The 57,671-nt window shown below is 34.1% G+C and carries 47 protein-coding genes (2 of these 47 only partly in view); 18 read left to right on the top strand and 29 right to left on the bottom strand.

The features are described 5' to 3' along the window. Positions 1 to 596, top strand: partial view of an LA_1326/LA_4305 family lipoprotein gene (locus tag LEP1GSC059_RS07570; protein WP_061231599.1) — the 3' portion only. It extends 211 nt beyond the left edge of the window; 596 of the gene's 807 nt are visible here — the last part of the coding sequence; its start codon lies off the left edge, out of view; the stop codon is at positions 594 to 596. A gap of 235 nt (positions 597 to 831) precedes the next feature. Here the strand turns inward: LEP1GSC059_RS07570 and LEP1GSC059_RS23405 are convergent, their stop codons facing one another. The 3 genes from LEP1GSC059_RS23405 to LEP1GSC059_RS07555 form a co-directional block, all read right to left on the bottom strand. Then, on the bottom strand, positions 832 to 1,206 hold the full coding sequence (locus LEP1GSC059_RS23405) for a hypothetical protein (RefSeq protein WP_020980548.1): 375 nt from the start codon (positions 1,204 to 1,206) through the stop codon (positions 832 to 834). A gap of 990 nt (positions 1,207 to 2,196) precedes the next feature. Further along, on the bottom strand, positions 2,197 to 3,993 hold the full coding sequence (locus tag LEP1GSC059_RS07560; protein WP_017215011.1) for a monovalent cation:proton antiporter-2 (CPA2) family protein: 1,797 nt from the start codon (positions 3,991 to 3,993) through the stop codon (positions 2,197 to 2,199). Between the two features lie 9 nt (positions 3,994 to 4,002). Further along, on the bottom strand, positions 4,003 to 4,767 hold the full coding sequence (locus LEP1GSC059_RS07555) for a type 1 glutamine amidotransferase domain-containing protein (RefSeq protein ID WP_002179130.1): 765 nt from the start codon (positions 4,765 to 4,767) through the stop codon (positions 4,003 to 4,005). 304 nt (positions 4,768 to 5,071) lie between these two features. Here LEP1GSC059_RS07555 and LEP1GSC059_RS07550 point away from each other — a divergent pair, with 304 nt between their 5' ends. Further along, positions 5,072 to 5,557, top strand: coding sequence for a glutathione peroxidase (locus tag LEP1GSC059_RS07550; RefSeq protein WP_002179425.1), 486 nt, complete (start codon positions 5,072 to 5,074; stop codon positions 5,555 to 5,557). A gap of 23 nt (positions 5,558 to 5,580) precedes the next feature. Beyond that, a complete protein-coding gene (locus LEP1GSC059_RS07545; RefSeq protein WP_017215010.1) occupies positions 5,581 to 6,027 on the top strand; it encodes a MarR family winged helix-turn-helix transcriptional regulator in 447 nt (148 codons plus the stop codon). 103 nt (positions 6,028 to 6,130) lie between these two features. On the opposite strand, the gene LEP1GSC059_RS07540 is transcribed toward LEP1GSC059_RS07545, so the two are convergent. From LEP1GSC059_RS07540 to LEP1GSC059_RS07520, 5 genes are all read right to left on the bottom strand, one after another. Continuing rightward, entirely contained in the window at positions 6,131 to 6,940 is an 810-nt protein-coding gene (locus LEP1GSC059_RS07540) for a hypothetical protein (protein ID WP_017215009.1), read from the bottom strand. 171 nt (positions 6,941 to 7,111) lie between these two features. Beyond that, positions 7,112 to 7,297: a DUF1289 domain-containing protein gene (locus LEP1GSC059_RS07535; protein ID WP_002154299.1), complete on the bottom strand. Its 186-nt coding sequence runs from the start codon at positions 7,295 to 7,297 to the stop codon at positions 7,112 to 7,114. Positions 7,298 to 7,302: 5 nt separating this feature from the next. Further along, positions 7,303 to 9,069: a cation:proton antiporter gene (locus LEP1GSC059_RS07530; RefSeq protein ID WP_017215008.1), complete on the bottom strand. Its 1,767-nt coding sequence runs from the start codon at positions 9,067 to 9,069 to the stop codon at positions 7,303 to 7,305. A gap of 390 nt (positions 9,070 to 9,459) precedes the next feature. Further along, positions 9,460 to 10,011 carry a hypoxanthine phosphoribosyltransferase gene (gene hpt / locus LEP1GSC059_RS07525; protein ID WP_004431686.1) on the bottom strand — a complete coding sequence of 184 codons (552 nt, stop codon included), beginning with the start codon at positions 10,009 to 10,011 and terminating at the stop codon, positions 9,460 to 9,462. Then, a complete protein-coding gene (locus LEP1GSC059_RS07520) occupies positions 10,011 to 10,553 on the bottom strand; it encodes a SixA phosphatase family protein (protein WP_017215006.1) in 543 nt (180 codons plus the stop codon). The genes hpt and LEP1GSC059_RS07520 overlap by 1 nt, the downstream gene beginning before the upstream one ends. A 47-nt stretch (positions 10,554 to 10,600) precedes the next feature. Here LEP1GSC059_RS07520 and LEP1GSC059_RS07515 point away from each other — a divergent pair, with 47 nt between their 5' ends. Continuing rightward, positions 10,601 to 11,272, top strand: coding sequence for a hypothetical protein (locus LEP1GSC059_RS07515; protein WP_017215005.1), 672 nt, complete (start codon positions 10,601 to 10,603; stop codon positions 11,270 to 11,272). Between the two features lie 1,018 nt (positions 11,273 to 12,290). On the opposite strand, the gene LEP1GSC059_RS07510 is transcribed toward LEP1GSC059_RS07515, so the two are convergent. From LEP1GSC059_RS07510 to LEP1GSC059_RS07485, 6 genes are all read right to left on the bottom strand, one after another. Next, positions 12,291 to 12,863: a hypothetical protein gene (locus LEP1GSC059_RS07510; RefSeq protein WP_017215003.1), complete on the bottom strand. Its 573-nt coding sequence runs from the start codon at positions 12,861 to 12,863 to the stop codon at positions 12,291 to 12,293. A 22-nt stretch (positions 12,864 to 12,885) separates the two neighbouring features. Further along, positions 12,886 to 14,328: a M43 family metalopeptidase leptolysin gene (locus LEP1GSC059_RS07505; RefSeq protein WP_020980541.1), complete on the bottom strand. Its 1,443-nt coding sequence runs from the start codon at positions 14,326 to 14,328 to the stop codon at positions 12,886 to 12,888. A 109-nt stretch (positions 14,329 to 14,437) separates the two neighbouring features. Next, positions 14,438 to 15,556: a quinone-dependent dihydroorotate dehydrogenase gene (locus LEP1GSC059_RS07500; RefSeq protein WP_002180612.1), complete on the bottom strand. Its 1,119-nt coding sequence runs from the start codon at positions 15,554 to 15,556 to the stop codon at positions 14,438 to 14,440. A 26-nt stretch (positions 15,557 to 15,582) separates the two neighbouring features. Beyond that, positions 15,583 to 16,665, bottom strand: a complete 1,083-nt coding sequence (locus LEP1GSC059_RS07495; RefSeq protein ID WP_017215001.1) for an ABC transporter permease — start codon at positions 16,663 to 16,665, stop codon at positions 15,583 to 15,585. Next, positions 16,662 to 17,609 carry an ABC transporter ATP-binding protein gene (locus tag LEP1GSC059_RS07490; protein ID WP_017215000.1) on the bottom strand — a complete coding sequence of 316 codons (948 nt, stop codon included), beginning with the start codon at positions 17,607 to 17,609 and terminating at the stop codon, positions 16,662 to 16,664. Before LEP1GSC059_RS07490 ends, LEP1GSC059_RS07495 begins: the two co-directional genes overlap by 4 nt. A gap of 332 nt (positions 17,610 to 17,941) precedes the next feature. Continuing rightward, the gene (locus LEP1GSC059_RS07485) at positions 17,942 to 18,832 is read right to left on the bottom strand and encodes a fructosamine kinase family protein (protein WP_002180622.1); all 891 of its coding nucleotides are present in this window, start codon (positions 18,830 to 18,832) and stop codon (positions 17,942 to 17,944) included. 113 nt (positions 18,833 to 18,945) lie between these two features. On the opposite strand from LEP1GSC059_RS07485, the gene LEP1GSC059_RS07480 reads away from it, so the two are divergent. The 3 genes from LEP1GSC059_RS07480 (at position 18,946) to LEP1GSC059_RS07470 (ending at position 22,898) form a co-directional block, all read left to right on the top strand. Further along, on the top strand, positions 18,946 to 19,875 hold the full coding sequence (locus LEP1GSC059_RS07480; protein WP_085976831.1) for a glycosyl hydrolase family 18 protein: 930 nt from the start codon (positions 18,946 to 18,948) through the stop codon (positions 19,873 to 19,875). A 744-nt stretch (positions 19,876 to 20,619) separates the two neighbouring features. Further along, the gene (locus tag LEP1GSC059_RS07475; protein WP_002180607.1) at positions 20,620 to 22,035 is read left to right on the top strand and encodes a hypothetical protein; all 1,416 of its coding nucleotides are present in this window, start codon (positions 20,620 to 20,622) and stop codon (positions 22,033 to 22,035) included. A gap of 455 nt (positions 22,036 to 22,490) precedes the next feature. Next, positions 22,491 to 22,898: a response regulator gene (locus LEP1GSC059_RS07470; RefSeq protein WP_002180616.1), complete on the top strand. Its 408-nt coding sequence runs from the start codon at positions 22,491 to 22,493 to the stop codon at positions 22,896 to 22,898. Here the strand turns inward: LEP1GSC059_RS07470 and LEP1GSC059_RS07465 are convergent. The 10 genes from LEP1GSC059_RS07465 to LEP1GSC059_RS07420 all read right to left on the bottom strand — a co-directional run bounded on the left by LEP1GSC059_RS07465 (position 22,863) and on the right by LEP1GSC059_RS07420 (position 34,306). Then, positions 22,863 to 23,408, bottom strand: a complete 546-nt coding sequence (locus tag LEP1GSC059_RS07465; RefSeq protein ID WP_017214999.1) for a hypothetical protein — start codon at positions 23,406 to 23,408, stop codon at positions 22,863 to 22,865. The two genes, LEP1GSC059_RS07470 and LEP1GSC059_RS07465, sit on opposite strands and share 36 nt — an antisense overlap. Then, the gene (locus LEP1GSC059_RS07460; RefSeq protein WP_002180615.1) at positions 23,405 to 24,181 is read right to left on the bottom strand and encodes a hypothetical protein; all 777 of its coding nucleotides are present in this window, start codon (positions 24,179 to 24,181) and stop codon (positions 23,405 to 23,407) included. The genes LEP1GSC059_RS07465 and LEP1GSC059_RS07460 overlap by 4 nt, the downstream gene beginning before the upstream one ends. A gap of 175 nt (positions 24,182 to 24,356) precedes the next feature. Continuing rightward, on the bottom strand, positions 24,357 to 25,178 hold the full coding sequence (locus tag LEP1GSC059_RS07455) for an NADH-quinone oxidoreductase subunit B family protein (protein ID WP_002180627.1): 822 nt from the start codon (positions 25,176 to 25,178) through the stop codon (positions 24,357 to 24,359). Next, a complete protein-coding gene (locus LEP1GSC059_RS07450; protein WP_002180608.1) occupies positions 25,175 to 26,575 on the bottom strand; it encodes a hydrogenase large subunit in 1,401 nt (466 codons plus the stop codon). Before LEP1GSC059_RS07450 ends, LEP1GSC059_RS07455 begins: the two co-directional genes overlap by 4 nt. Continuing rightward, positions 26,576 to 27,784, bottom strand: coding sequence for a proton-conducting transporter transmembrane domain-containing protein (locus LEP1GSC059_RS07445; protein ID WP_002180633.1), 1,209 nt, complete (start codon positions 27,782 to 27,784; stop codon positions 26,576 to 26,578). Then, a complete protein-coding gene (locus LEP1GSC059_RS07440; protein ID WP_002180614.1) occupies positions 27,781 to 28,401 on the bottom strand; it encodes a hypothetical protein in 621 nt (206 codons plus the stop codon). The genes LEP1GSC059_RS07445 and LEP1GSC059_RS07440 overlap by 4 nt, the downstream gene beginning before the upstream one ends. A 17-nt stretch (positions 28,402 to 28,418) precedes the next feature. Then, complete coding sequence (locus LEP1GSC059_RS07435; RefSeq protein WP_017214998.1) at positions 28,419 to 29,306, bottom strand: NADH-quinone oxidoreductase subunit H; 888 nt, start codon at positions 29,304 to 29,306, stop codon at positions 28,419 to 28,421. Beyond that, positions 29,273 to 30,994 carry a proton-conducting transporter transmembrane domain-containing protein gene (locus LEP1GSC059_RS07430; protein ID WP_020980542.1) on the bottom strand — a complete coding sequence of 574 codons (1,722 nt, stop codon included), beginning with the start codon at positions 30,992 to 30,994 and terminating at the stop codon, positions 29,273 to 29,275. The genes LEP1GSC059_RS07435 and LEP1GSC059_RS07430 overlap by 34 nt, the downstream gene beginning before the upstream one ends. Positions 30,995 to 31,013: 19 nt before the next feature. Then, the gene (locus LEP1GSC059_RS07425) at positions 31,014 to 32,957 is read right to left on the bottom strand and encodes an alginate export family protein (protein ID WP_020980547.1); all 1,944 of its coding nucleotides are present in this window, start codon (positions 32,955 to 32,957) and stop codon (positions 31,014 to 31,016) included. A gap of 380 nt (positions 32,958 to 33,337) precedes the next feature. Further along, a complete protein-coding gene (locus LEP1GSC059_RS07420) occupies positions 33,338 to 34,306 on the bottom strand; it encodes a sodium-dependent bicarbonate transport family permease (protein ID WP_017214995.1) in 969 nt (322 codons plus the stop codon). A gap of 584 nt (positions 34,307 to 34,890) precedes the next feature. Between LEP1GSC059_RS07420 and LEP1GSC059_RS07415 the strand changes: the two genes are divergently transcribed. The 3 genes from LEP1GSC059_RS07415 to purT all read left to right on the top strand — a co-directional run bounded on the left by LEP1GSC059_RS07415 (position 34,891) and on the right by purT (position 39,222). Beyond that, entirely contained in the window at positions 34,891 to 36,522 is a 1,632-nt protein-coding gene (locus tag LEP1GSC059_RS07415; protein WP_017214994.1) for a helix-turn-helix domain-containing protein, read from the top strand. A 221-nt stretch (positions 36,523 to 36,743) separates the two neighbouring features. Beyond that, on the top strand, positions 36,744 to 37,901 hold the full coding sequence (locus LEP1GSC059_RS07410) for a FecR domain-containing protein (RefSeq protein WP_002180641.1): 1,158 nt from the start codon (positions 36,744 to 36,746) through the stop codon (positions 37,899 to 37,901). Between the two features lie 157 nt (positions 37,902 to 38,058). Further along, entirely contained in the window at positions 38,059 to 39,222 is a 1,164-nt protein-coding gene (purT, locus tag LEP1GSC059_RS07405; RefSeq protein ID WP_017214992.1) for a formate-dependent phosphoribosylglycinamide formyltransferase, read from the top strand. Between the two features lie 747 nt (positions 39,223 to 39,969). Here the strand turns inward: purT and LEP1GSC059_RS07400 are convergent. Continuing rightward, entirely contained in the window at positions 39,970 to 42,399 is a 2,430-nt protein-coding gene (locus tag LEP1GSC059_RS07400) for a 1-acyl-sn-glycerol-3-phosphate acyltransferase (RefSeq protein WP_017214991.1), read from the bottom strand. A 106-nt stretch (positions 42,400 to 42,505) separates the two neighbouring features. On the opposite strand from LEP1GSC059_RS07400, the gene LEP1GSC059_RS07395 reads away from it, so the two are divergent. Then, on the top strand, positions 42,506 to 43,294 hold the full coding sequence (locus LEP1GSC059_RS07395) for an LIC13411 family adhesin (RefSeq protein ID WP_004447307.1): 789 nt from the start codon (positions 42,506 to 42,508) through the stop codon (positions 43,292 to 43,294). Between the two features lie 674 nt (positions 43,295 to 43,968). Here the strand turns inward: LEP1GSC059_RS07395 and LEP1GSC059_RS07390 are convergent. Beyond that, positions 43,969 to 44,373: an LIC13410 family lipoprotein gene (locus LEP1GSC059_RS07390; RefSeq protein WP_081099749.1), complete on the bottom strand. Its 405-nt coding sequence runs from the start codon at positions 44,371 to 44,373 to the stop codon at positions 43,969 to 43,971. Between the two features lie 95 nt (positions 44,374 to 44,468). Here LEP1GSC059_RS07390 and LEP1GSC059_RS07385 point away from each other — a divergent pair, with 95 nt between their 5' ends. Continuing rightward, on the top strand, positions 44,469 to 45,428 hold the full coding sequence (locus tag LEP1GSC059_RS07385) for an NAD-dependent epimerase/dehydratase family protein (protein WP_020980533.1): 960 nt from the start codon (positions 44,469 to 44,471) through the stop codon (positions 45,426 to 45,428). A 173-nt stretch (positions 45,429 to 45,601) separates the two neighbouring features. Here LEP1GSC059_RS07385 and LEP1GSC059_RS07380 read toward each other — a convergent pair whose 3' ends face one another. Further along, the gene (locus tag LEP1GSC059_RS07380) at positions 45,602 to 46,816 is read right to left on the bottom strand and encodes a glycosyltransferase family 4 protein (protein WP_017214989.1); all 1,215 of its coding nucleotides are present in this window, start codon (positions 46,814 to 46,816) and stop codon (positions 45,602 to 45,604) included. Positions 46,817 to 47,218: 402 nt separating this feature from the next. Between LEP1GSC059_RS07380 and folE the strand changes: the two genes are divergently transcribed. The 3 genes from folE to LEP1GSC059_RS07365 all read left to right on the top strand — a co-directional run bounded on the left by folE (position 47,219) and on the right by LEP1GSC059_RS07365 (position 50,945). Then, a complete protein-coding gene (gene folE / locus LEP1GSC059_RS07375; RefSeq protein ID WP_002152174.1) occupies positions 47,219 to 47,770 on the top strand; it encodes a GTP cyclohydrolase I FolE in 552 nt (183 codons plus the stop codon). A 98-nt stretch (positions 47,771 to 47,868) separates the two neighbouring features. Further along, complete coding sequence (gene acs, locus LEP1GSC059_RS07370) at positions 47,869 to 49,833, top strand: acetate--CoA ligase (protein WP_020980539.1); 1,965 nt, start codon at positions 47,869 to 47,871, stop codon at positions 49,831 to 49,833. Between the two features lie 338 nt (positions 49,834 to 50,171). Next, entirely contained in the window at positions 50,172 to 50,945 is a 774-nt protein-coding gene (locus LEP1GSC059_RS07365) for a cobalamin-binding protein (protein ID WP_002176811.1), read from the top strand. A gap of 596 nt (positions 50,946 to 51,541) precedes the next feature. On the opposite strand, the gene LEP1GSC059_RS07360 is transcribed toward LEP1GSC059_RS07365, so the two are convergent. After that, positions 51,542 to 52,252 (bottom strand): hypothetical protein, encoded by a 711-nt coding sequence (locus tag LEP1GSC059_RS07360; protein ID WP_002176809.1) that lies wholly within the window; start codon positions 52,250 to 52,252, stop codon positions 51,542 to 51,544. A gap of 473 nt (positions 52,253 to 52,725) precedes the next feature. Here LEP1GSC059_RS07360 and LEP1GSC059_RS07355 point away from each other — a divergent pair, with 473 nt between their 5' ends. From LEP1GSC059_RS07355 to mtnP, 3 genes are all read left to right on the top strand, one after another. Then, on the top strand, positions 52,726 to 53,571 hold the full coding sequence (locus tag LEP1GSC059_RS07355) for a bifunctional helix-turn-helix domain-containing protein/methylated-DNA--[protein]-cysteine S-methyltransferase (protein ID WP_017214986.1): 846 nt from the start codon (positions 52,726 to 52,728) through the stop codon (positions 53,569 to 53,571). Between the two features lie 306 nt (positions 53,572 to 53,877). Beyond that, a complete protein-coding gene (locus tag LEP1GSC059_RS07350; protein ID WP_002176804.1) occupies positions 53,878 to 55,446 on the top strand; it encodes a methyl-accepting chemotaxis protein in 1,569 nt (522 codons plus the stop codon). A 422-nt stretch (positions 55,447 to 55,868) separates the two neighbouring features. After that, entirely contained in the window at positions 55,869 to 56,732 is an 864-nt protein-coding gene (gene mtnP, locus LEP1GSC059_RS07345) for an S-methyl-5'-thioadenosine phosphorylase (RefSeq protein WP_017214984.1), read from the top strand. A 574-nt stretch (positions 56,733 to 57,306) separates the two neighbouring features. Here mtnP and LEP1GSC059_RS07340 read toward each other — a convergent pair. Beyond that, positions 57,307 to 57,671, bottom strand: partial view of an alpha/beta hydrolase gene (locus tag LEP1GSC059_RS07340; RefSeq protein WP_020980534.1) — the 3' end only. 457 nt of this gene lie beyond the right edge of the window; only the last 365 of its 822 coding nucleotides appear in the window; its start codon lies beyond the right edge, outside the window; it ends in the stop codon at positions 57,307 to 57,309.

The raw sequence follows: 57,671 nt of genomic DNA, 5'->3' as shown, positions 1-57,671 counted from the left end.
ACTCTTTGTATCAAATGGGAAATCGAAACGATTCTCTGATTAATGATTCTGCGTTTAGAATTTTTTCGAAAGAATTGAGTCAAGAAATTGCAGAAAGATCTTTTCAAAATTTCGAACGTTCTCCTTCGCAAGTCTATCAACTTTGGATTTTAAAAAAGGAAGATACTATCAATCCCGGAAGAAGAATCCGAAGAACCGTATTCTTATTGTATCCGACGATGAACTCGATTCATTTTATCTTTTTTGAATTGAATCAGTTCATAGACTTTCAGACGCCTTATGCGTTTCAAGATTGGTCGAATTATTCCTTATCCGAATCCAATCTTAAAACTTCATTGGAAGTTTTTATCCCCGACTCGGCAACCGGGACGTTGTCGTATTATAAAGATGTTCAAGGTGATTCGAAGAAGTTTCACGTAATCGTAAAAACCGATCCGAACGCACCGCCGGAAGCCGAAGTAAAAAATCCGCAAAAGGAAAAGGCGATTCAAGATTCGGAAAAGAGATTGTTGGAATTGAAAAATCTGTTCGATAAGAAATTAATTTCCGAAGAAGAGTATAAAAGAAAACGAGAAGAAATTTTGAGATCGTTATAAGGTTACTTTATAAAATGTATCTAACCTTTTATACCCGTTTGCAAATTGCGATTTCATACATAAACTAATCTTAAACTTGGGATCCTCTGGATTTAGAACCTTTTCAAGTTTTTTTGATTAAAATCGGTTTCAAAGTCTAAGGAAAAATCAGACCGATATAGAATATTTTTTTCTCAATTATTAAAAGTCGATTTCTACTTTTTGAAATTGATTTGGAGTTTCGAATTTTTTTGTTTCATGTTTTGCACCAATTTTCCTTTGGTATCGGATTTTCACCCACTTCAATCAGTTCGAGAGATGTCATGTCCTGTAAAAATTCAGAGAAATGGGTAATTTTATTCTTTTGAATCCTTAACTCTTTAAGCGATTTCATATAAATCATCTCTTCGGGTAATTCTTTGAGAAGGTGATATTCCAATTCGAGTTGGCGAGTTAGGGGATACTCTACGAAATTGAGAGGCATCGTTTCGAATTCACTTTGAATATTCGGTAACGTTAATCTATTTTCCTTTTCGTCGTATCTCCATTCAACGTTTGAATGAGTTCCCGAATTTTTGGGATCGGCATTCGAATTATTTTTTTTCAGTTCGGGATACAACTTGGTTTCCATCTTATTAGAGCTATCGAAGATAACCGAGACGCTATTTCATCGTGATAATAAGCGAACATTAAATAATCGGTTGTTGTTTAGGCAGCGCCATAAAGGATTCATTCTTTAACGAGAGTAAAATTACTTCGATTGAGAATCGACAAGAATATCCTGCATAATGGAGTAGTAGTCCAAATATTTTCGGGGTCTTCTGCAAAATCTTCTTTGATAAAATTTGAGTAATCAATGACTGATTTGTTATTGATACAACCCTTTAACATTGCGCTTTGTGGATTGTTAGTCTCGAGATCATAATCAAATTCTATACAATATTGAGTCGATACCTCATTCCATCTAATGTCAAAAATGCCGATCGATCGTTTTTCAGTTTCAGGTAATTTTCGCCAATTTACTTTTTCAAAAGTTTGAGCGTATTTTCAGAAAGTTGTAGAAATTTTCAGGAATTTGAAATCCTTCCTTTCGCGATTGCTTCATATTTTATGGAGATGTTATTTTAATATTTTTGAGCCGCCTGTCAATTTCTTTTAATGCAGGCTCGGATACAAATTGTTTGATTAGAGGCGAGGCTTAATAAAAAATACAAACTAAGCTTATTAAGTTTCTTTTATGTGTTATTTCGATCCGTAAAACAAAATGTCCAAATTCTTGTGCGAGTAAAATAACGTTATAAGTTGTGTATTATTTTAATCTCAATTTCGTGAAGTTTGGGATATCCTAAAAAATAGGAGCGGCTTTTAGAAAGCCACTCCAAAGAGAATAGTGAAGAGAATTGGATTCTTTTGTTTTAAACTTAGTAAAAAGTTTAAAACAAAAAAGTCTCCAATTGAACATATCTATTAAAACCGATCTAAAAGATAAAGAAAAACAAATTATAAATTTATGTTTTTCGCCAAATCGCTGTTATAAATTTGAAATAATTTATTGAATGGTTTATACAAAAAAATATTATTTTGCCAAACCAAGGAATTACTACGATACAGAAAAAACAAATTATCCAGCGATCTTTCCTTCTTTTTCCTGACGATCTGCTTCAAAAGCGTCTTCTAATTGGCGCATTGAATTTTTTGAAAATTGAATAAATTCTTTTTCGTTTCCTCGAATTTGAAACTGACCTTTTAAAGTCAACTCGTCGTGAGCCCTAAATTTTTTGACTTTCTTTTCCACTTCAGAATCCATAAAACCTAATTGACTTAAGGTTTCTCCGGCTAATTCCAATGCGGAAGCAAAAGTATCCCTTCGAATAATTTGAATTCCCAATTCCATTAGTTTGAAAACGTGTTCCCTGTTTCTTGCTCTTGCTATGATGGTTAAATTTGGGAAATTTTTTTTAATCAATTCGGCAACTTTTAAAGAAACATCAATATCTTGAATAGCTAATATAAATAAATTCGCATGTTCTGCACCAGCAGATCTTAAAAGACTTAATTTGCTTGCGTCTCCGTAATAGATTTTATAGCCGAATTTTCTTGCTAAATTTACTTGGTCTGGGTTATGTTCCAATGCGGTAAAACCGATTTTGTGAACAAAAAGCATTCTCGCGATAATCTGACCGAATCTTCCGAATCCGGCCACAATAACTCGATTTTGCTCCTCTATAGTATCTTCTTTTAAATTTTGATTTTCTTTGAAAATCCATTTTGCTGATTTATCTTTGAGAATTCCAAGGATGGGAGTTAGACCCATAGAAAAAGTTACAACTGCAATTACTAAATCGGCTCTTTCTTTTGGAAGAATGGATAAAGATACTCCAACTCCTAAAATTACAAATGCAAATTCACCTCCTTGTGAGATAATCGTGGAAAGATTAAGAGAAACTTCCTTAGAATGTTTGGTAATTAAACCGATGGAGTAGAGAATAATCGCTTTAATAAATATTAAAATAAATGCAAGTACTATTACAAGAATTGGATCTTTTAAAACTTCTCCTAGATTGATCGACATTCCGACGGCTAAAAAGAACAATCCAAGAAATAATCCTTTAAACGGTTCTAGATTAGATTCTAATTCGTGTCTGTATTCAGAGTCTGCAAGTATAACTCCTCCTAAAAAAGATCCAAGAGCCATAGATAATCCTACTTGCTTCATTAGAATTGAAACTCCGATCACGATCAAAAGAGATAGGGCAGTAAAAATTTCGTAATTTCCACTGGAAGCGACTAATCTAAACAAAGGTCTCGCTAAAAACCTTCCTGCTAAAATGACGGTGATAATAGTTCCGACAGCAAATAAGATTTCCTTTATACTTCCATGAGATCCAGGATCGGAGGTAGACTCTGTTAAAAAAGAAAGTGTAGCCATAATCGGAATTACTGCTAGATCTTGGAATAAGAGAATGGCAAAAGCACTTCTGCCGTGTGTAGTGTTGAGCTCGTTTTTTTCTCCCAAAACTTGAAGGGCAAATGCAGTAGAAGATAATGAAATACTAATGCTAATTACAATCGCTTGGCGTTTTTCCAAACCTAAAAATGAAAGTAATGTAAAAAAAGTAAGAGAAGTTAAAACAACTTGAAGACCTCCTAAACCGAAAACGGGCCTTCTTAAAATCCAAAGTCTTTGAGGTTTTAATTCAAGCCCTATCAAAAATAAAAGTAAAACAACTCCAAATTCGGAAAGATGTAAAATACTATCTACGTTGGTAATTAAACCGATTCCCCAGGGACCGATTATAGTTCCACCAACGAGATAACCTACTACGGAACCTAATCCAATTCTTTTAAAAAGAGGAACTGAAATTACCGCTGCCGAAAGAAATACAATAAGGTTTATCAGTAAATTATGATCTAGCATTATTTCAACTTAACGATCTGATAATAATTTCATAAAAGAAACTGTAAAAGAATGTGCGTCTCCTGGCCAACGAGAAGAAACGTAATTTCCGTCCGTAATTGCGTGACCCCATTTTAATTTTTTATGATTATCTCTAAAAATCGGCTTTGGGCCAAAGTGAAAATCGTTTGGATCTTTTAGAGCCGATCTTACTTCTTCTTCAACCGTTTGAGGATAAGTTCTGTAGTAATTTCCTAACCAAAGTCTAGTAAGATTCCAAGCCGCCATTTCTTGAGATTTTAAAAGAGCCGTAGTTTTTTTTCCGTAAAGAATAGAACGATCGGTTCCAGGCAATTTACTTCGAGCTGCTAAAACGACACCGTGGCAAATAGCTCCGACTGGTTTGCCGGTGGCAAAAAATGAACCTACAAATTTTTGTAATTCTTCTGATTCTAAATATTCTTTCATACCGGGGGCGTGTCCACCTGGAAGAATGAGTCCTGCAAAATTCTCTGCTTTTAAATTTTTATAAGAGATTGGATTTTGAAAATTCGGATCAGAGATCATTTCATTGTAAGCGGTTCTAGCTTTTTTATGAGCGATTAAAATCGGTTTCCAAATTCCAAGACCTTTACCGGTAAGCATTCTAAAATCAGCAGATCCAGGTTTACCGTTTGGAGTTGCAAAAAATACTTCATAACCATTCTCCTTTAATATTTTCCAGGGAATTGAAGTTTCGGAAGGATCAAAATCGACGGAAGGTAAAGGAATTAAAACTTTATAAATAGGAGTCATGGTATCGATTCTAATTTTTGTTTTAAAAAATCAAGATTTTAAAAAAACGAATTTGGGCGCATGGTCGGTTTAAACTTTCTGTCAAAGAAAAATCTTTTTGAAACTACCGACCACCAGGCTCTCCGCTTTGGTCAAGTTATTGTAAAGCGGCTCGATGTGGGATGTAATTCTGAAATCCAATAACTTGACCCCGCATCGATCCTTTGCGCTGTAATTAGGTTTTGCAATAAAAAATTTTGTTGACTAAAGTTTAAAAATTACATTTTATAAAATTAAATTGTGCACAATTTAATAGAGGTTCAATATGAACGAAACATTATATGATTTAACAGCTACTCTGAACAACGGAAAAGAACAAAAATTAGAAGATTATAAAGGAAAAGTACTCTTAATCGTAAATACCGCCAGTGAATGCGCTTTTACACCACAATATGCAGGTTTGCAAAATTTATATAATAAGTATAAAACTGAAGGATTAGAAATTTTAGGTTTTCCATGTGATCAGTTTAAACATCAGGAGCCGGGTTCAGATGAAACAATCAAAAATTTTTGTCAGAGAAATTACGGAGTAGAATTCCCAATATTTAAAAAAATAGAAGTAAACGGAGATAACGCTCATCCTGTATTTCGGTTTTTAAGAAAAAAGGCTTCGGGTTTTTTAGGAAATTCAATCAAATGGAATTTTACTAAGTTTTTAGTGGATAAACAAGGGAATGTAATCAAACGTTATTCTCCTATTACAACTCCAGAAAATATAGAAAAAGAAATTCAAAGTCTTTTAAAACTGTAAAAATAAAACCAACGTCTTTAAAAATGGGAAAAATCGTAAAAGATCTTTTTTTAGAAAATCAGATTTGTTTTCCGCTCTATGCTTGTTCCAGGGCTCTAACAGCGGTTTATCGTCCTATATTAGAAGAATTAGGTATTACTTACCCACAATATTTAGTTTTGCTCATACTCTGGAAAGAGGACGGTTGCAGTATAAAAGAAATCGGAAAAAAATTATATCTAGATTCTGGAACTCTAACACCTCTACTTAAACGTTTAGAAGATTCAGAATTTATAATGCGAAAACGTTCCGAAGAGGATGAACGTTCCGTAAAAATTTATCTTTCTATCAAAGGAAAAAAACTTAGAGATAAGGCAACTTGTGTTCCTTCAAAAATGATTGAAAGTTTGGAAGTAGATAAAAAAAGCCTTATCGATCTTAAAAAAGATCTAGATCGATTGCTTCTAATGCTTTCTGAAAAACTGGAATAAACTTATAAAGACCGACGTATTAAAATAATATTAATGAACCATGATGGGATGTAGAAGTTGCACTTAATTGAATATTCTTAACTTGATAAATTAGTAGTCTCTGTCAATACGGCCCATCATAGTTATACTTTTCGATCGTTTTAATTAGTTTATTCTTATTAAAAAAATCTACTAAATATACAGTGCCCGCATATTCAAATCCTTTTGTTTCGTAGGATGAAAGAATAAAACTAGTATTTGATTTTGAGTCACTTAAACTACAAATATATCTTGCGTTTAAAATTGTTTCGTCTATTTTTTTGAAATCTAAAGTTCTGTCTTTAGTTTCATGATTTTCCTTAAGATCTGAAATTGCTTTAGTATATTCCTCTTTTGAATAAGGCCTTTTCTTTCCGCGATTTGAGCAGTCAAAACGATCAAATTTATATCCGAAAATACCAAAAATTATAGAATTTATCTCAACTTCCTGATTAATTTGGAAATTTAATAAATCGTAAATTGGTTCCGAGAAAGGTTTATTAAAGAAATATGAATTTTTGTATAAATTAGGAATGTATTTTTTTAGATGTTCTTTGTAATTACCAGAGATATTTTGCACTGATGAACTTTGAATTGCAATAGCATTGATTTTTTTTGGAACATTAAGATATTTAAAATTTTCAGACAAGTTGTGATTGTCAAAATCGAAAGGTTCAATAAATATTTTATTTTTTTCTAAAGCTTCACCAATGAAAATATTTTTTATTATTTTTTCATCAATTCTGCTTTCATTCATAATATTTTGATAGAAACAAAAATATTGTGATTCATAATTAAATCCAGGAACACAATCTTCTCTACTTATAATCTCAGAACAGCCAATTTGACTAATAAAAATTTTGACTAAGAGAATTTTAATTATTTTTATATTCATATAATTAGAGTTGTTGAATAATTAATTTTCCACTTAGTTTCTGTTTTATGGAAACGGTCAATTAAAACAATTTTGTTGATCGCCACTATGGATTTTTTCAACAACTTTAATATTCAAATTTTTAGAAAATTAATTTTTCCAATTACTCAAAATTATATAACTGAAGAAACGTTATTTGCAATTGAACTTAGAAATGTTTTCCATTTTACGGATTTTTAATTTTAAAAATAAATTTTCTCTTTCTATTTCAGAATAACTGGACCAGTTACAGATTTCTTCTAATGTTCTAAAACATCCTTTACAAAAGCCAGATTCAAAATCCATAGAACAAATTTTATTACAAGGAGAACGAACCAATTTGTTTATTTAACCTTAGTTTTAGAAGCGATCTTTTTTCTCATCGGCTTTTTTTTCTTAGTATCATAGGTTTGGTTTTCCATTGACTGTTTAGAATGGTCCACAATTGTTTTCATTTCTTTAAAAAGAGACATACCGCTGATTCTGCCTGGAACGATTACGTGTGCGGCTCCGCTTTTTACAAGAATTTCGGCTTCTTGAACGTCGTCTGTGGTAAGAATAATAGAAGGTTGTGTTCGATGACAGATAACTTTAAGAGATTCTAATAATCTACGGCTGGTAGTTCCTTTAAGAATCATATCAGAGATTGTACAGATCACATATTTTGCTTCTTCGATTCCGAGATGATGTAACGTTTCCGGATTCGCCAAATCACCATAAGCCCAACGAATTCCTTTCGCTTCTAAAGATTGGCGAAAAACAGGATTAAAATCCACGATTAAAATTCGATTGAGCCATTCCGGTTTTTCGCGTTCAATTCCTTCTAAAAGACCTTGTGCGATTCTAAAATAACCTAATATTACAATGTCTCTTTTAGATTGGCCAGTGATATGAGACTCGGTTTGGTCTTCTTCATCTTCTTTTTCTTTTAAGCCGATTATATTCAATATTTTTAAAATGAATCTTGAAATAGGATCGTTGAACAAAATGATATAAGTCGAAACTACGGATGCAAGAATCATAGAAGTCAAAACGGTGGATTCTAATTCTTTACTAATATGGCCGTAACCCATTCCTAAAGATAAAATCACGAGAGAAAATTCACTGATCTGAGCTAAGTTCAGACCGGTAACGATTCCGGCTCTTAAACCTTTCCCGGAAAGATAAACCGGTGTTGCAACCGTGATCACTCTGCTAAAGATAACAAACACAACGGCGATCAAAGAAATACTGAGGATTTGAACGGAGGGAATTGGAATTTTCATTCCGAGAGCGACAAAAAAAAGAGTAATAAAAAAATCTCTGATTCCTGAAAGTTTTGCAATTACGTCCGCGCCGTACGGAAAAGCTGCGATGCTCACTCCAGCGATCAAGGCTCCCATTTCTTTAGAAAGTCCTGCTTTTTCTGCAAACCCACAAAGTAAAAAACACCAAGCGATTGAAGTAATTAAAATTAATTCGGGTTTGGAAGCCGCAGCGTGAAACAATTTAGATAAAAAGAATCTACTAATCAAAAAAGAAACACATATTAGAACTAAACCAATTCCTAATGAACCTGCAATTTTTAAAATCTGAGGGTTTTGTAAATTGGGTTGGACTCCCATAAAAATGATCGCCCATATATCTTGAAGAACTAAAACTCCAATTGTAAGACGACCTGCAATTGTACTGACTTCAAATTTATCGTGCAGAAGTTTAACCACGATCATGGTGGAACTGATTGCGAGTGCAATTGCGAAGTATAAAAGATCGAATCTACCTGTTGAGCCCGCAAGAATCCATTTAAAAAATAAAAGTCCGAATAATACACAAAATACGAACTGAACAATTCCTAAAACGAACATGGACTTTCCCATACGCGCCAGTTCTTTTAAATCGATTTCAAGACCGATGATGAATAAAAGAAGAATCAATCCGATTTCAGAAATCAATTCGATACTTTCTTCGTTGATCACAAGACTAAAACCTAAATTTGGTCCGAGTAAAAGTCCACCCGCCACATAACCTAGAATTAATGGTTGTTTTGTAATTCTGGCGATATGCGAAAAGAACGTAGCGAAAATAATACTTAACGCAATATCGTTTAGAAGGGAGAGTGAATGGTGCTCCATTTATGATCGTCCTACGCCGATTACAGCTTTTATTTTTTTACAAGAAAAAACTTGAGTTTGGGCGGACTGTAATCGCTTTGCATGCTAAGGTATGAAAGATTATTAAAGTAAAAAACATTTTTTTTATCGATCCTCTAAAAACTTAGATCATAAAAATTTAGGATTCAGAATTTTGAAGTAGTAATCTAAAAAAAGTAGAAATCAATAGAGTTGTTGAAAAATTCTATAACTCAAATTAACAAAACGCTTCAGTCGATCGTTTCCATGAAATAGATGGAGATTCATTTTTCAACAACTCTATTATTCTCAGATTTCCTTTTAATATAAAGATCAGGAATCTATTTTAGATTGTGACAAATTATAGTCCTTACTGTGCTTTATGATAAAAAGTTAAACTTGTAGTTGAGATTCGCCAGGTTCTAAGATGTGTATGTCTGGTAAATTTCTATACCTTCCATCAAAATCCAAGCCGTAACCCACCACAAATTCGTCTGGAATTCTCCAACCTATATATTTTACGGGAAATTCTAAAATACCTTTTTTTTCTTTTAAAAGAAGAGTTACGATTTCCAGACTTGCGGGATTACGAGTAAAAATATGCCTTACTAAATATTGAAGAGTAAGCCCGGTATCTAAAATGTCTTCTACTATAATTACATGACGATCCGAGAGATCAGTCTCTATGTCTTTTAAGAGTTCGATTTTTCCCGTGGACACAGTTCCAGAATAAGATTTTGCTTGAACGAAATCAATTTCTATCGAAAAAGGAATTTCTCTGGTTAAGTCCGTAAAAAAATAGGCGCCTCCTTTTAATACGCAGATAAAAATAGGCTTTAGTTTTTTATAATCTTCTGATATTTCTAAAGCGAGAGATTTTACTTTTTGAGAAATTTCTTCTCTGCTAAAACGAGGATGTAGAATATCCGAACTGGTTTTGTTCATTATGGTATCCAGAATCTGATTATTTTTCCGGGTAGTTTTCCAACTTCTTTCCAAGACTCTGCTTTAATTTGTATACTAAGGAAACCGGATGTTGGAAATTTAAGGAACATAGATTCTGAAAATGAAGAATCTTCATTTCCTCGAATGAGTTTGTTTGCTATCTCTTCGATACTCGGATTATGGCCCAATAAAGCTATGTTTTCAAATTTCCTATTCAAACTTCTGATAGTTGTAAGAATATCTTCACTGTCCGATTCGTATAGATCTTCTGTAGTTGTTGCCTCAAGGGATAAATTTCGGTTTTTGGTTATGATTTTAAAAGTATCTATGGTCCTTTTGGAATCCGAAATTAAAAATAAGTCTGTTTTAAATTCGATCTTCTCTAAATACTTTCGAAGAAACCGAGCGTTTTTTTTACCTCTTTGGGAAAGAGGTCTTTCATGATCGGATTTAAATTCCGTTTCCCAGTCCGATTTAGAATGTCTGATAAGGTGAATTTGTTTCAATGAATTTTGTCTCTCGTTTTCCGGTTCTCCGGTCAACTTTAAATTCATTGACAAGACGTAAAAGAAGGCGTTAATAATGGGCTATGAAAAATGTTTTTGCGTTAGCAGGAACTGCTTTGCTTTTTTTAATCCCAGGTCTGTTAGTCGGACAACTGGCGGGTCCACCTGACGAGGAAAAGGCGAAAAAAGACATTCAAACCTATTGGCTAAAGAAAAATATCGGAGATAAAATTCAATCGATAGAAAGTAATGGAGAACCCGTTCTAATAGAAAATTCAAAATCTAATTCGGATATTTTATATAAATTCCCTTTTTTAGTCACGGTAAAACGCAAAGATGGTAGTGTAACGCGTACAGAAGTAGGGGTAAACTACGTTTTCATTCGTACAAAAGGTTGGTTGTTTTCAGAATTAGGCTTTGGTAAAAATATAATACTTTCTAATCCTGGAAAGGAATCTCTAGATAAAGAAGTAGTTCTTAAATTGATCGAAGAAAGTTTACTCCAAGATCGGTGGAAAGGAAAAACGATCGAAAATCTAAAAATAAGTGAATCTACTTCAGGAATCGATTTGGAAACACATTGGTATCTTTATTCAGGGGAATACGTAGTAGTAGACTTTAACGCCCGTTATACGTGTTCGAATTTGACAGTAAAGTTGTTTAAAGAAGATTCTTCGACGGATTGGAAATTGGATTGGAAGGAAAAAGGGATCTGTAGACAAATTTATGGAAATTCAACTGAAACCTCGCCTTGAGGGATGAGAATTTCAATTTAAGGTTGAAATATTAAGTTTTTCTAAAATATTTAAAAAATAATTCTTTAAAAATTTCTAAAAAAATCCTTACAGATTACTTCATTTTGAACGTTTGCGCGAACTCTCAAATTTTTCATCAAATCTTACTGATCTCTATAAAATTGAGATCTAAATTAATGCGAGTTTGGCGTAAGGAATTTATTTTTCTGAAAAAAATTGGGATCTGAACTTTATGGATCAATTTCTATATTGTGGGAATTACTACAAAAATTGAACGACATTAGAACTACTCGAAAGTTTGCAAATTACACATGCGACTTAATTTGTGGGAACTACTGCAAATCGCGATTTTACAAACCAATCCTAAATTATTAGAAACTCACATTTTTGGAAAAACGCTTTCTCATTTTCTTACGCCAAATTCACATTAATTTATTATAAAGTGCTGTTTCACGTAAGTTAGATAGAATTTAATACAAAATCGATTGAAGCATAGGGAACCAGCAGAACACTTTCTATCATCACAAACATTTAAATCTCAATATAAATCTGTCGGAACACTTGAAAAATGTGCGTTGATTCTAAAATCCTTTTCAACTTGTGGGGTTGGTTATGGATTTCTACGGAGCGTGTTTTATAATAAATTGTAACTAAAGAAGACTAAATACTATATTATGTTTCTTTCATGCAATTGATTGACTGGAGTTGAAAGTACGATCCACCAGCACCGAATTCGCCCAGATTTTCTTTTGCTGAATTCATAGGATTGAAATATAAACTATTAGTTTGAGTGTTTTATGATGTAGTTATAAGTAGTAATCTTAGAACCAAACAAATTTTTCTACAGTCAGATACAAATTCCATCTTAAATTACGATCGAAAACTCGTTTTCAAGTTATCGATCGTTTAATAGAGTTTTTGAAAAATGAATTCTCCATCTGTTTTTGTTCTATGGAAATAGTAAATTGAAGTAGTTTGGTTAATCGGCACTATGAAATTTTTCAACAACTCTAATTAACTAATTGGATGAATCTGGTTTTTTTAAATTTTTATTTTGAATTCGATTTAAATTTTCCTTTTTCAATCGTTCTGAAAATCGGATTGAATTTATTTTTCCAGCACGTAATCCTTTTAGAGTATTTCGAATAGACATGCCGATTTGATCATTTGCAGAATATCGATTTAAAAAATTCTCAGTGCGAATTTTATCTGAGAAATAAAATGTTTTTCCGTAAGAGAAAGCGGCGGAACTTCTGATTGAAGGATGTGTATTCTCGTTGGCGATGGTCGATTCTAAATAATTCATAGCCGAATTTCCTCCGAAATCGGCAATCAATTCGTTGATCTGGGATAGAGCATATACTCTCAAATCCGGGTCTCTGGCAATCGCGATTAGATATTCCTGAGGATTAGAGTTGATCGTATAAATTTCTCGAATTAAAGTTTCTTTTTCAATGTGACCCGTTTGTGTAACTATCGCTTTAATTTTTTGATATTGGTTCTGATCTAAAGTTTGAGCCTGAATTACGGAAAAAATTCCGAATAAAAATACAACGGCCACTCCGAAAAAATTAGTTTTTAAATTTATCATAAAATTCTTAAATTCCATTTATTTAATATACAAGTGGATGCGAACGAAGCACCCAACCTTGTTCTCCCGTCAATTGAGTTTGATCGATTTTAGGATTTCCCGCCCAAAACATTAGATTCAATCCTCCGCTGTTGTAAAATCCTTCCCCTAAACATTCCGTTAAACCTACTATATTGTTTCCGTTTTGATCTTTACATTCTGGAGTTTCCGGTAGAGGATCCAAGGAATAACGTCCTTTGATAACGTCCTTTTCGACTATATGATAAAGACCTAAATAATGACCGCCTTCATGAGCGATTGTTTTTGCGAGAAAAACTTGATCGGATGTACAGATCAAATCTTGTCCTTGTGCTCCGCATCCGGAAGCAGTTCTATGATTTTCTATGAATACGATCATACCGGATCTAGGTGTACCTGTAACCGGAATTCCAGGTATGCCAGAGGAAATTCCTAAAATTCCAGTGGGTGCGTCGCTCGAAACCGTATAATCCCTTGTAATGTATATATTCAAAGAATTTGAATCTTGTACGTTACTTGGATTTGTTTTATAAAGATTTCCTAATGAATTAGCAACGTCTCCATAATCGTCCGTAATATTTTGAATCGTTAAATAAGGAGCACCTGCCGCCGCAACAGAAGCCGTCACGGTCACGTCGATCTTTACTGTGTTTTGAGCATAAATATCTTTTAATGTTTGGATCATCGTAGCCATACCTGCAACCGTAGGAGTAGCTACTGCGCCTGGAATAAAGATTAAGTTGATATTCAGTTTTTTTCTGGATTGCCAAACTTTGTTTAAACCCGAAGAAGAACTTCCCAATAGACCGTTTTGTTCTGCGCGAAATTTATATTCTTCGCAAGTTTGAGGTGTGTTGTTTGTAACTTTTTTAGTTATAACCGGTGTACTTGAGCCAGCCGGAACAACAAAGGTTGTTCCCAATAAATTGCTGTTAAAGTTATTATAATCGGCGCTAGGTGCGTAGTATCCAGGAGTTGCGCCTATCGGAAAAGCGGTCGTAACAGATCTGTATCCGGGTGACTCGCTCTTTTGATTGTCTTGAATTAAATCTCCGGATTTGTTTGTCCATAAAGGATACATAAAACGATTTGAGTTAGATGCAAATTGATGATTTTGTTCTGCATAAACGATTCCTAGCGGATTGTTTCTGCCAATTCCGGGAAATTCTATTGTTCCTACTAGATATGCCGTTCCACCATCCGGATATGCTCCACTTTCTGTCAAAAGAACTTGATTAAGACTAGAAGTAGATATGCTAAAATTCGGTGCGCTTCCGCTTGTTCGAACGTTTTCTTCTGGGGCACAGTAATAATTTGCTTCGTTGAGCAAATACAATCCTAAAAGAAGTTCTAAGTTTTTAGAATTGTCGTCTTTTCCTCGATTGAAAGGACAACCCCATGCAAAAAAACAAAAAATTAAAATCAAAGCCGAAGATTTTTTTAACATAACCTTGAATTCCTAACCCATATTTAATAAAATTTTAATATTCTAAAGTGTTTTATTTCGCTTATTATTTATCCATAAAATCAGATTATTTTCAAAATATGATCTTAAACTATTTTGAATCTAATCGAATTTCCTTTTCTTTTCCCACTAGATCCGATATGGTTTTTAAATCTTGTTTTTCTAAGAATCGATCCAAAAACTCTAAAATCCTCATAGGTAAAAAAGGACCCTGATAGATATAACCGGTATAAATTTGGATTAAATCAGCTCCTGCAAGAATTTTTTCCAAAGCGGTTTTTTCTGAATCGATTCCACCAACTCCTATGATTGGAATTCTTCGTTTTAAAACTCGATAGGCAATTCGAACGAATTCTGTGGAACGGTTTTTTAAAGGAGTTCCAGAAAGTCCTCCTTCCTTTTCCACGTTAGGATATTCTTTCAGATAAGATTTGTCGATAGTTGTATTGGTTAAAATGACTCCGTCGATTTTTAGACTCAAAGAAGTTTCTAGTAAGGCTTCGAGTTCTTTTATTTCCATATCGGGGGCAAATTTTACAAATAAAGGAATTTTAAAATTTTTGCCTAAATCTTTTCTGATTCCTTGAATTAAAGATACAAAATTTTCCTGTTTTTGAAAATTCCTCAATCCGGGAGTATTTGGGGAGCTGATGTTAATAACCGCGTAATCTGCGTAAGGTGAAAGTTTTTTGAGAGTATAAACGTAATCTTCGACCGCTTTTTCTTCGGGAACGATTTTCGTTTTTCCTGCGTTGATACCTCGGATTTTAGTTTTTTTTTGGGAGGAAATGATTTTTTCTGCGGAGTCTGCCCCTGGATTGTTAAAACCCATTCGATTGATTAAGGCTTGATCTTGTGGATAACGAAAAACTCTAGGTTTCGGATTTCCAGATTGTTTTTGTCCTGTGATTGTTCCTACTTCGATATGACCAAAGCCCATTCTCGAAAGAAAGGGGTAGAGTTCTCCCGTTTTATCAAAGCCTGCCCCCATTCCCAAAGGATTTTCGAACTCGATTCCAGCGACTTTTGTTTTTAAACGATCGCTTTGATAAGATGTCATCGATTCCATTAGCGTTAAAAATCCGGGAAATTTTTGACTTATTCCAAGAAGATTCTTTGCAAGTTCGTGTGCTACTTCGGGATCTAAAGAAAGAAACAACGGTTTTAGAAAAATCGAATATACACTTTGTCTCAAATGAGGGAAAAACATCGCTAAAACTATTTTTATTCTACCGATCAAGACCAGCGAAAAATTTTATTTCCTATAAAAAGAAAGACAATTCCGTATAAAAATAACGAAATTAAAGTAGGAATTACTGAATTTAACTCTGCACCTTCGATAAAGACAGCCCTTAAGGAGTCCGCCATCATAGTCAAAGGAAGGTTTTGAATCATTGGGAGTAGTATTTCCGGGAAATTTTGATAGGAGAAAAAAATTCCCGAAAGCGCCATCATAGGAAACGTCACTGCGTTAATCAGCCCATTTCCTACTTGAGAGCTGGCTGCCCTTGATCCGATAAAAATTCCGATACAGACAAACGCAAAATTTCCGAAAAGATAAACTGCAAGTGCTGTTCCAATGGAACCTTCCATCGAGTTTTCAAATGTGTATTGGGTAAAACCAAGTAATATTGCCGATTCTACCACGGTTACGATCAATCTGGTAAAAAAGAACGATAGAAGAAAATACAACCGGTTCATCGGTGTTGCGGACATTCTTCGTAAAAGTTTTTTCATCCTCATTTCAATCAGATTCCAACCGACTCCCCAAAGACAGGAATTCATTACTCCCATCGCGAGCATTCCGGGAATCAAATAATCTATGTATCTAGTTCCTTTCGAATCCAAACGATCCACTATCGATTCAAAATCAGTTTTATGGGAACGCATTTTTGCCAAGATCAAAAGATAATCTCTTTGGCCGTTTGGATTGTCTGAATCAAAAGAGAAATGAATTTTTTGGTCTTTTGTTCTTTCTACGATTACGTTGAGTTTTCCTCGTTTTAGATCTCGAATCGCTTCTTCTTTAGAAAGAATTAAAAATTTAAGAGATGGAAGTGAAAAAGAATTAGAAATTTCTTTGTTTCTAATTTTTACAGAACTATCTAATAGATTTGAATCTAGAATTTTTTTGAGCTCGTCGAGTTGATAAGAATTTTCTAATATTGCAATTTTTACTTCTTCCGAACCTCGGTTTTTAAATGCGATTCCTAAAACCCCCGCCATTGCGATCGGAAATACGAAGGCCCAAAAAAGAATTGCAGGTTCTCTATAAAATTCTTTGAGTTGAATGCTGACGAGTTGGAATATTTGTTTCATTCTTCCAGTCCTCTTCCTGTCATACTTAGAAAAATGTCGTCTAACGTTTTTCTATGACATTCTAAGGTATTTAATTTTTTTCCGGATGCGGAAATTGTCTGCATCAATTCGGGCAGATATTCTGTAATTGAAGAAACGTAAATCCTCGCTTCCAGTTTTGAAGAATCCCAAAAAAATTTACAAGGGGGAATCCAACTTTCTGGATTAGAACCGTCCTGCATGGAAAGTCGAATGATTTCGTCTCCTTCCGTTCTTCCGAGAAGGTTCATTAAAGATCCCTGATCTAAAATTTTTCCATGATCCATGATGATAATTTTTTCGCAAAGTGTTTCCGCTTCTTCCATGTAATGGGTAGTGAGAATCATCGTAGTTTTATTTTGTCTAAGGCGATCTAAAATTTTCCAAATATCTCTTCTTGCTCCTGGATCTAGCCCGGTTGTAGGTTCGTCTAAAAAAAGAATTTCAGGATAATTTAATATAGAAATTCCAAGAGCTAATCTTTGTCTTTGGCCTCCGGAAAGATTACCAACGTATGTTTTTTGTTTTTCTTCCAGATTGATCAATTCTAAAATCTCGTTTAATCTTTCCTTTTTGCTTTTATAAAAAGTTCCAAAAAGATTTAGAGTTTCTTGAACCGTAATCCGATCCATAAACCTAGTTTCCTGAAGAGCCAAACCCACTTTGGATCGGAGAAAGGTTTCGTTTTTTTTCCAAGTAGTTCCAAGAATCGATATGGACCCGGAGTCCGGTTTTTGTATTCCTTCCAACATTTCGATCAAGGTTGTTTTTCCGGCTCCATTTGGTCCTAACAATGCAACAAATTCTCCTTTACGAATTTGAAGACTTAGATCATTGACTGCGATTGTATTTTTAAAACGTTTAGTTACATTTTGAACTTCTATCAAATTTTCTTCCGACTTGGATGATTTTAAATTTAGATTCAATGTGAGTCCTTTTATAATTTTATTTTAGGTTATATTATGGGATTCTTATGTTTCTGATTTTCTCTATATGTAAGCATTTTCAGAACTTCAAAAAAATCTAATTACAATGAACTCTGCAAGTTTTTAATAAAATGTAATCATTTTCACGAAAACCGACACAACTGAATGTTTGTGAGTTTCTATTAGTCTTCAATATCAAATTTTTATAATCTTTGAATTTTAAAACAATTATAATAAGAGTTGTTGAAAAATGAATTTTCATCTGTTTTATGGAAACGGTCGATTGAACAAATTTTGTTGATTTGAACTATAGAATTTTTCAACAACTTTAATTAACTTTTACCATAATAACGTAGAATTTGTCGAAGAGAAGATAAATAAGAAGGACCAAAAAGATTGATATGAACTAAAACCGGATACATCTGCCAAAACGGAATTCTATCTTTAAAATGTTCTGAGTTTTCTATTCCACAACAAGAAAGTATTTTCTGCATTTCTTCTAAATTTAAAGAACTACCAAATAAATTCAGCATTGCTAGATCTTGTTCCGGATGTGAAAAAGAGATAGAAGGATCAATCAAATAAGAATGTCCATTTTTACCGGTGAGTATATTACCTGACCAAAGGTCTCCGTGTATCAATCTGGGACTACTTTGATTGAGAGACCATTCTTCCGTGAATTTTTGAAAAACTTCTTTTACGTTTTCTGCATCTTTATTCGTAATCAATTTACGAGAAAGGGTCAGGTCCAATTGAGTTGATAAACGACTTTCCCAAAAGAACTTTTCAAAACTAGAATACCATTGATTTTTTTGGGAGAGAGTTCCAATAAAATTATTTCGTTTCCATCCCCAAGAATTAGAATCTTTGCGATAGAGTAGTTTTAAACTTCGAATTAAATCTTCTCTTGCAGTCGAAGCCGATCCGGATTCGATGTAGTCCATCACTAAAAGCCAAAAACTTCCGGTTTGTACAATCCCATAACATTCAGGAACACGTACTCCAATTCTAAAAAGTTGTTCTAAGGATTCTTTTTCAGTTTCTGCCATTTCTTTGTTAGAAATGACTTTTACTCCAAAAGAATGATGAGGAAGTTTAGCGAGATAGATTTCATTGAGGCTAGAAGAATGAAAGGTTACTTTGGGTCTGTGACCGGAATTTAAAATTCCGAGTTTGTCCAAACCTTCGCAGATTGCTTCTACTAAATCCGCATGGATAACCACTAATTCGCTTCCTCCCGGATACTTCCGGTTCTTTTCGTTTAAATAAAAAATCGGCCTGAAAGGTTCCCAGATTGATTGAAAATTTATAAATCGATTTTTATAATCCGTAAGACGTGAACATCTTAAAAATTATTACCGCATTGTCGTTGTTTGTTGGAAATCCTCTTTGGGGAATCAATTTACCTTTTTATTGGAATTACGTTTTAATTACATCCATTAAGAAACAGCCAACATCTTATTGGTCAGATATTTTTTCAAAATCGCACACGATCTGTTATACGGGAGCCGTCATTTTATCAAATGGTTATTTTAAGTTTTCATTACTCCCTAAGAATTTTATCAAATTAAGTAAAAATTATAAAATCAGACTAATTCCTTTGATTTCTGCAGTTTCTAAAAACGGTTCTAGTTTTTTAGGCTCTGATATTACTATGAAAATCGCGATTGAAAACCTGATCGTTTTTTTAAAACAAAATCCGGAAATTGCAGGATTACACTTTGATATAGAGTTTCTTCCTAAGTCCGAGATTGGAAATTATAAAAAATTTTTAGTAAAGTTAAAACAAAAACTTTCTAAAGAAAAAGTTATTACCGTTGCTATATTTCCTCAATTAGAGTTTCCTAATCAAAATTTGATCGTTCATTCTGATCTTCTTGAAGAAAAATCTATTGATGAATTTGTTTTGATGAGTTATGATTTTCATTCTACAAAAACCGACCCTGGTCCTGTTACTTCTATTCCACTGACAAAAAAGAATTTAGAGTTTCTATTAAAACGAATTCCTAATTCAAAACTTTGGCTTGGGCTTCCTCTTTATGGATATTTTTGGAATCGAAATGGTAGAGTTCAAATTCTGACACAAAAGGATCTGGAAAAATTTAAAGAAAATTCGGAAGTTGCCTTAAACAAAGATGGTTTTTTCTTTATCAAAAACAATAAAGGGGAAGGTTATATTTCGGATTTAAATACTTTAGAAAAATATAATGTTTTTATTGATACCTTGCAACTCAAGGGGACTGCTTTTTGGAGGATAGGATTTTAGTTTTAAATTAGGATTAAGTAAAACTGGCTTTATTGTTTTAAATTTTATTTCTATCCAATTTTGAAATCAATGAGTTTGTCGGAACAATTAATTTTACTTTCAGAGTTTTACAGTGAAATCTGAGATTGTGGTAGTTCCCACAGATTAAGTCTATTTAAGCAATTGATGGATTTCAACCATTTGTTGATTGCTTCCCGAAAATTCTAAGATAATGTGAATTCGATGTAAGAAATCTATGATTCATTTTGAGATAAACTTTTCACGACTTGTTCGGAAACAATTTGATTTATTTTCTTTTTATAAAGGTTATTTCAGAAATAATTTAGCGAAAGTTTATAAAACCCAAAGATAACAATAAAATTTTAGCTTCACTGATCTTTACAATAAGGTATCATAAATTTAAAAACGAATAACGCTTGTTTAGACTCTGGATAATTGCTTATAAAGTGTTTAGTGGTAATTATAATCAAATTAAAAATTTATTTTATAAAAGATTCTTTGTAACACGAGTGTCGAAAAATCTTTACAATAAAATCAATGTTTATAAAATTTTTTACAAAACCGTTCAACGATAGATTAGAATCAAATGGAAAAGTTTATTATGAAATCTGAAATCGATTGAAAATGAATTTTACAATTATCTTTTATTCGTTATGATTGGATGTTAATTTTCGGTCCGAATAAAAAACGTTTTCGTTTTCAAAGATCAAAGTTTTTTAACTTACCGGAAAAGAAGAGGTAATCGTGCAAGAAGTTCATCGGTATTTAGATCGATATTTGGAAGAAAATATTCTTCAATCCGAAACCATTCATAGGATGAAACATGTTATCCACGAATTTAGCATTCGTGCTCCCAAGGTCCTTGTAACTAAATGTATCGACGGTAGAGTTCATGGAAGTAAATTGAAAGGTTATCCGGTTACTACGATTCGTTTTGGCAGAACTGACGGAAATATCGTATCGACTAACTTAAACAATTTCTGGTTTTGGAATCGAATCGATCGGTTGATTAATGACGCAACTTGTAACACTCCTAATACTCCCGCTTTGTTTATTGCATATATGCATAGATCTGATTTACCCGGTTTAGGTTGTGCCGCTCACAATCACGACGAATTAGCTGCAAGAAAAGCAATCCAGGAACAGACACAAGTGGTTCGTAAAATTTTTAAAAAAGACAGACTTTACGTTATGGAAGGAATTACAAATACCGATTCGATGGCGGAAACTTTAATCTTTGAAAACGGAAATGTTTTAGATACAACCGAGTTCATTCAAGATTTCGATTTTAAACATTGTTCCGATATTTTTCATCGTTCCTTTTTAAAATATCCACTTAAAGATTCTTCCACGGCGAGGTATGTAGGATTTAAAACTCCGGAAGAATTACTTTTAGAACCGGAACTTCTTTTTTTTAACGATTTTCAAACCTCTCTTTGTATGAAAACGTATCTAATTCGAGAAGTAACCGGTATTATTGTTTCAGACGATTTTGTTTCACAAAAATTGATTCAACCAGATTTGTTCAACGCATTGACTCAAAAACTTTTTTCTGTCAAAGATCTTCCTCCCCTTTTGATTCCCGCGTTATTGTATCAATCCGTTTGGAATATTACCTATTCTCTTTATCATAAACGAAAATTGTCTGACTTAAACGAAGTCCAAAGGTGGAAAATTTTGGATCACGCCGAGGAGTTGATCTGTTATGGAGACGGTTTCGAATTGCTTCAAAGAAACAAGGCTATTCTTGTTAAAACGGGAAGAGGGAACGATATAGACGCTTTAAATGTGGCTAGAAAAGTTTTAGAGAAAAATCGGGCTAAACAATCCGATCAAAACCCTATTTTAATACATCTTAATATTGAAATTTCCGGGGAACTTTCAGCTTGGGAAGATATTAACGAAAATATTTCTTCTAAAACCAATACATTACTTAGAAATTTAGAACAGGTTTTTCAAAATGTGGAAACGGTGGTTTTAACTACGTATTCGTATAGAGATCAAAAACGTTTTTATCCTATTCATACCAAAAAAGATAATCGAATTACATATCCGGTAGATATTTTAAGCGGAATCAATTCGGAAACTTTGTTTTCAAGCATGAGTTTAAAATCGAGAGAAGCTCTTTATTCTACAGAAAGAATGGGTAAATTTATTTGAATATTCGAAAAATAGATTGTACGTTTAGAATTATTTATTAGTTCTATATTAACATGAGTTTGACGTAAGAAAACCTGGGCGAATCCGACTGCATAAGTAAGCAGCCGGACCGGGCTCTCATCTCTGGTCAATAAATTGTATACAGGAATGTTATACGATTTATCGTCTAGATTAATGCGATCTGTCGAGCGACTCATAGGGAGCGTGCATTGAGTTTCCAGAAGCGAGACGCTGAGTTCGAGAGAGTGTTCTCCCGTATCGATCCCTTTCGCGTTATACCGAATGAAAATATGTTCAAATAATTACTATAGACATTCTATGATGCTGCATTTACTCATAACTATATAACAGTGCCTAATATTTTGTTCTGGAATAGAATAAAATATTGCGATGAAAATTTAAGTTATTTAATTTTACACGAACAGTAGTAAGAAATTTTAAAATAGTTAGAATTTATGGAAAATCAAAAATCAAATTTAATTCTAATATCTTCAAACCAAAAAATCATTATCGTAGACGATAACCGGAAATATGCGCAACAACTGAATTCTTTATTACTTTCACGACAAGAAAGGATTCAAATAGAGTATGCTGAAAATATTCGTAGCGGATATAGAAAAATTTTAAAAGAAAACTTTGAGATTTTTTTCTGTGATATTACGATAGGAAAAAGATTAGTTGGTTTTTATTTGGTTTATAGATTAAAAAAAAGAAACGCTAAAATTAAAATTATATTAATGTCTACCGCATTTGATCATCGTATTTTTTTCTTACTATTTTACCGTATTATAAAATTTAGTTTTGGCTTACACGGCATTTGTAAAAAATCAGACGTTATAGATGGAAAGTTGGTAATTTATTAAACGAACTACTTCTTCGGGTAATAAACTTGAATTTTTAATTTCAATATACTTAATGTTTTTTTCTTTCAGCTTCTTGGTAAGAATATTCTTATTTAATGAAAAAAGAATATAACTAACAAGTAAGAGTATGAACTTTTCAAATTTAGTATTTTGATACGATGGCCTATTTTTCATTCTTATACATAAATCGAAAAAAGAAAAATCAAATAAAATAAACGCCAAGTTTTCGCTTTTTATCGTTCCTATAATTGTGTTAAATAAATCAGGAAGTATTAAATGTGATCCTTCATATACATAAAGATCGCTTTCATTTTTTATAATGTTATCTAATACGGATTGATGGATTGTTCTGAATTTCTTTCTGTCGACAAGTTTAGTGCTGAGTCTATTTTTATATTCTTGGTCAAAGTTAAAAATTCTAGATTTTTCACTATTATATTTGTAGGAAGTTGTCGTTTTTCCGGAATTGGTTGGACCTACCATGATTAGTTTAGAATATTTTAGTTTCACAATGTTTTTAATTTGAATTTTTGAAGTTTATTTTTCTTTTGAAAAAACATACTCTTAAGAAATATTCCGAAAACAGAAAAGTATGGATAATTTTTCAAAATGTTTTCACATTTAGAAGATTCTAATAATAAACTCGCTTTCAAATTTTCCAAATAATCGATTATCTTTGGGTCGGAAAAACAAAATTCTTCGTATGTTTTAAAAGAATAAATTTCCAGAGGAATATTAATATAACCGATCTTATGATCTTTTTTATAATCGATTAAATTATCCACTTGGATATAAAATTTAGATAATGTTTCTAATTGTGTTTTGTCATTTAGAATTTTTTTGTCTTTGAAAATGGAAGCGCAGATTTTTAATGTTACGATTCCAAGTTCTGTATTTCTATTTTCAAGGGAAACTTGGTCCAATAGTTTAAACTTTCTTTTAAAATCATTTTTTTGAATCTCTAAAAACGACTCATAGAGAGATTTATAATTTTCGCTATGTTTTGATAAGAATATTAAATTTCCTAAATATTCAAATTCGTTATTTGGTTCTCGATTAAAGAACAATACCTCTTTTTGATTTTGTAAAAATTTTTCTACTTCTTCTACATTCGATAAACCGTTATCCACGTTATTATCAATCCATTCTAAATAACTGTAGATTGTGTAATAAAGAATGATTCTTTTTATTTTAAATAAAGAAACAAGTAAGATGATAAAGTAAGGAATTTTGTTTTTTGTGTTTGAACTTATAAATTTTAAAACTTTATAGATATTGTCCATTGGCTGGAAATTCTTAAATTAGAGTAATCCAATTTAATTTTTCTGCAACGAATTAGATCAATAAAAATTTTCTAGAGTAAACCTGGCGCTAGGATTCCACGGAAATTAAATTCCCTCGTCAAATTATTTGAAAGAAGGTACCTTTTTAAATTTTTTACGCCAAATTCTTGTTAAACTATTTATGATTCTTTAAATTTTGAACGTATTTTGCAAGTTCTGCTCTAAAAGAAAATTCCCTGGTTCCCATTAGATAACGAAATGCTGAAACGATTACATCGGGACGAGGAGGATCTCCTCCTATAAATAAATCCGGTTGTTTTGGAAGTTTACCTAGTTTAAAAAGTCCGCCAGACACGGCCTCCGAACCGCAGGCTATAAGTGCTTTTGGAGAAGGCATTGTTTCCCAAGCAGTATCTAAAGGTCCTTCCATATTTGGTCCGACTGGCCCTGAATACACTAGCGCATCGGCGTGTTTTGGAGAAGCTACTACTCGAATCTTACTTGCTTCACTGTCAAAAAGAGCGTTGAAACTTGCATTGATTTCCGCTTCGGTTGTATTGTTTCCGCTAGCTGCTACTTCTCTAAATTGAAAGCCGGTTTTTTTAGTAATTTTTCTGAATTGTTTCACTTCTTCCGTTTCTACTTCGGGTTTTTCATCTGGCATTCCATTTGTATATACTACTTGTAACACTTCGCGATCGGTTGAATATACGTGAACAAAACCGGAATCTATAATCTTTCCGTTGGAACATACTTCGGAACATTTCCCACATTGAAGACAGGCGCCGTAATCAAAACTCATTTTATCCTTAGATATAATCTTGAGGGAATGAGTTGGACAAACTTGTTCGCAGGATTTGCAAGTTAGACAAGATTCGTTCGAAGATAAAACCGGAACTGGAATTCCTCTCGCATTTGGATTTAGAGGAGATACTTTTTTATAGTTCATCGTCTTGGCGGGACGAAGGATATTCAATATTTCGAATATAATTTTCATAAATCGACTCCTACATAACTTAAATTGAAGGATTTGTTGTTTAACGGAAAGTCTCCTATGTATTCTCCTCTTACCGCTAGCTCCAGTGCATGCCAGTTCGGAACGGAAACTTCTCGGATATAAACGTTTTCGATCGTGCCGTTTGCATCCAAATCCAAGGATACAAGTACAGGTCCTCTCCAACCTTCTACTGCGGAGTAATACGTTCCCTTTTTGACTGGGTTTGATTTTCCAAGTTTAAGATCAAGCGCCGCTTCCAATTTAGGAATCGCTTCTACGAGCCACTTACTACTATTTTTTAGTTCTTCATAACGTAGATAGAATCTGGCCCACGCGTCTCCTCTCATCTGATCTCTGTTCAATTCGAGCGAAATTGGAGAACTAAACGCATAAGATTTTTCTAAATTACGTAAATCTCTATTTAGACCGGTGCATTTTTCCACCATACCTATAAATCCAAGATGTCTGATTTGTTTTTGTCTAATGACTCCACAGGATTGAAGTCTTTCTCGGTTTGTGGATGTTCCGGCGGCGCGTTCAAAATGTCCTACGACTTCTTCTGTCACGGAACGAATTCTTTCCGAAAGTTCTTTTAATTTGTCTCGATTGAGTCCTTTTCTAAAAAGGATTTTACCTGGAGATAATGCTCCTCGTCCAAAACGATTTCCGGTTAATGCTTCCATCACTCCGAGAGGAATTCCTCGTTGTAAGGAACAAACTCCTTGTAAAGGATAATAACCAATGTCACCTGCAATGGCTCCCATGTCACCTATATGAGTCGCAACTCTTTCGAGTTCTAAGAGCACAAGTCTTGCAAAATCCAATTCTTGAGGAACGTTGATCTTTTGTGCTTCTTCAAAAATTCTAGAAAATGCAATTGCGTAAGAAATTGTACTATCTCCCGAAATTGCTTCTGCATATGGTATGGAATCTTTGGAATCTTTACCTTTGATTAAATCGATCAAACCTCTTTTTTGAAATCCAAGTCGAATATCCAAGTTTTGAATCTCTTCACCTTTTACGATAAATCTAAAATGTCCAGGTTCGATCACACCTGCGTGTATCGGTCCGACTGCGTGAGAATAATGACTGGCCGGAATCGGTACCTTTAATCCCTTATATACTAAATCTTTAATACCTTTTTTAGTTACGAATTTTTCCAGATCTGTTTTGCGATCGGCTGTAATATACCTTTCAAAATCATAAGAGGAATAATCCTCCTCTCCCTGATCGACTCCTAAAGAATGTCTGAGAATCCAAATCGGATTTGCCGTGTCTTCAAAAGCTTCTTTTTCGGAATATTCTATAATTTCATGTTCTATTCCTTCGCTCGAAAGCCAGAAACGGTTGTAACCTTTTTTTCCTTTTCTCGGATAGAAACCAGTTACGCTGCGCATTCAAAATTCTCCTTGCAATAGATGATAAAAACCCCATATCCCGAGACCCAATACCATCAGAAAAAGTAAAAGAGAGTTGGTCATACGGATCTGTAAAGTACCCGCAAATTCTTTTGCAAAAGGTCTGTCTTCTAAATTAAAAAGTGGAACCGTTTTGTAGAGTAACACACCGAAGAAGATCAATCCTAAAAACGGAACCGTGATTACGAACCATTGACCTTGAATCCAACCCACTTTCAAAAGTAAAAGATCATTTACGAAAATTGGAGAGCCTGGAAGTACAAACGCAACGAACAAAGACGCGGTATAAAGTGAAAGTGCTTTTTTGTTAATTTTTTCAGAAAGAAAAATCTTACTCAATTCTCTTTTGCCTGCGTCCATTCTTACGATTCCCATCGTTAAGAATAATACTGATTTCAAAACTATGTTTCCCGCCATCACGAAGTTGAAAACTGGATCGGGTAAATCCATCCAAAGAAAAATTCCGATCGCACCGCTATGAAACAAAGCGACCTTTGCGGTCATCATTCGGAGATCGTTTCTTTGATAGAGTGCAACGATACTTTGTAACATCGTTATAACTCCTAAAATCAATAATCCATCTGAGGCGCTGAAAGTTGTAGGATACAATTGATGATCCATGTGGATGAATGGACGTAGCGCATAACTTACCGCAACTGGAACAAATGCTGCGATTAATGCGGAGATTTGACTTGGACTTTCTCCATAAGTATCCACGACCCACACGTGATTTGGAAAAAGACCTAACTTTGCAGAATAACCAAAGATTGCTAACCAAAGTCCGATTTCAAGCCATAGGTTTTCTGGATGTTCGGATAATTTGCCCGCAATAACTTCTACGGGATGATCGATTCCGTGTAACGTTGCAGTTATAATGATGATTCCTAAAAACGCGATTCCAAGTCCGAAAGAATTGATTAAAAGAAATTTCCATGCGATCGGAAACAATTTTGAAGTTCTACTGGAAGATATAAGTAAGGCTCCCGTAAAAGTAGTCGCTTCGATCAAAACCCATTGGAGAGCAAATCCTTCTAAATTCCAAGCAGCAAATGTAAGCCCAGTACAAAGGATCATTAAAAAAGACCACATCGCTATTTTTTTTTGGCCCTTAGTAGGTGCTAAAATATATGCGAGTAAAATCAGAAATAAAACAACAACTCCGATTCCGTTTAGTACAAAAAGATTCATACAGACACCTCTTCTTTTTCGTTTTCGGAAGAACCTTCCATACTAATTCTAAGAGTTGCAGCTGCTCCTATGATGAACACAGCGTCCAAGAAAGAACCGAATTCAATTCCTAAAGGAAGTTCCGTTCTTAAGATCTGAGTCAAAAGAAAGGTTCCGTTTTCAAAAACTGCAAATGAAGCGATCACTCCGACCCAATGACGACGGACTACAAATCCCACCATTCCTACGTACAATAAAAGAAAGGTATATAAAAAGGACATTTGATTTACTTGGCCGAATCTAAATTTAGTAAAACCTAATATAAGAAAACCGAAAATAGCTCCTATCAAAAGAAGTGCAAAGGTGGGAATATAACCTACTTTCGGAAAAGTAGATTCTACTGAGTTTGTTCTTCTTGCGGTCAAAAAAAGGATCCAAGGAGTCAAGATCACTTTGAAAAGTAAAATCATTCCTGCTAGAAATAAACTGTGAGTGCCGTATCCACCGTCTTCGAAAAGAGGGACCAAAAGAAATACACTTTGAAAGGCAAGAAGAAGAACGAGTCTTTTCAAACGATTTTCAAGAAGAATCACCACTCCGATTAAAAGTAAAATTAGATAACTGAATTCTGTTCCCATATAACTTTTCCTTAGGTTCAACCTAATTTGAGAAGAATGCCCAAAAAGAGCATGAAGATGAAGTTTAAACCGAGTAACTCTGGAACCCAGAGCCATTTTCTTCGAGTACTATTCGCTTCTATATAACCCACACAAACTGAAACGAAAAGCGCTCCTATAACTGCGACTACGTCGAGCCAAAAAGTAGGTACGGAACGACTTAAAAAGAATTCTCCGTGATAAACTCCCATCTTAGCAACGAATAGGAATAACGCACAGGTTTTAAATTGTTGCGCCAATTCAAAGAGAGCCCTTCTGCTTCCGGACGCTTCAAGCAACATGGCTTCGTGAACCATAGTAAGTTCCAAATGGGTTCTAGGATCGTCAAACGGTGGTTTGGCGAGTTCTGCTAAAATTATCAAAGAAGTTCCTAAAAGAAATAAACCACCAAACGCAAGACTTGCAAAGTTCGCATTAAATACTAAATGTGATTCAAATACCACGAGAACCAGAATCATAATTGGTTCGCAAAACACGTAGAGTATAACTTCTCTCGCTGCACCCATTCCCGCAAAAGATGTACCGTTTTCGACGGAATAAGCGAACAACGCAAATCTCATAATTCCGATTAAAAATGGAATTAGAAGAAAAGACCCCCATTCGAAACTAGTCAAACTCCAAACTGCAAGTCCGGATAAACAGGCTATAAGAGGAGAAGCCTCCGTAAAAAATCCTGAAAAAGGTCCGTCCACAGGTTTTTTGCGGATCATTCTCCAAGTGTCGTAGAGAATTTGAAAAACGGGAGCACCCACTCTTCCTTGAGAATAGGACCTTATTTTTTGAACCAGTCCTCCACATAAAAATGGAAGAACGATAAACGATAAGACCCGAATTATCGAGTCAAGGTATTTAAGAATAATTTCCATAAGTCTCCCTCGGTCAACTTAAGACCGATAATCACGAATAGAAGAATTACCACAGTTACGGAAGAAAAAGCGAGATTGATCGAGATCGATTCTTCGTTAGTTTCGTTCGGTTTTGTTTTAAACATATTTAAGAATTTTATAATTCCTTGAAGTATCCCTTCATCCAAACGGGAATTCCCTTCCGCGTTGGTAAAGTATCTTCCCAAAGAAGGGAAAAGAGGGTCTGAAATTCCGTCGGAAGGAATTGCAACGTCTGCACCTCCGTAATTTCCGCCGCAATCCCAAAGTTTTCTTTTAGAAATTTTGGTTCTCAAACCCATGATTCCAACCAGTACGATCATTCCGAGTCCGATAAAGTTTACGATTGCAAGACCTTTATACCATTCTTCGTCTAACCATTCTTTGGTGGGTGCATGATAAAGAGCGTAAGCTGAAATTCCAAAGGAAACGATTAAGATCAAAATACCGCTTAAAAAAATGGAATAAAATACCGAACGGGAAGGTTTGTGTTCTGGCCAATTTGTTCTTGGTCTGGATAGAACCATTCCTAAAAAAATTCTTAAATGTCCGGCCGCGCCTAAAACTAATCCAGAAGAAACCAAAATCAAAAGGGGGAGAATCAAAATTGCGCTTTGTCCCGGAATTTCCAAAACACCAGCAACTAACTTTACAAAGGTGGCCTCAGAAAGAAATCCGGTCGTTCCTGGAATTGCAAGAAAACTTATAGTTCCCAAACTTAACAAAGAAGTTGGAAGTCCTGAAATTCTACCTACTCCTGTATTTTGATCTACATTCGAAAAACCTGATATTTTAGTGAGGTATCCGATCGAAAGGAACTGAAACGTTTTGCTGATACTATGATGGATCAAAGATAAGATGAACAAAAACGAAAAAGATCTGCTCAACACTTTTAAACTTTCTACTTCGCTGTCTTTCCACAAGGCAGAAAGAAGGATGCAGAGAAATAGAAAGTTCATATTTTCCACAGTACTATAAGCAATCGCCTTTTTTGCGTCTCTTGAAAATAAGGAAGAAAGACCTGCCCAAAGGACTCCAAAACCGGCGAGAGGAATTAATATTTTAATATAGATCGTATTTCCAAACCAAGGTGCTACAAGTTGATGGAAAAGAATCAAGGGAAGATTTACCAAAATCCCGGAATAAGCGGCTGATGCATGGGCTGGGGAACCGGAGTGTGCTTCTGGAAGCCAAAAATGAAAACCGAAAAAAGCGGCTTTGACTAAAAGACCGGCTACCAAAAATATATTTCCAAATTCGCTTTTAGGCGAATAGATCCAATACGTAAAACAAAATGCTCCTACTCCACCCGCGACGACTAACGCGATAAAACTTTTGATGGAATTAGGAGTCCATTTGCCTCCTTGGTAAAGAAGAAAAGCGCTGACGGTTGACAATTCCCAAAATAGAATCAGCCATAACGTTTTTCCGACTAAATAACAAAGACCCGTACTTAGAAAAAATACAGAGTATCCTAAAAGTACGGTAGTTCTTTTACGATGTTCATATCCATAGACATAAATAGAAGAAATGAATCCCAAAATGGCTTGAAGAGTAAGACCGATGAATAAAACCGAGTCTTGTTCTAAAAAGTTTTTACCTAGCACTTTTGCCGCTAAAAAAGGCGCAATAAGCGACATTAAGACTATCAGATAAGATAAAACGATCATCAGCTTTTTAAGTCTCCTCTTAAAGTGCGGCGTTCAATTGAAAGAAAAATACGCTCGCGTTGTTTGCTGAGGTATGTTGTTTCATAAACGCGGCGGAATTTAATTCGAATTCATTTGTTGTTGTGTTGTATATCAAAGGACTGTTTCTATAGTTTCGAATCGAATTACCAGCGATCAAGAAACCTGCGCCTGTCCAAATAGATACGTTATCGTTGATTTGAAACATCCAAGTTAGATCCAATTCGTTATAAATATTTCTACCCGTCGAATATGGTTGTGTAAAAGAGTTTCCGGTATAATTTTCGGTGGAACCGGCGGCAACGGTTCCGCCAGATACGTTAGTCGATGTTGCTACGGGAGAAGAAAGCGCAGAACCTGCGATAGAATTTGCACCTCCGTTGATCGCGTACCAAGCGTCGTTTTTCTGAACTTTATCGTTGATAATATAAGCGATTTGAAACATACCCCATTTTTCGTTTTTGTAGGTGATGTTTGCGTTCCAAGAACTTAAATTTTTGGTATCAATATTTTCAGAAAGACCCGCCACGTTGTTCCAATAAGGAATTACTCCGAAACGAGGATTGACAAGAGTTTGAAAAGTAGAAAGACTTCCATCAGCTCTATTGTTATCTCCAGAAGCATAAGTATATTGAGCGCCTACTCGTAACCTTTCTGCAAAAGTATAACCAGTCTGGACAACATGAAATTGTCCTGAATATTTGACTCTTTCCGTTTTAGTATTAGCAAGAGGAATCCCGTCTTCGGTTGTAGATGGAAGATCGTAACCAAAAAACTTTTGATGAATTCTTTGACCGTTATAACCGTTTTGCCAAGCGCTTTCGATCGTCCAGTCCCAACCTTTTCCTTGAGGAAGGTTGTTTTTGTTGGTTCTGTTTGTAAGTCTAAAACCGGTCGTATAAAGCATATCGTTTTGTTTTTTTCGGTTTTGAGCTAAAACATCATCTGCTGTAGAAGTAGGAGTGGTTTGAGGAATCCATTTTTTAACCACGTCTATATTATAAATATCTAAAACAACTTCATTCAAAATTTTGAAAGTATTATAAGTACCAAAAAGAGTTGTGTCCGATTGGGAAGCAGAAGGGTTTGTGTTTGTTAGGGTCGAATTTAATTTAGGATCATTTGCTGAAACAACTCCGTTGACGCCACTCTGGGTCCAAAAAGGTCTTGCTACAAAAAAATGGGAGCTAAAACTTTCGTAGTCAAACATAACTCTGGCGCCGTCGTAGGAAAGGCCGTTGATGGTCCAGTTTGCGCCGCCTAACATTCTTTGATCTCCATAAGCCCAAATCTGTCTACCGACTTGTACTTTCGCATCTAATGGAAGTTTTTTGATCATTACAAAAGCTTCTCGAATACTCGTATTATTGGAAGCGACCGAATTGTTCGGCCTGCCGGGAACGTTTGGGTCGGAGCTGAGAGTAGGGGTGTTGCTAAAAAAACCGGAACGAATATCTCCTACGTTTGCTGGAGAAGCACCCCCCCAGACCCTGGTATCTTGAACAGTGATTTTAAAAGTTACATATGGACTCGGATCGATTAGAAAATAAAATGCAGAAGTCTGCATAATACGATCGGTATAAGCGTGGTTGGATTTATCAAAGTTGAGATTGTTTCTAGATTCGTATCTAGGTCTGAGATAAAATCCTAACTTGATCCAATCGTTGACCCAAAGTTTATTAGAGTATTTGTTCACTGTTTTGGAAAGATCAGGGTCGATGAACATGTGTCGATTGTAATCAGCGCTTACGCCTTCTTTTTTCATAGGAGAAACATAATCCGCGTCTTCGGGTTTTGTGTCGGTTACCTGCTTGGGGGATTCAATAGAAGGTTTATTCTCCGTTGCCTGAGCAGTTTGAGATAATAACGCTCCGCTCTCAAAGGAGAGGAGAAAGAAAAAAATGAAACCTATTTTTACAGAATATTTTTTTTGGCTCGAAGTCATTTAATTAACCCTTCGTTTTTTATTTAAGAAATTCTATTTAATACAAAATAAAGAACCATCAGAAAAGATTCTTTATTTGTTTAAATAGGAATCAAATTATAATTCATTCAATAAAAGTATTTTTAAAAAAATGAATATAATCATTTATGAATTCTCTTTAAGTTTTAAAAAGAGTTCACATAAAACTCGGTAGAATTATGCCAAATCTTATTATAGGATTTTATTATTTGATAAACTTAATTTTTATTTCCTACGAGTTTGGAATAATTCTAAATCCAATTTCTCGACAACCTTTCAGAGAACTCGAATCTAATCATAAAATAAAATTAGAATTTTAAAACGAGCTTAGAAATAATTGTCGAGAAAACAAAATCTTCTCCTTAAGTTGAAGTCACGAGATAGTAATAGAGCGGAATTCCCGCGACTATGTTGATCGGAAAAACGATCGAAAGCGCAACCGTAAGATAGACGCTCGGATTTGCTTCTGGAATCATATCTTTCATAGCGGCAGGTACGGCAATATAGGAAGCGGAAGCGCATAGGACGACAAACATCAAGGCGTCTCCCACCGGCATTTCGATCAATTTAGTCAGAATTAAACCGATTGTTGCATTTACGACCATCAATGCAATAGCCGCTACAATTAGGAATACTCCAACGTTAGCGAGTTCTTTAAATCTACGAGCGGCAGAGATTCCCATATCCAAAAGAAAAAATGTAAGAATTCCTTTAAATAGATCATCCGCAAAAACTTTCTCTGCTTTCCAACCAGAATCCCCGGTAATATAACCTACGATCAAAGCTCCAACTAGAAGATAAATTGAAGAGCCGAAAAGAGCTTCGTGTAACAGAGCCTTCCAGTTGATTGCTCCTCCTCCGTTCATTTTATTTTTATTCAAACGGTCTAAAACCACCGCGATTACAATTGCAGGAGATTCCATCAGAGCCATCCCTGCGACGATAAATCCACCGTATTCTACTTTCAAATTGTGTAGAAAAGCACCTGCGGTTACAAACGTAACGGCGCTAATAGAACCAAACGAACCTGCTAAGGCGGCGGCGTTGTGCTTATCTAGTTTAATTTTTAAAACAAAATAGGCATAGATCGGAACTATAACTGCCATAATTGAACATGCAATCAGAGTGAAAAGGTGCTCTTGACTGAATGCGGTTTTGGATAACTCGTGTCCTCCTTTAAAGCCAATGGCAAAAAGAAGATACATTGAAAAGAATTTAGACAGGGATTCGGGAATAACCAAATCCGATTTAAAAAAAACTACCCCCATCCCAAGGAAGAAAAACAACACTGGTGGGTTTAGCACATTTTCTAAAATTGCGTGCGTGTCCATAATCAGCTAACTCCATGATTTAAGAATATCAAATCTCAATTTAAAACCTACAAATTGAGATAAAATAATCTGTAATTTTACAAGGGAAGGAAAAGAAATTGAAACCTACTCTCTACAATCCCTACTGAAGGAATAGACTTTCCAAGATTATAAAATTGGACAATCACTTTTTCAAAAATTGAGTTCTTTGGATTCCGAGACTATTTTTGCAATTTGTGGACCAAACATAAAAAGGGGACAAAATAATTCATTTAACGTTATAATTTTCTATGGATGTTGTACTAAAAATGAGCAACACAACTTTTAAGAAAGGTTATGTTGTATATTTGAGTTAGTTGTGTTATATTTAACTTGATAGCCTCAGTTTTCAATTTTTGTCTTGGGCGTTTGTAGTTTTTAAATGTAACTTTCGATTTTAAAAAGCAATAGTGTGCCGGATTGTTTGAGAAATATCCAATCCATTAAAAAGAGAGAAATTGAAGTTTTTTACGGAGAAAATAAAAACTAAATTTGCTTTAGAAATATTTTTTAAAACAGTGATATTGTTGAAATGAATGTTTTAAATTAAAGGTTAGCGGATCGGAATGTATAAAACCCCAACTTCTAATTTTAGAATTTTTGTACTGGCTTTTGGTATTTTTATTTCTAATTTTCCAGTTTTTGCTCATCCAGAAGCGGTATTACTTACCCAAGAAACCTCTTCAAAAAATATAAGTTCCCTTATAGAATACAGATATAGGGGTCAACAATTTGCAGGTTGTTCTCCAGATCATATCGATGGTTTGGAAGATCTAGAATGGCATCAAATTCCGACTGAAGTTTTACGTGTCAAAAGAACACCTTTTGGAAATTGGCTTAGATTTAGCGTTAAAAATTCCGAATCCACGATTCAAAGTAGAATTCTTTTACTCGGATGGTTGAACGTTCCCGATACTCAACTTTGTTTTTTTGATAAAAACGGAAAGTTTGTTTCTGCGAAATCTGGTTATTCAAATCGTATAGAAGATCAAAAAATTCTTACGAACTTACCTCATTTCAGAATAGATATAGAACCTAACGAAAATAGAATTTTCTACCTTTTTGTTTTATCAAACGAAGATATTAATTATCGAATTCAAATTATGGGTTTAGAGGAATTTGAACTTCGTAAAAGACTTAGATCGATCATTTCTTATTCAATTATAGGAATTGTAGCGATTGCAATTTTTTATTCTCTTTTTGGTTATTATCGATTTAGAAATTTTACTTTCGTTTCTTTTTTATTGTATATCATTTCTGTCCTTATTACATTTTATTTTCTTCACGGACGTACTTTCGCAGAAATTGCGGGGAATACAAATAATCTATTTCGACACAGTTATTTTTTGTTTCTTGGGATTTCTTATGTATTTTTATTTTTATATTTATTCTCGGTAGATAAAACCAACCAAAAGAAAGTTTATCGTTCAGTATTTTTTTGGATTGCTGGAGCTTTAGGAGTTTTATATTTCCTAATTCCTCTTTTACATTCTTGGTATGATCATAGAATTTTACTTTTAGTCGTGACCGTAGGTCTTTCTTCATTTTACTTTATTCGAGTACATTATCAATTTTTAGGTCCTAACTCTCCAATTGGATTTCTTTATACTGCGTCTTGGGCTGTGTTTTTAGTATTAGATATTTATAAAACTATTTTTCATTTTGATTTTTATCCGTTTAACTATTTTTCGGTGTTTGGGGTCGTGTTATTTTTACCCTTTCATTCTATTTTAGTAAGTTTTTCTTTAAATGAGTTTTTCAATCGGAAAAAGTCTCAGAAGCTTGAAGATAAAGATTCAATACAAACTAGAAAATCCACAACTAGTTCTTTAAATGTGATAGAAATTGTTCATAGTGTTAAGAATCTCTTGGAAAAGAAAAAAGTATTTCTTCAAAAATCTTTAAAAGAAGAAAACGTAGCAAAAGAACTTGGTTTAAGCCTCCATCAACTTTCTGAAATTATTAACGTAGAATTTGGCAATAATTTTCCTTCTTTAATTAATCAATATAGAGTTGAAGAGGCTAAAAAACTTCTTCTGGATCATCCAGATAAAACTACTGCTGAAATCGGAAGTAGTGCGGGATTTAGTTCTAAATCTGCGTTTTATATGGAATTTAAAAAGTTTACTGGAACAAATCCAAACGCCTACCGTAGAAAAGAACTTAAAAACGAATCTACGTTTCGTAAAAATTTTTAATTCTAACTTTTATTATATTTATAAATTTTAATATTTTAAATAATTTTTTGCGCTTATTCTTTAAAAATTTGTTTTGACGGAAATGTTGTATTACTCAAGTGGCTTGAATTGATTTAGGTCTTAAAATAAAATATTTTTACAAAATGTTTTTGATTCATTATTATGATCTCTTTTGAAAAAGGGCTTTGTATTGAATTTAAAAGATTATGTGGATAAGTATGATGCAAAAATTTTTTTTTTCAATCTTTCTCATTTTTACTCTCATCTTGAATTTGTTTTTCTCTTGCAATCTCATTGCGTATTTGTTTTTTCCAAAAGAAATTGTTTCTTCAAAAATGGTTGTAATATTTCATACTGGCGAAGTTGAAATTGTTAGATATGGAAAAATTTTACCTTCTTCCACAGGCTTAATTTTGCAAGAATGCGATCTGATTCGAACTTTTTCCGGATCGGTTGATATTCAATCTGGAAATGGAAATCTGATTCGAATAAAACCTTATACAGAACTTATTTTAAAAAATCTTCCAAACAAACAACATAAAGAAACAAATCTTTATTTTCAATCTGGAGAATTGTTGGTTAGGACTAACAAACTTAAAACGGATGAGTCTTTTTTTATTTCCACTTCCACAACGGTCGCGGGTGTTCGAGGAAGTGTTTTTACATTAAAACTTGCGGATGGTCTTCAATCTCCTGAAGTAAAAGTTTATGAAGGTGCAGTTGGGATGAATTTTAAAATTCCGAGTAAAATTTTAGAAAAATTCAAAACGATGAATGAGAAGGAATATAATAAATTTATAATATTTTTAGAAAAAAACGAAGTTGTTTTAGAAAAAGGCGAGGTTTCTCTTATAAAGCCAAGTCTGGATCGAATGATTCAGCTCATTGCGACAAAAGTGGAAAACAAAGAAGATATTTCTAAAGAGTTTACTATGATTCAGAAGATCGAAAATTTCGGTCTTCAAAAAGCTACTTTTGTAGAAACTCCTCAAGAAATTGCAGAGATAGAAACTCTTGTTCATGCAGACCAGATTTTAATTGATCAGGCTTTAGCCGAACAAGATTCGAATGAAATTCAACCTTTTATTTCTTCGGTTTCTTCAGAAATTGAGCGAGATCAAAGTTCCAAATTGGATCAAGCCTTGAACAAAATTCAAGCAAAGATAGAAGCGAACGTTTTAAAATATGAATCTGAAATTTATAAATATTATAATGTTCTTGAAACTGTAGTAAAAGAGGACGGTTCAAAATTTTCGGGTGCGATCGTTACTCAAGTTGGCAACACATTAATTTTGCATACTCCTAAGGGAGCAATTCGTTTAAATAAAAACGAAATTGATTACGTTGATTATCAAAATTCTAGAATAAAAAATAAATAAATTATATATTTGATTTTTAGAATATATTAATTACTGTAAAAATTTATTCTAAAAATGTAAGAAACGGCTACAACTTTGAATTAGACGATAGAATTTTGTTGTTAATTTTAATTTTCTTTTTGATCTTTCCACTCATTCTTCCAACTTGTCCTAGACTATGAAAAAGAAAATCCTTCTCTTAGGTTCTGGAGAACTCGGTAAAGAATTTGTAATCGCGGCTCAGAGATTAGGGCAATACGTTATCGCGGTCGATTCTTATAACAATGCTCCCGCTATGCAAGTTGCTCATGAAAAAGAAATTATCAATATGTTAGATGGAAATCTTTTGGATCAAGTCGTAGCAAAACATAAACCGGATTTGATCGTTCCAGAAATCGAAGCGATTAGGACCGAACGTTTTTACGAATACGAAAAACAAGGTTATCAGATTGTTCCTTCGGCAAAAGCCGCCAATTTTACTATGAATCGTAAGTCAATTCGTGATCTTGCTGCTAAGGATCTAAAACTTCTCACAGCTAAATATGCGTATGCTTCTTCTGTAGAAGAACTGATTAAAGCGACGGAAATATTAAGTTTTCCTTGTGTTGTAAAACCGCTCATGTCTTCTTCTGGGAAAGGACAATCGGTTATTCAGTCTCGGGAGGAAATTTCTAAAGCTTGGGAAGCTTCTCAAACAAAAGGTCGTGCTGGTGCTGCGGAAATTATCGTGGAAGAATTCATTCCTTTTGAATCGGAAATTACTCTTTTGACGGTTACTCAGAAAAACGGCAAAACCTTATTTTGTCCACCGATCGGTCATCGACAAGAAAGAGGTGATTATCAGGAAAGTTGGCAACCGGCCGCAATTTCGGAAGCTCAACTAAAAGAAGCGCAGAGAATGGCAGATGCAGTAACAAAGGAATTGACTGGTTTTGGCATTTGGGGAGTGGAATTCTTTTTAACCGAAGATAAGGTTTATTTTTCGGAACTTTCTCCGAGGCCGCACGATACCGGGATGGTTACGTTAGCCGGAACACAAAATTTCAATGAGTTTGAACTTCATCTTAGAGCGATTTTAGGAATTCCGATTTCAGAAATTACTTTGGAAAGAAAAGGTGCAAGCGCTGTAATTCTTGCGAGTACGGAAAATAAAATTCCCGAAGTCAGTGGGTTGGATATTGTATCTGGAATGCCCGAATCGGACTTTAGAATTTTCGGAAAACCTATTACAAGACCGTATCGCAGAATGGGTGTTACTCTTTCCTATTCTACAAAAGGAGAAGATATTTCTTCTCTTCGTAAACGTGCGGTTCTTTTGGCTTCTAAAATTAAAATTGATTGAGTGGATTTTTATTCAATTCAAAAGCTAACGATCTTTAATTGTTTTTTCGTAAAATCTTTGTTTGGTGATCGTAGTTATAAAACTACAATTTCATACAAAATTTGATTTTTTTGGATTTTGTAGTAATAAAATAAATGCGGTAGTTCCTAGAGATTATGTCTATTTTATAAGATTTTACGTGAGTTTTATCGTAGTTTCCCAATTGTATGAGTTCCTACATTTTCAAAATTTGTCTGTAAAATTCAGATTTCTTAGAACTACGAATTCTTTCTTTTCACGATTGTTTTGAATGGTGGTATTTGGACGATTTTAGACTTGTACTATTTTTGTAGTAGTTTCTAGAAATTTCGTTCATATGATATGAATTAAATGTTCTTTGTTTGGTTCGTTTTCATCGCCGATCTCTATAAAATTAAGTACCCCAATGTTTATCACGACGTAAAATACCTTTTCCTGTAAGTTCGATATAATCCAATGTGAAAGTGATTGAAGCGTAGAGAAACTCAGCAGAACGCTCTCTCAAATTAAAGCCGTCTCACTCTCCATGGATCGTTCGACAGATCGCGTTCTATAATTAAATTGTAATTCAAAACGAAATATTGTATAACGTTTTTTTAATGCAATTTATTGACTGGAGCTGAAAGCACGCTCCGGCTGCCTGTGGCAAGCCAGATTCGCCCAATTCTTCTTACGCAGAATTCACATGATTGAAGTATAAACCATTTGATTAGATACTTTATGATTTAGTTATGAGTAAGAAGAATCGTCTGAACACATATTCGCATAGTATTGTATTAAATCCTTATCTAATACTTTTATGTTTTCGTTGTCCAAAAATATTATCTTTCTCTGTTTTAATATTTTAAGTCCTCGTTTCAAAATTTCATTTGAATCCTGAATGAGATAATTTCCTTTTTTGGTTAGTAACGTTTCTTTAATTAGATTTTTAAGTTCGTCCGTTGCAACTTCTCCTCCGGTTTCTAAGATCATACGCGCTACAAGTTGATTCGGTAGAATTCTTCTATATTTTTTCCAACCTTGAGTAATCTCAAATCCTATCGATCCTGTGGGATCTTCTTCGTGTATATATCTTGAAACCGGTATAGGTTCACAAAGATCCATATATACTTCTTTTCTTTTATAGAAAAAATCCTTAAAACCTGGTTTTTTATCTTTGCCACAAAATTCTTCGTCTTCGGGAACGTTTTCATAAGACAATACGATCGGAACAACGATCACTTCGGAACCGGTATGTTTGTATGCTTCTACAGATGTGGATAAAATTCCGGTTTTGATCGGTAAAATTCCCCCGGTTCTTGAACGGGTTCCTTCCGGATATACCAATGTGGGAATTCCAGCTTCTAACATCATTGTAGAATACTGAGTTAAACATTCTAAATATAGAATATTTCGATTTCGTTTTCTATCTACCATATATGCGCCTAAAGATTTTAGAACGCTGGCAAGTCCAGGGGTAGCCATTACTTTTTTATCCGCGGCGTATCTAGGCACTGGTAATCCTAACCATTTTAATCCGAAGGCTACTTCGATCGAATCCAAATGAGACCTATGAGTCGGAGTATAGAGTATATCATATCTAGAAGCGAGCGCCTTAACTTCTTTGATACAACCGCCTATCTTGGGTAATCCCGCGCCTGATTTAAAACCGCTTAAAACATACCGAGCCGGAGCAATCAAATGAATCAATGCGTCCCTTAAAAAAGGTTTATAATCGTCAGCGATTTCAGTAACATAAAAATCTAATATTCTTGTTAAATCCTTGTTCCCGGTTTCCTGAAATTTTTTTTCTACTTCGTCCCAAAATTGTATCTCTTTAGGGATTTGTAATAGATCGGTGGCATCGTTAGATTCTTTCGCTTCTTGGTATCTTTTTTCTAAAGATTTTATAAGAAGAGAAGATTGTTTGAGAATACGATCCGTCATTCCAGGTTGTCCATTGATACGCCTTAGTACATTTTTACTCAAGGCTTCCTGAAATTTTTTTCCAGAAGCCATTCCCAAACCGGAACGTTTCGTGGCGATTTTAGAAATGTGGCGGACTTCGTCGGATGTGGATTTGGATACAAAACGAATCAGTTCAGTTGGAGAAACTCTTCTAGTAAGTATTTGAAATAGTGTATCATAAAGTGGAATTTCTGTATTTTTTTCTTCGGCTAAAGAAATAATCGAAGCAAGTGCAAAGGCTCCTTCTACGTGGCTTTCACTTTGGCTTACTTCTTTTTGAATGAATTCTGCGGGATTAAAAAATAATTCTATCCTTTCGATCAAATTGGGGCGATCTTCTCCCGAAATCAATTTATGTACAAATCGGTGGCCGTATGCTTTATTTCGACTATACCGAGAAGTGCAGGAAGCGATTAGATCGGCAAGTCCATATTCTTGAACCAGTTGAGTTGGAATTTCGAGCGCTTTCAAAAAAGTAGTAATTTCGGAATAACCTAAACTGATCAATTCTCCTTCGAAGTTGCTTCCACATTCTGGAATTCCGGAGGCGATTCCACAAGCGATCGCGATCGGATTTTTCATTGCTCCAAACACTTCTAAACCTGCTATATCTTCGTAGGTTTTTGTATGATTACCAGAACCACAAAATAAATTTTCAAAAATTTCGATGGATTTAGTTCCGGAAGAAGCCAAGGAATAAAAACTATGGTGTCCTCGTTTGAGTTCTCCCAATAAGTTCGGTCCGTTTACGGCGGTATATTCTACATCTTTAAATCCTCCTGTGACGGACAGTTTTTGCAAATATTCAGAATATGTAATGCAGTTTGTTTTTTTCCTTGTGGATGTGGATAGAAGTCCTTTTGTAAACGTAAAAATAAAATGTGAAGAATTTTTATCCAAAACTTTAGACAATTCGTCCAAGATTCCTTCCATTAATCTAGAAGGTACTGCTATGACTATTACCCAAGAACCGTTTTTTAAAAAATCAAATTCACTTTTAATACGAACGTTTTCAGGAACTGAGATTGAATCTTCAAGTAGGGAAGCGATTCTTTCTTTTTCTATTTTTGCGGCTTTTTTCCGATCGTCATACCATAGATAAATTTCTTTTGCCTTGGGAGAAAGATATGTAGAAAGATAAATCCCCATCGGCCCGCCTCCCAAAACGGCGATATTTTCAGGGATGATTACGGATGATTTTATTTCTTCCATTTTATTTTCTATTGAGACCTTAAGAATTTGAGAAACAATCAGAAAACGAATCTTTCATTTTCTTTTTCCGGGTTGCCTAACCAATAAATCACAAGAGAGTGGGTATGTGACTTTATCGAATTCCACAAGAAAGTATAACGGATTTTTTCTTTTTTACTTATTCTTAAGTTACTTTCTGATCAGCTTTATCAATTGTGCCACGTATTTTCAAAATAGAAAAAACGATTTAAAAGATATATTTACTGTAGGAGTGGAAACTCCAGGTTATGGGGCAGGAGTTAGAATCGGTCCTTTAGCCGCAGGTTTTGTTTTTCAAGGTGGAGAATCCGCTTCCGGCAAAAGAGATTTAGGAAAAGGTTATGGACTTCGAGGAGGTTATTTTGGTTCGTATCGATCTCAACAATTGATCTTCGGAATTTTAGGAGGAGATACTTTTTTTCCTTTAGGAGTGGAAACGCAAACTTCTGAAACTGAATCACCAGAAACAATTTCTTTAGAAACTACGGAGGAATTAAAAAATTTAGAAGACTCTAAAACTCCAGGAGATAAGGTCCCTGAATTTTTAAACGAAAGATATAATATCAAAAGTCAAAAACTACGTTATCTTTCTTTTTATAACATTCCTGTTGCAGAAAGAAGAAGAAAAAAGAAGGAAGAGTTTTACAAAAGGTTCATAGAAAAACAAAATTTAGATAAAAACGATCCAGCCGTACAAAATGCATTACAAAATTTTAATAAAAGAAAAGATGGTTATCCAAAAAGTTTTCTTTATCAGATCGAGGTTTATTTAGGTATTTACGCGGGGCTCAGAATTGGTTTTAATCCCGTGGAACTTCTGGATTTTTTGATAGGATTTACTGGATTAGATTTACTGGAAGATGACGTTGCGGATTAGAAAGAATTTGTCTCAAAATCTGATAATCAATCATTTTTGAATTCCTGACAAAGAACGTTAGTTTTCATAAGAACCATCATTTCGAATGATTTTTGAATATTAGAGTTGTTGAAAAATTAATTTTCTTCTGTTCCTTATTCATTAAAGTGAATAAATTAACGTGAGTTCGGCATAACAAATGCGAAAGCGATTATTATGCTGCGATCCATAGTGAGCAGCATTGAGTTTATTATTCGCCCCAATTTTCTTACGTCGAACTCACGTTAAATTAATTCTATTTTACTAATATTAGATATGAAATTTTCAACAACTCTAATATAATTTGATATGAATTTCCGCATTTTTGTGGAATGCAGCGTTTCGTTTCTTGAACTCAGTAAAACGTTTTTTATTGGTGTTCGATTAATTCAGTCTTTGCCTGTAATCATAACCAACTCCACAATTACTTGGATCTGAAGATAATCCGTCGGAAATATTACGATCTTCCGTGAAAAGGTTGGCTGTGTACTTAGAGATTCTTCTTTATCAGAAAATTATACTTTTTGCAAGTATTCATTTCTGTCCGAACACTTAAAAAATCTGCATTTTTGATCCTTGTAATTCAAAGTACTTCTCAGATTGTGGGTTAGTTATGGTTTTTGGTTTCTTCACAACTTTGGGACGACTTTCTTAGATTAGAGTTTATATTCCATTTTTTTAATTACACCTTTTTTATCAATTGTCAGTTTAATAAACTTAGTATCTTCGGTAATGGTTGCAGGCCTTTCGGCTAACGTTTTATAAGAATTTTTTTGATAATCGGTGGAAACCAAATACCATTCTAAAACCGCACCGTCTTGTGTGTTCAATTCTACCGAAGGTGTTCCCAAAACCGCTTCCGCTTTGATCCGTTTATCCCCTTCCTTAATCATTCCTACTTCAAAAGTTCTGATGTCCGAATTGGGTTGATATTCTTGCCGAGTAGGTTGTTTTTTTTCTTCGGAACTGCAAAAGAAAAACGTTAAGACACATGTTAGAATTAAAATCGTTGAAAAAATATTTTTTATCATTGTTTTCTCTAAGTTTGAATTTTGAAGCACAACTATCGTTTTTGTTTTTACTCTGTCGAGAGTAAAAATCAAAACAACTCTTAAAAAATTCTTCTTTATACTTGTTAAAGTATCACGATGGTCTCATGAACGAGAAAGTGAATTTAAAAAAAACAATTTTAGTAACTGGTGGTAGCGGTTCCTTGGGTTTAGTGCTCGTTCCTGAATTACTTAAAAGTTATAGAGTGATTTGTATTGGAAGAAAATTTTCTTCTTTTCCGGATACGATTCGGTTTCATTCTAATTTTATTTTTTATGAAGTGGATCTTGAGGATGATTCTGATTTTTCGATCCGAGAAAAACCAGAATTTATCATTCATCTTGCGGGAAAAGTGAGCGGTCAGGCTTCCACCTTGGAAGAATATAAAAAAGGGAACGAACTTTCAACCCGAAAGATACTTCAGTTTGCTTCTAAAAATCGTACGACTAAAATTTTATTTTCTAGTTCTTCTTCGGTTTATGGTTTTTCGGATCGGCCCGTTACTGAAACATCTGCGTTAAACGGAAATACTTTTTATGCGATTTCAAAAATAGAGTGTGAGTCTATGGTAAAGAAATCTAAAAATCCTTTTGTAATTCTTAGAATCGCTTCCGTTTACGGTCCGACAAATAAAAGTTTTTTAAATAAACTTTTAAAATTATTTCGGTATGGGATTTTACTTTATTCCGGAAATCCTAATTTTAAAAAATCTGTTGTTTATTCTTTTGACGTTGTGGAAGCTATTTTGATTGTATTAAAAAAATGGAATTTAGCTTCCGGAAAAATATTCAACGTAGCATATCCAATCGCTTTATCTTCCGAAGATATAGAAATTATTTTTTCAAAGTTAAATCCGGAAAAATTTTTTCTTAAGTTAAAACTAAAAGGTTTAATATTTTTTTTATTGAATATGATAAATATATTATTATCTAAATTTTCTAAAAGAAAAATCAATTTAGAATACATTCAGGAATCTTCAATTGTAAATTCGGTTCGGATTCAAAAAGAATTGGGTTTTCGATTCAAAACGGATTTTGAAAAAGGGATTCGATCTATTTTAAACTAACATGATTTTGGATGTATCAAGACTGCCTATCGTGCCACTTTTTTCTTTTCAGAATGGATTAAGACTTTCACGCGTAGTTTAAAAAAACGTTATGTAAATTATCGTAATTATTTTTATTTGAAACTTATAAATTTTTGTATTTAAAAAATATCAAATTTTTTGAATATATGAATTCATTTAGAAATTTTTTCTAAAAGGTTTTTATAAACTTCTAAAGTTTCAGAAGCCGCTTTTTTCCACGAAAATCTTGCGGAGTTTTTTTTGCCATTGAAGATCAATTTTTTCATGGAACTACGGTTTTTTAAAAAATCTTTTAGAAGGTTCTCTAAATCAGCCTGATCTTCAGGAGAAAAATACAACACGCTGTCTTGTAAAATTTCAGGCATTACTGTCGCGTTGGAAGAGATTACTGGACAACCGCAGGCTTGTGCTTCCAGAGGAGGAAATCCAAAACCTTCGTATTTTGAAGGAAAGATGAGAAGACCTGCACAGGAATAAAGACAACGAAGTTCGTCTAAGGTTAGTCTTTTTATGGAAAGAATTTGATCTTCGTAACCGATTGTATACGATTGTAAATAGTCTGGGATTTTTCCGGATGTGCCACCTAACACCCATTTGGTTTTTAAAAGTTTAGAATTCCAAAGAATTTTTAAAACGTCTAAAACTAAGTTTAAATTTTTATGACCTTTGCCAATTCCAACGCTCAATAAATAACCTTCTTTGAGATTATATTTTTTTAAAAAATTCTTTTTTTCAGAAGTGGTGGCCGGATAAAAAACGGAATGGTCTATACCGTTATAAATTAGTTTCGTTTCTTCTTTAGAAAAACCGAATACAGATTCTAAATCCATCGCAGTGTGTTCAGAGACGGACACAACTTTTTTTGAAAACGATCGAATCAAACGAAACACAATCTGCATATAAATTTGTTTTACGAAACTTGAATGAAATTCCTTCATTCGAAACGGAATAATATCATGAATTGTTACAATTGATTTATGAAGATAAATAAGAGGTGCGTTGAAATGAGGAATGTCTAGAAAGTCCATTTGATTCATCCAAGGATGACCTAAAAATTCGGAAAAGGAATAGATCGGGGTACGATATGAAATTACAGGATATGAGAAATCTTTTATGTTTCGAATCGTTTTACGTTTATCTGTGATTGGATTTTGATTTTGTTTAAAACCGGAAAATTCATGACAAACGATTCCTTCGTTTTGAATCGTTTTTATATCGCCAAAAAGATAGATTTGAATTTTTTCTTTTTCTGCAATTGGGCCTAGATATTTTAAAAGCCCTCGAATCCTCATTCCGATGCCGGAATGAGAAATCATACGAGCGTCTAATCCGATCGCAAAATTGCGGTTTGTTTCTTGGATTCCCATGATCGGACAAAAATGGATCGATGTTGGAAATCTGCAAGAAAATGAAAATCCGATGGAAGATACTTTTCAAAATAAGAATTCTTGAAAAAGGTTACCTGAGAAGTTAGTCAGAAAAGAATTAAGGGCTCATCCAAGACTTCTAAGATATAAATGTTTTTTAGTTATGTGTGTTTGAAGATTTAAGAAATGAATACTATAGCAAAAAAAGGAAATGTTGCTTTTTATAGATTAACGTGAGTAATAATGCTATTGTAGTGGAGTGAGGGAATTCGCCCAAATTTTTTTACTCTGAATTTATGTTAAATTAAGTCTTATTCTTAATTTGATATTTAATGGATTGTAGACAGTTTTAGAAAGATTTACTGATTTTTAAAATAAAAAAACCGGACAAGAGAGTTTAAATTGGAAGAAGATATAATTAATATTTTGAAATCGATCGGAGAAGATCCAACTAGGGAAGGTCTTATCAATACTCCAAAACGAGTCAAAAAAGCGTACGAATTTCTGACATCCGGCTACCGCGCCGACATTACAAAAATTGTCAATGGAGCCATCTTTGAAGAACCTACAGAAGGAATGGTTCTTGTGCGTGATATAGAAATGTATTCTCTTTGTGAACATCACCTTCTTCCTTTTTATGGAAAGGCGCATGTGGCCTATCTACCAAACAAAAAGATTATAGGGATCAGTAAGATTCCTAGAATTGTGGATGTTTTTGCCAGAAGGTTGCAAGTTCAAGAGCGTCTTACTGAGCAGATTGCTTACGCCATCCAAGAAGTTTTAGATCCTCAAGGTGTTGCCGTGGTAATCAAAGCAAAACATCTTTGTATGATGATGAGGGGGGTAGAGAAACAAAATTCTGAACTTTTCACCTCGTGTATGTTAGGCGCTTTTAAAGAAAACATGGTTACTCGTTCTGAATTTCTAGATCTGATTCGTACAGGTTCTACCTAAGGAGTTGTTTTCCAGAAGAATTTTCTAAAAAACTTCTTTCGCAATTTGGTAGACAGAGAAAAAAAAAGAAACATTCTTTGCCGAATTCGGAGGAAGTTATGGCAAAAGAAAGAGTCGTTTCACCGTCCGCAGAATTTAAAAAGAATGCGAACATTAGTCTTAAGGATTATAAATCTCTTTATAAGGAATCCATAGAAAACCCGAACAAGTTTTGGGCAAGAGAGGCTAACCGTCTTACCTGGTTCAAAAAATGGACTAAGGTTTTAAGCCACGATTTTAAAAATGCAAAAGTAGAATGGTTTAAGGGTGGTAAACTGAATGTCTCTTATAATTGTTTAGATCGTCATATAAAAACTTCCTTAAAAAACAAAGCCGCTTTAATTTGGGAAGGGGACAATCCCGCGGAATCGAAGGTTCTTACATATTACGATGTTTACAGAGAAGTAAATCGTCTTGCGAACGTTCTTAAAAAATTCGGAGTAAAAAAAGGGGATCGGGTTCTCGTTTATCTTCCTATGATTCCGGAATTAGCCATTACAATTCTTGCATGTACTCGGATTGGTGCGATCCATTCAGTGGTATTTGGCGGATTTTCACCCGAAGCGCTTCAAAGTAGAATCGACGATTGTAAACCTAAGTTAGTCGTCACTGCAGATGGAGGCCTTAGGGGTGGAAAACAAATTGAGCTGAAAAAAAACGTGGATCTTGCTCTTGAAAACTCCAGAGAAAAAGTAAAAACCGTAATCGTAGTTCGTCGCACTGGAAACGAATCCGGTCTTACTTGGAAAGACGGTCAAGACTATTGGTATCATTTTTTGATGAACGATCCGGAGCTTCCTTCTTATTGCAAACCGGAAGAAATGGATGCGGAAGATCCTCTTTTTATTCTTTATACTTCAGGTTCAACCGGAAAGCCAAAAGGAGTTTTGCATACTACCGGTGGTTATCTTTTAGGAACTAATTTAACATTTCATTATGTATTTGATATTAAACCAGAAGATACATATTGGTGTACTGCGGATATTGGTTGGGTAACTGGTCATTCTTATTTAGTTTATGGTCCATTATCCAACGGAGCCTCTTCTGTAATGTTTGAAGGAGTTCCTTCTTATCCGGACGCTGGGAGATTTTGGGACGTCATTGATAAGTATGGGGTAAATATATTTTATACCGCACCGACGGCGATTCGGGCTTTGATGAGAGAGGGTTTAAATCATATTCAAAAAAGAGATTTGAGTTCGCTTCGTCTTTTGGGCTCGGTCGGAGAACCGATCAATCCTGAAGCCTGGGAATGGTATTTTAAAAACATAGGAAAAGGAAAATGTCCGATCGTAGATACTTGGTGGCAGACGGAAACGGGATCGATTATGATTACAGCGCTTCCAGGAGCTATTCCACAAAAGCCTGGTTCGGCGACTTTACCGTTTTTTGGAGTTCAACCTGTTTTGGTGGATAACGAAGGTAAGGAGATTATGGATAAAGGAGAAGTTTCTGGAAATCTATGTATCAAAGGTCCTTGGCCTTCAATGATGCGCGGGGTTTACGGAGATTCAAAACGATTTTTTGAAACTTACTTTTCTCAGTTTAAAGGATATTATTTTACGGGAGACGGAGCACGTAGAGATAAGGACGGTTATTTTTGGATCACTGGAAGAGTGGACGATGTGATCAACGTTTCCGGTCATAGGATCGGAAGCGCAGAAGTGGAAAGTGCACTTGTTGAAAATAAATCAGTTGCCGAAGCAGCCGTAGTGGGTTTTCCCCACGATATAAAAGGCCAGGGAATTTATGCTTATGTAACCGTTAAAGAAGGTGTTACGACTAACGATACCTTAAAAAAGGAACTTATTGCAACTGTGGAAAAAATGATTGGTAAGATTGCAAGACCGGATGTGATCCATTGGGCTCCGGGTCTTCCAAAAACACGTTCCGGAAAAATTATGAGAAGGATTTTAAGAAAAATCGCTTCAGGAGAATTTGAAGGTTTAGGAGATATTTCTACTCTTGCAGATCCATCTGTGGTTCAAAAGTTGATCGAAGATAAAAAGAAATTTCACAGTTGATATAGGTTTGGTTTTTAACAAATCAAGCCAAACCGCAGAAAATGGAATTGCTCAGTTAGAAAGAAATCTAAACAACTTTTTCTACTCGGCAACTTCCTATTTAATGGAAATTGAATTCTTACTGAGTAGTATTTTTATATATTAGAATTGTTGAAAAATTCCATAGTGACGATTAACAAAATTACTTCAATCTACCGTTTCCATAAAACAAAAACAGATGGAGAATTTATTTTTCAACAACTCTATTCAATTTACCTAAATAATATAAATTTTATATTACAATCTATTTCAAGCAAAGCTGATTTTTCCGGACTTATTTTAGAAAAGGTGTTAAAAGTTTGATCGGCCCGAAAAGAATCATCTGTCTTACTGAAGAAACGACCGAGTTATTTTACTTGCTTGGAGTTGAAGAACGAATTGTAGGAATCTCCGCCTATACAGTTAGACCACTCAGAGCTAAAAAAGAAAAACCTAAGGTTTCTGCGTTTATCAATGGAAATGTGAAAAAAATTAAGGAACTAAAACCAGATCTAGTAATCGGGTTTTCGGATATACAATCGGCTCTTGCAAAAGATCTAATTGCTGAAGGGTTGAACGTACTTGTCACAAATCAAAGAACGATTTTGGAAATTTTCGATACGTTGTCTCTTTTAGGATCTATAGTAGGAAAAGGAAATGAGACCCAAAAACTCATTGAAGGTTGGAAAAGAAAGTTAGACGAAATTGAAAGAATATATTCTTCTAGAAGTCAACCATCTATCTTTTTTCAAGAATGGGATGAACCGATCATAACCGGGATTTCCTGGGTTTCAGAACTCATTACATTTGCTGGGGGAAAAGATTGTTTTGAACATCTTAAAACGAAATCTTTAGCAAAGGATAGAATCGTTTGTGCAGCGGATGTTGCAAAAGCAAACCCGGACGTTTATATTGGTTCTTGGTGCGGAAAACCTATGAACTTTGAATGGGTTCAAAAGCATCCAGATTGGCAAAATGTAAATGCAATTCTAAATCATAAAGTTTATGAATTGGATTCTTCTATTATCCTTCAGCCCGGCCCAGCGTTATTTGAAGAAGGAATCGATCAACTTGTGAAATTGATTCACTCGTAGTTTGTTTTAGTATTAATTTTGATACAGTATAACGGAGACTTCATGTAGAGATTTGATTTTCAAACTAATGAAAGTGGGGTTTGTCCAGATTTTTTTACGTCGAATTCACTTTAAAATAGGAAATTTAGACAAAGAATTTTACGCGATCATTCTTTAGAAATTTTTAATAAAATGCAGTATTTCCCACAAATTAAGTCGCATCTAGCAATTTGCAAACTTTCGAACAGTTTTAAATATTGCAATAGTTCCCACGTTTTACAGAACTCAATGTCTCGTTTCTATTGGGATTTGACAGGTTTTGGGATAAGTCCAAAATGGAGCTTTTAGTTTGATAAGATTTTTAAAATGAATTACGTTTGCTTAGAAATTTGATTTTTCTATATTTGAATTTTTTATAAATTTTCAAGATAAATAAAAATTTTATAATACTTCTGTATTTAATTTTTTAAAAAATCAATCCTTGATTTGTTTCGATTGTGTTGAAAGGGACAATTGAAGCAATTTTATGAATCTTCACTATAGAAATTTCAACAACTCGATTGTATAAAACTTCATGGATTAAAACAATTGTTTTGAATATTTTCATAAAGTTTGATTCATCTCACTTCACCATAAGCAAGAAAATCAATATTAGTATATTCTTTTTCTTGAAGTATTTTTTTCATTTCATCAGTACATAATATTGCATCACTGAATTCATCTACACGAAAAAATATAGCATTACTACCAATGTCAGAAGATGACACAAATAATCCTTTTTCTGATTCTCGCGTATTATTTATTCTTATAAGCTTCTTAGATGATGCGTTCCAAAAATGTTCTTTCTCTTCTACACCTATTAGCTCTCTTTGTGTTCTCCCACATATTTCACATTGGTCTATAATTTTTGTAGTTGTATTAGGTAAAAATGATATTTGTTTATCTACTATAAGTTCAACAAGAAGCGGTCCTTGGTAGGGTAAATACACCCTGGGTTTTCTTTTCATTTTTCTTATTGGAGATTGCAATTTTGGATCCTGTATCATTTTTACGGGTCCGGAACTGAGTTCTCCGACAATTTCATTGAGCGCATTAAAAACGGTTTCTTTGACAATTACGCGTCCACCTGTAGGCCACGAAAAATCACCTATATCATTTGATCCTTCTTCCCATTCAATGGTCAATGGGCTCGGTGTCTCATATTTGCCTCCGATATTGCACGAATCACACGGAAACTTTTCAACAAGTTTTACTGGACTTCTAAGCCAACATTCAGCGTAGATAGGATTGATACACTCGGTAATTTTCCAGATATTTGATTTTTTCATTTTTTATATAGTCTCTATTTTGAGTTTTGTAGAATTATATTGATTTAAATCATTCTTTATCTTTAAGACTTTTCATAATGTCAGTTTTAGCTTTTATGAAAAATTTCAACGCAAAAAAGAAAGGATAACTTAGTGACTTGTTCTAATGATTTCTATGGGTTAAGTTTTTGGTATTAGAGAATTGATTTCCATAATCAGATAGTTTTGCATAACTTGGACTATTGAATTTCATGAGAGGATGGATGATCGGTATTCAAATAGTCTTTTTACCTAAAAGGTTGTTTCATCACGTTCAAAAGTAGTTCGGATTGTTATTTTAGAGCTTTAATTGATCAGAATAAGAAATTATACAAAGAAACTAAGTGCGAATAAAAAAACTATTTTTGCAAAAAAATCGATTGAGAACTTACAAAATATTTTAAAAACAGCAAGGATCGGGTTTTTAAAATGCTGACTTCGGATAAGATTTAAATATGAACCACTACCAAAAAATTGCGGAAGCAATTCAATTTATACAAAAAAATGCAATTTCTCAACCCGAGTTGGATGAAGTTGCAAAGTCAGTAAACTTAAGTCCGTTTCATTTTCAAAGGCTGTTTACGGAATGGGCGGGAGTTAGCCCGAAACAATTTCTGCAATATATTACTTTACAAAATGCTAAATCGATTCTTTCCAAACCTCAAGCTACTTTGTTTGATGCTGCCTTTGAAACCGGGTTATCCGGAACGAGTAGACTGCACGATTTGTTCGTAAAAATCGAAGGGATGACTCCGGGAGAATTTAAAAACGGTGGTGAAAATCTTAAAGTTCGATATAGTTTTCAAAAAAGTGTCTTTGGGAATTATTTAATTGCTTCCACAGAAAAAGGAATTTGTAATTTATTTTTTTATGATATTCCGAAAGAACAAATTGTTTCTGAGTTAAAAGAACAATGGGATAGAGCAGATATAATTGAGCAAACGGACGAAAATCAAAATCGAGTCATTCGTTTTTTTGATAATACATTAAATGGGAATGAAAAAATCAAACTTCATCTGAAAGGAACCGAATTTCAAATCAAAGTTTGGGAAGCTCTTCTCAAAATTCCGGAAGGGCAATTGTCGTCTTATTCGGATATTGCGGATTGGATAGGGCAAGAAAATGCTTCTAGAGCGGTAGGGACTGCTATCGGTAAAAATCCAATCGGGTATTTGATTCCTTGTCATAGAGTGATCAAAAGTACGGGTGGGATCGGAGAATATCGCTGGGGTTCTGAAAGAAAGATGGCTATGATCGGTTGGGAAGCAAGTAAAGTCAAAATGGGATCTCAATCGTTCTGAAGAAATATTCAGAGTCTGTTCCAAAAATTTAGAATGAATTATTTTTGAATCTTCAATAAAACGTGGTAATTTACAGAAACCGTTGTATCGTATGAGTTCTCATACGATTTTTCAAAACTGCAAAACTCAGTTAAAAGTTTTTCCGTTAACTACTTTCAACTTCAAATCTCAGATTTTAAACAAAGATCTTGGTCAAAATACTTCATTCTAAAATTGCAGTTTGTCGTTTTATAATACGGATACTGTATTTCCAAATAGGTTTTCACTTTTCATTTACTGAAATTAAATTATAAAAACGTTTGGCTTATGTCCAAACAATCTATAGAATCCATTCGCAAGAAGGGAGAGGCACTTACATATTATTCTAGAATGACAATTATGTTTATGGTGTTGATTTCTTTAGCCGCGAGTTTCAAAACACTTCAAACTCAGATTAAAATCATTCATTCTTCCGCTGCGTTTTTTATGTTTGTTTATACGCTTTTTGGTTTTATTCTCTATAAAAAATATGAAATTAAACAATGGGTTCATAATCTATTTATTATATTTGATTCTCTTATGTTGAGTGTGACGATTTTTTTAGATAGTATGGTTTCCGCGGAATTGATTTCCCCCGTTCTTAAAAATGCAATTCTTTATTCAGTATATTATTTTATTATTGCTTATTCCGGTCTTTTAGGCAGGCCGAAATTTGTACTAGTTACAGGTATGTTTTGTTATTTTGGTTATTCAATAGCGTTGATTAACGCAGCCTTTCATGGTCTTAGGTTTTCGGAAGACAACATGATTAATATGAAACCCGGTTATGTTAAACTTAGCGCGGAGATTACTAAAATCTTCTTTATGGCAGGTGTAAGTTTAATCCTTTATCGATTGATGAATTTATTTGATGAGTTATATCAAGAAGCTTCTTCTTATTTTCAAGAAAATAAGAATTTTTTAAATCAGCTGGAAAATAACAGAAAGATAATTCATTCTTCGGCGGAGACTTTGGAAGTTTCGGTAACAAACTTTTCAGAATTTACAAGTTTAACCAGCGAAAAGATGGAGTCGCAGGCAGCTGCTTTAGAACAAGTCAACGCAGTAATAACTTCTTTATCTAAATCATCCGAAAAAAATGCAGATTCGATTCGTATTCAAAATGAGAATTTAATCGAGCTCAATCAAAAAGCCCAAACTCTTTTGGAAGTAATTGGTGAAATATCAGATCATTCTAAAGGTCTGGATGTTAATGCGAAAGAAAGTAAAACCGAAATGAAAGTTGTAAAAGAATCTGTGGAAAAAACCGGCGAGTTTTTGAAAAATATTTCGAATTCATTTCAACGTGTGGATGAGATCAATCGTATTTTAGGAGAGATTGCAGATAAAACTAATCTTCTTTCTTTGAACGCTTCTATAGAAGCGGCTCGTGCAGGTTCTGCAGGTCGAGGGTTTGCTGTGGTTGCTCAAGAGGTTAGTAAACTTGCAGAGTTTACGGCTACAAATGCAAAGATGATTGCGAAAGTGGTTCAAGAATCTCTCGAATTTATTGAAGAAGCGAATACCGCTTCTCAAGGTACAGGGCATTTGACAGAGAATCAAAGTATTAAAGTCAATCTTACCGTTTCAAAAATAGAAGAGATGAGTCGTTTGTATGAACGTGGGACTGCGATCGTTAACGATTTTGTTAAAAATTTAGAAAGAGTGAAAAAGTTATCGGATGATTTATTTCATTCTACGGAAGACCAGATGGTCGCTCAAAAAGAAATGATGAAAGCTATGTTCGAACTTGAAAAAGAAGTGAATGAGATTACTCAAGAATCTGGAAAAATTCAAGACGGGGTTTTGCAGATTAAAACCCAATCTAGAGATTTAAAAGCTTTGAGTGTTGTTTGAATCTTTGAAGATATTTTAAAATAGTATGATATTTTTAACAATTGTGCTCAACGAGTTGTTGATTGTGCGTGGGTAACTCAGCAACGCTGCTCTCTATGGATCGCAGCGTGGGTAACTCAGCAACGCTGCTCTCTACGGATCGCAGCGTTAGGGATTGATGCGGAGTCAACAAATTGTTTCAATGCCAAAATTTTGTTTTATTCTTCGTTTCAATTTGTTGACTGAAGCTGAGAGCCCGGCCTGCTTATTTTACAATAAACCTTTGTTTTACAATCGATTCAAAAGCAGGAACGCCCAAATTTTTTTAGATTTGAAATCATTAGAATCGTTTTGCAAAAACAGTTCCGATTTACATTTTGAGTACGATTTTTAAAACTGTCCCTGAATAAAATTTGAAAATTTTCTCTTTAGGGAGCGGGGTCATGTCGTATAACGTTAGAGCGGCTATCATTGGTGGAACCGGACTTTATAGTTTGGAAGGAATGGAGTTGATCGAAGAAATTTTTCCTGACACTCCTTGGGGTAAACCTTCTGATAAAATTAAGATCGGTAAATACAAAGGAAAATTGATCGCGTTTTTACCTAGACACGGAATCGGACATTTTCTTTCTCCGCCCGAAGTCCCAAATCACGCAAATATATGCGCTCTTAAACAACTCGGTGTTGAGGAAATCGTTGCATTTAGTTCGGTTGGAAGTTTGAGAGAAGAAATTAAACCTCTCGATTTTGTTTTGCCGTTTCAGATTATTGATCGTACTCGTTTTAGGAACTCTACTTATTTCGGAAATGGAGTTGTGGCACACGCTCCTTTTGCGGAACCTTTCTCGCGCAATTTAAGTGAACGAATTGCACAAACCGCTAAAAAAATCGGTTTAAAAATCCATTTGGATAAAACCTTAGTTTGTATGGAAGGCCCTTTGTTTTCTACTAAAGCGGAGTCTCACCTTTATCGTTCTTGGGGTGCTGATATCATCAATATGACCGTTCTTCCAGAAGCAAAACTTGCTCGTGAAGCCGAGATTGCGTATCAGATGATTTGTATGTCCACCGATTATGATTGTTGGAGAGAAGGTGAAGAATCCGTCACGGTTGAAATGGTAATCGCAAATTTGACTAAAAACGCAGAGACTGCTAAAAAACTTCTTTCTGAGCTGATTCATGTACTTGGAAACGGAGATGATTTGAGTCTCAAAAATAGTACACGTTATTCTATCATTACAGCTCCCGAAAAAAGAAATTTGGAGACGGTAAAAAAACTTAGAGTTCTTTTTCCGGAATACTTTTAATTCAAGTTTTAAAATTTCAAAAAACGAGTTAATTCTATAAAATGAATTTCTAATTTGATTAATGTCTGCAAAACGGCGATTTTATGTAAAAATTTAATTAACTTGGATTCAATATAAGAAAATGAGAAAAGGTTTTCCAGAAATGTGAGTTTTTACAATTTTAGGATTGGTTCGTAAAATCGCGATTTGCCGTGGTTCACACAAATTAAGTCACATTACAAATTTTTAAACATTGAACCTACTTGTACATACTTAACACATTCATTTTTTGTATGATCTCTCACATTTTAGAAATTGATCCATAAAGTTCAGATCTCGACTTTTTTCAGAACAATGAATTCCTTAGCCTGAACTCACGTTAATTAGATGAAGATTCTTTTTAGATTTGGTGGAAATTCTTTCCTGGAAGATATTTTTATGAGAATTGATTCAAACTTAGAATCTGTTTCAAAAACTTATTCTGAATAAAACGTAAGAGTTCTCACAAATTACTTCTTATTCTATTAATTTTCCAATTTTGGGATAAGTTATTGGATGTGGAACCTTGCAAATAAATATTAAACAATATTTATAGTCATAATTCGTCTAAACTATTTTTCAAAGCACGATGATATTCCGGATAAATAGTTAGATCGTTGTGAGAACCGTTTGAAATTGTAAAAAGAATTACATCTTGATTTTGTTCTTTCAATTTTTTGAATATGATTTCCGAGTTAGAATAAGGAATGATTTGATCTTGTGTTCCGTGAAAGATTCTAATTTTAGAACGAATATTTTTTAATTTAGCCAGATTCTGAAATTGAAATTTTAACATCCAAGTTTGTATAAAAGGATAATAATTTCGTGCAAGTGTTAATAAATCCGTAAACGGGGTTTCTAAAAATAAATTCAAATCTGGATTTTTAGAAACTAAATTGATCGCTACCCCTGTTCCTATCG

This window comes from Leptospira noguchii serovar Panama str. CZ214 (assembly GCF_000306255.2).
Classification (GTDB): domain Bacteria; phylum Spirochaetota; class Leptospiria; order Leptospirales; family Leptospiraceae; genus Leptospira; species Leptospira noguchii.
The sequence above is the reverse complement of the archived record's forward strand: the minus strand, read 5'-3'. Positions and strand labels throughout refer to the sequence as shown.

What these genes read in the sequence shown, in the direction of transcription:
- LEP1GSC059_RS23405 (WP_020980548.1), bottom strand. Translation starts at nt 1,206, where the DNA reads ATGGAAACCAAGTTGTATCCCGAACTGAAAAAAAATAATTCGAATGCC.
- LEP1GSC059_RS07560 (WP_017215011.1), bottom strand. Translation starts at nt 3,993, where the DNA reads ATGCTAGATCATAATTTACTGATAAACCTTATTGTATTTCTTTCGGCA.
- LEP1GSC059_RS07555 (WP_002179130.1), bottom strand. Translation starts at nt 4,767, where the DNA reads ATGACTCCTATTTATAAAGTTTTAATTCCTTTACCTTCCGTCGATTTT.
- LEP1GSC059_RS07550 (WP_002179425.1), top strand. Translation starts at nt 5,072, where the DNA reads ATGAACGAAACATTATATGATTTAACAGCTACTCTGAACAACGGAAAA.
- LEP1GSC059_RS07545 (WP_017215010.1), top strand. Translation starts at nt 5,581, where the DNA reads ATGGGAAAAATCGTAAAAGATCTTTTTTTAGAAAATCAGATTTGTTTT.
- LEP1GSC059_RS07540 (WP_017215009.1), bottom strand. Translation starts at nt 6,940, where the DNA reads ATGAATATAAAAATAATTAAAATTCTCTTAGTCAAAATTTTTATTAGT.
- LEP1GSC059_RS07530 (WP_017215008.1), bottom strand. Translation starts at nt 9,069, where the DNA reads ATGGAGCACCATTCACTCTCCCTTCTAAACGATATTGCGTTAAGTATT.
- hpt (WP_004431686.1), bottom strand. Translation starts at nt 10,011, where the DNA reads ATGAACAAAACCAGTTCGGATATTCTACATCCTCGTTTTAGCAGAGAA.
- LEP1GSC059_RS07515 (WP_017215005.1), top strand. Translation starts at nt 10,601, where the DNA reads ATGAAAAATGTTTTTGCGTTAGCAGGAACTGCTTTGCTTTTTTTAATC.
- LEP1GSC059_RS07510 (WP_017215003.1), bottom strand. Translation starts at nt 12,863, where the DNA reads ATGATAAATTTAAAAACTAATTTTTTCGGAGTGGCCGTTGTATTTTTA.
- LEP1GSC059_RS07505 (WP_020980541.1), bottom strand. Translation starts at nt 14,328, where the DNA reads ATGTTAAAAAAATCTTCGGCTTTGATTTTAATTTTTTGTTTTTTTGCA.
- LEP1GSC059_RS07500 (WP_002180612.1), bottom strand. Translation starts at nt 15,556, where the DNA reads ATGTTTTTCCCTCATTTGAGACAAAGTGTATATTCGATTTTTCTAAAA.
- LEP1GSC059_RS07495 (WP_017215001.1), bottom strand. Translation starts at nt 16,665, where the DNA reads ATGAAACAAATATTCCAACTCGTCAGCATTCAACTCAAAGAATTTTAT.
- LEP1GSC059_RS07470 (WP_002180616.1), top strand. Translation starts at nt 22,491, where the DNA reads ATGGAAAATCAAAAATCAAATTTAATTCTAATATCTTCAAACCAAAAA.
- LEP1GSC059_RS07460 (WP_002180615.1), bottom strand. Translation starts at nt 24,181, where the DNA reads ATGGACAATATCTATAAAGTTTTAAAATTTATAAGTTCAAACACAAAA.
- LEP1GSC059_RS07455 (WP_002180627.1), bottom strand. Translation starts at nt 25,178, where the DNA reads ATGAAAATTATATTCGAAATATTGAATATCCTTCGTCCCGCCAAGACG.
- LEP1GSC059_RS07450 (WP_002180608.1), bottom strand. Translation starts at nt 26,575, where the DNA reads ATGCGCAGCGTAACTGGTTTCTATCCGAGAAAAGGAAAAAAAGGTTAC.
- LEP1GSC059_RS07445 (WP_002180633.1), bottom strand. Translation starts at nt 27,784, where the DNA reads ATGAATCTTTTTGTACTAAACGGAATCGGAGTTGTTGTTTTATTTCTG.
- LEP1GSC059_RS07440 (WP_002180614.1), bottom strand. Translation starts at nt 28,401, where the DNA reads ATGGGAACAGAATTCAGTTATCTAATTTTACTTTTAATCGGAGTGGTG.
- LEP1GSC059_RS07435 (WP_017214998.1), bottom strand. Translation starts at nt 29,306, where the DNA reads ATGGAAATTATTCTTAAATACCTTGACTCGATAATTCGGGTCTTATCG.
- LEP1GSC059_RS07430 (WP_020980542.1), bottom strand. Translation starts at nt 30,994, where the DNA reads ATGATCGTTTTATCTTATCTGATAGTCTTAATGTCGCTTATTGCGCCT.
- LEP1GSC059_RS07425 (WP_020980547.1), bottom strand. Translation starts at nt 32,957, where the DNA reads ATGACTTCGAGCCAAAAAAAATATTCTGTAAAAATAGGTTTCATTTTT.
- LEP1GSC059_RS07420 (WP_017214995.1), bottom strand. Translation starts at nt 34,306, where the DNA reads ATGGACACGCACGCAATTTTAGAAAATGTGCTAAACCCACCAGTGTTG.
- LEP1GSC059_RS07415 (WP_017214994.1), top strand. Translation starts at nt 34,891, where the DNA reads ATGTATAAAACCCCAACTTCTAATTTTAGAATTTTTGTACTGGCTTTT.
- LEP1GSC059_RS07410 (WP_002180641.1), top strand. Translation starts at nt 36,744, where the DNA reads ATGCAAAAATTTTTTTTTTCAATCTTTCTCATTTTTACTCTCATCTTG.
- purT (WP_017214992.1), top strand. Translation starts at nt 38,059, where the DNA reads ATGAAAAAGAAAATCCTTCTCTTAGGTTCTGGAGAACTCGGTAAAGAA.
- LEP1GSC059_RS07400 (WP_017214991.1), bottom strand. Translation starts at nt 42,399, where the DNA reads ATGGAAGAAATAAAATCATCCGTAATCATCCCTGAAAATATCGCCGTT.
- LEP1GSC059_RS07385 (WP_020980533.1), top strand. Translation starts at nt 44,469, where the DNA reads ATGAACGAGAAAGTGAATTTAAAAAAAACAATTTTAGTAACTGGTGGT.
- LEP1GSC059_RS07380 (WP_017214989.1), bottom strand. Translation starts at nt 46,816, where the DNA reads ATGGGAATCCAAGAAACAAACCGCAATTTTGCGATCGGATTAGACGCT.
- acs (WP_020980539.1), top strand. Translation starts at nt 47,869, where the DNA reads ATGGCAAAAGAAAGAGTCGTTTCACCGTCCGCAGAATTTAAAAAGAAT.
- LEP1GSC059_RS07360 (WP_002176809.1), bottom strand. Translation starts at nt 52,252, where the DNA reads ATGAAAAAATCAAATATCTGGAAAATTACCGAGTGTATCAATCCTATC.
- LEP1GSC059_RS07355 (WP_017214986.1), top strand. Translation starts at nt 52,726, where the DNA reads ATGAACCACTACCAAAAAATTGCGGAAGCAATTCAATTTATACAAAAA.
- LEP1GSC059_RS07350 (WP_002176804.1), top strand. Translation starts at nt 53,878, where the DNA reads ATGTCCAAACAATCTATAGAATCCATTCGCAAGAAGGGAGAGGCACTT.
- mtnP (WP_017214984.1), top strand. Translation starts at nt 55,869, where the DNA reads ATGTCGTATAACGTTAGAGCGGCTATCATTGGTGGAACCGGACTTTAT.